This is a genomic window from Vibrio sp. Hep-1b-8 (assembly GCF_006124995.1).
GTDB lineage: Bacteria > Pseudomonadota > Gammaproteobacteria > Enterobacterales > Vibrionaceae > Vibrio.
Genome location: NZ_QEWN01000108.1, coordinates 1 through 57,671 on the forward strand (window position 1 = coordinate 1; position 57,671 = coordinate 57,671).

Annotated in this window: 49 protein-coding genes and 1 pseudogene (1 of these 50 running past the window's edge); 14 read left to right on the forward strand and 36 right to left on the reverse strand. The window is 45.7% G+C overall.

Annotation, left to right across the window (positions count from 1 at the left end):
• Window positions 1-350: 350 nt before the first annotated feature.
• Window positions 351-851, reverse strand: coding sequence for a transposase (locus tag DA100_RS11645; protein WP_138972284.1), 501 nt, complete (start codon window positions 849-851; stop codon window positions 351-353).
• Between the two features lie 181 nt (window positions 852-1,032).
• On the opposite strand from DA100_RS11645, the gene DA100_RS11650 reads away from it, so the two are divergent.
• A complete protein-coding gene (locus DA100_RS11650) occupies window positions 1,033-1,659 on the forward strand; it encodes an MmcB family DNA repair protein (protein WP_138972285.1) in 627 nt (208 codons plus the stop codon).
• Here the strand turns inward: DA100_RS11650 and DA100_RS11655 are convergent.
• From DA100_RS11655 to DA100_RS11670, 4 genes are all read right to left on the reverse strand, one after another.
• On the reverse strand, window positions 1,636-2,709 hold the full coding sequence (locus DA100_RS11655; RefSeq protein ID WP_138972286.1) for a beta family protein: 1,074 nt from the start codon (window positions 2,707-2,709) through the stop codon (window positions 1,636-1,638). The two genes, DA100_RS11650 and DA100_RS11655, sit on opposite strands and share 24 nt — an antisense overlap.
• Window positions 2,706-3,248, reverse strand: a complete 543-nt coding sequence (locus DA100_RS11660) for an ImmA/IrrE family metallo-endopeptidase (protein WP_138972287.1) — start codon at window positions 3,246-3,248, stop codon at window positions 2,706-2,708. Before DA100_RS11660 ends, DA100_RS11655 begins: the two co-directional genes overlap by 4 nt.
• Window positions 3,249-3,803, reverse strand: coding sequence for a phosphohydrolase (locus DA100_RS11665; RefSeq protein ID WP_240800913.1), 555 nt, complete (start codon window positions 3,801-3,803; stop codon window positions 3,249-3,251).
• A 256-nt stretch (window positions 3,804-4,059) separates the two neighbouring features.
• Window positions 4,060-4,290 (reverse strand): glutaredoxin family protein, encoded by a 231-nt coding sequence (locus DA100_RS11670; RefSeq protein ID WP_138972289.1) that lies wholly within the window; start codon window positions 4,288-4,290, stop codon window positions 4,060-4,062.
• Between the two features lie 116 nt (window positions 4,291-4,406).
• On the opposite strand from DA100_RS11670, the gene DA100_RS11675 reads away from it, so the two are divergent.
• Genes DA100_RS11675 through DA100_RS11685 form a run of 3 tightly spaced genes read left to right on the forward strand, consistent with a single transcriptional unit; the run spans window position 4,407 to window position 6,180 of the window.
• Complete coding sequence (locus DA100_RS11675; protein WP_138972290.1) at window positions 4,407-4,910, forward strand: M48 family metallopeptidase; 504 nt, start codon at window positions 4,407-4,409, stop codon at window positions 4,908-4,910.
• A 44-nt stretch (window positions 4,911-4,954) separates the two neighbouring features.
• Window positions 4,955-5,968, forward strand: coding sequence for a 23S rRNA (adenine(1618)-N(6))-methyltransferase RlmF (gene rlmF, locus DA100_RS11680; RefSeq protein ID WP_240800916.1), 1,014 nt, complete (start codon window positions 4,955-4,957; stop codon window positions 5,966-5,968).
• Between the two features lie 20 nt (window positions 5,969-5,988).
• Complete coding sequence (locus DA100_RS11685) at window positions 5,989-6,180, forward strand: hypothetical protein (protein ID WP_138972291.1); 192 nt, start codon at window positions 5,989-5,991, stop codon at window positions 6,178-6,180.
• On the opposite strand, the gene pilW is transcribed toward DA100_RS11685, so the two are convergent.
• Together pilW and metA are read right to left on the reverse strand one after the other, a co-directional pair.
• Entirely contained in the window at window positions 6,177-6,869 is a 693-nt protein-coding gene (gene pilW / locus DA100_RS11690; protein ID WP_138972292.1) for a type IV pilus biogenesis/stability protein PilW, read from the reverse strand. The two genes, DA100_RS11685 and pilW, sit on opposite strands and share 4 nt — an antisense overlap.
• 162 nt (window positions 6,870-7,031) lie before the next feature.
• Window positions 7,032-7,973 (reverse strand): homoserine O-succinyltransferase, encoded by a 942-nt coding sequence (gene metA, locus DA100_RS11695; RefSeq protein WP_138972293.1) that lies wholly within the window; start codon window positions 7,971-7,973, stop codon window positions 7,032-7,034.
• A gap of 130 nt (window positions 7,974-8,103) precedes the next feature.
• On the opposite strand from metA, the gene DA100_RS11700 reads away from it, so the two are divergent.
• The 3 genes from DA100_RS11700 (at window position 8,104) to DA100_RS11710 (ending at window position 11,774) form a co-directional block, all read left to right on the forward strand.
• Entirely contained in the window at window positions 8,104-8,505 is a 402-nt protein-coding gene (locus DA100_RS11700; protein ID WP_138972294.1) for an ATP-binding protein, read from the forward strand.
• Window positions 8,475-8,912, forward strand: a complete 438-nt coding sequence (locus DA100_RS11705; RefSeq protein WP_138972295.1) for a DUF3859 domain-containing protein — start codon at window positions 8,475-8,477, stop codon at window positions 8,910-8,912. Before DA100_RS11700 ends, DA100_RS11705 begins: the two co-directional genes overlap by 31 nt.
• A 135-nt stretch (window positions 8,913-9,047) precedes the next feature.
• Window positions 9,048-11,774: an EAL domain-containing protein gene (locus tag DA100_RS11710; protein ID WP_138972296.1), complete on the forward strand. Its 2,727-nt coding sequence runs from the start codon at window positions 9,048-9,050 to the stop codon at window positions 11,772-11,774.
• A 71-nt stretch (window positions 11,775-11,845) separates the two neighbouring features.
• On the opposite strand, the gene DA100_RS11715 is transcribed toward DA100_RS11710, so the two are convergent.
• The 28 genes from DA100_RS11715 to tssI form a co-directional block, all read right to left on the reverse strand.
• Window positions 11,846-12,997 (reverse strand): ABC transporter permease, encoded by a 1,152-nt coding sequence (locus tag DA100_RS11715; RefSeq protein ID WP_138972297.1) that lies wholly within the window; start codon window positions 12,995-12,997, stop codon window positions 11,846-11,848.
• Window positions 12,994-14,157 (reverse strand): ABC transporter permease, encoded by a 1,164-nt coding sequence (locus DA100_RS11720; protein ID WP_138972298.1) that lies wholly within the window; start codon window positions 14,155-14,157, stop codon window positions 12,994-12,996. Before DA100_RS11720 ends, DA100_RS11715 begins: the two co-directional genes overlap by 4 nt.
• Before the next feature lie 14 nt (window positions 14,158-14,171).
• Entirely contained in the window at window positions 14,172-15,149 is a 978-nt protein-coding gene (locus tag DA100_RS11725) for a biotin/lipoyl-binding protein (RefSeq protein ID WP_138972299.1), read from the reverse strand.
• 11 nt (window positions 15,150-15,160) lie between these two features.
• On the reverse strand, window positions 15,161-16,573 hold the full coding sequence (locus DA100_RS11730; RefSeq protein WP_138972300.1) for a TolC family protein: 1,413 nt from the start codon (window positions 16,571-16,573) through the stop codon (window positions 15,161-15,163).
• Window positions 16,574-16,690: 117 nt separating this feature from the next.
• Window positions 16,691-18,217: a tripartite tricarboxylate transporter permease gene (locus DA100_RS11735; RefSeq protein ID WP_138972301.1), complete on the reverse strand. Its 1,527-nt coding sequence runs from the start codon at window positions 18,215-18,217 to the stop codon at window positions 16,691-16,693.
• An 18-nt stretch (window positions 18,218-18,235) separates the two neighbouring features.
• Complete coding sequence (locus DA100_RS11740) at window positions 18,236-18,754, reverse strand: tripartite tricarboxylate transporter TctB family protein (protein ID WP_138972302.1); 519 nt, start codon at window positions 18,752-18,754, stop codon at window positions 18,236-18,238.
• 203 nt (window positions 18,755-18,957) lie between these two features.
• Window positions 18,958-19,929: a tripartite tricarboxylate transporter substrate binding protein gene (locus DA100_RS11745; protein WP_138972303.1), complete on the reverse strand. Its 972-nt coding sequence runs from the start codon at window positions 19,927-19,929 to the stop codon at window positions 18,958-18,960.
• Window positions 19,930-20,159: 230 nt separating this feature from the next.
• A complete protein-coding gene (locus DA100_RS11750; RefSeq protein ID WP_138972304.1) occupies window positions 20,160-20,900 on the reverse strand; it encodes an AarF/UbiB family protein in 741 nt (246 codons plus the stop codon).
• Window positions 20,901-20,909: 9 nt separating this feature from the next.
• Window positions 20,910-24,281, reverse strand: coding sequence for a type VI secretion system membrane subunit TssM (tssM, locus tag DA100_RS11755; protein ID WP_138972305.1), 3,372 nt, complete (start codon window positions 24,279-24,281; stop codon window positions 20,910-20,912).
• The gene (gene icmH / locus DA100_RS11760) at window positions 24,274-25,479 is read right to left on the reverse strand and encodes a type IVB secretion system protein IcmH/DotU (protein ID WP_138972306.1); all 1,206 of its coding nucleotides are present in this window, start codon (window positions 25,477-25,479) and stop codon (window positions 24,274-24,276) included. The genes tssM and icmH overlap by 8 nt, the downstream gene beginning before the upstream one ends.
• Window positions 25,480-25,483: 4 nt before the next feature.
• Entirely contained in the window at window positions 25,484-26,815 is a 1,332-nt protein-coding gene (tssK, locus tag DA100_RS11765; RefSeq protein ID WP_138972307.1) for a type VI secretion system baseplate subunit TssK, read from the reverse strand.
• Between the two features lie 20 nt (window positions 26,816-26,835).
• Window positions 26,836-27,318, reverse strand: a complete 483-nt coding sequence (gene tssJ / locus DA100_RS11770) for a type VI secretion system lipoprotein TssJ (protein ID WP_138972308.1) — start codon at window positions 27,316-27,318, stop codon at window positions 26,836-26,838.
• The gene (locus tag DA100_RS11775) at window positions 27,315-28,259 is read right to left on the reverse strand and encodes an FHA domain-containing protein (RefSeq protein ID WP_138972309.1); all 945 of its coding nucleotides are present in this window, start codon (window positions 28,257-28,259) and stop codon (window positions 27,315-27,317) included. The genes tssJ and DA100_RS11775 overlap by 4 nt, the downstream gene beginning before the upstream one ends.
• 3 nt (window positions 28,260-28,262) lie before the next feature.
• Entirely contained in the window at window positions 28,263-29,006 is a 744-nt protein-coding gene (locus DA100_RS11780; RefSeq protein ID WP_138972310.1) for a transporter substrate-binding domain-containing protein, read from the reverse strand.
• Entirely contained in the window at window positions 29,003-30,001 is a 999-nt protein-coding gene (locus DA100_RS11785) for an ABC transporter substrate binding protein (protein ID WP_138972311.1), read from the reverse strand. Before DA100_RS11785 ends, DA100_RS11780 begins: the two co-directional genes overlap by 4 nt.
• Window positions 29,998-32,544, reverse strand: a complete 2,547-nt coding sequence (locus DA100_RS11790; RefSeq protein ID WP_138972312.1) for an MFS transporter — start codon at window positions 32,542-32,544, stop codon at window positions 29,998-30,000. Before DA100_RS11790 ends, DA100_RS11785 begins: the two co-directional genes overlap by 4 nt.
• Before the next feature lie 26 nt (window positions 32,545-32,570).
• Window positions 32,571-35,186, reverse strand: coding sequence for a type VI secretion system ATPase TssH (gene tssH / locus DA100_RS11795; protein ID WP_138972313.1), 2,616 nt, complete (start codon window positions 35,184-35,186; stop codon window positions 32,571-32,573).
• 55 nt (window positions 35,187-35,241) lie between these two features.
• Entirely contained in the window at window positions 35,242-36,171 is a 930-nt protein-coding gene (locus DA100_RS11800; protein WP_138972381.1) for a type VI secretion system baseplate subunit TssG, read from the reverse strand.
• 14 nt (window positions 36,172-36,185) lie between these two features.
• Window positions 36,186-37,937, reverse strand: coding sequence for a type VI secretion system baseplate subunit TssF (gene tssF, locus DA100_RS11805; RefSeq protein ID WP_138972314.1), 1,752 nt, complete (start codon window positions 37,935-37,937; stop codon window positions 36,186-36,188).
• The gene (tssE, locus tag DA100_RS11810) at window positions 37,930-38,355 is read right to left on the reverse strand and encodes a type VI secretion system baseplate subunit TssE (protein ID WP_138972315.1); all 426 of its coding nucleotides are present in this window, start codon (window positions 38,353-38,355) and stop codon (window positions 37,930-37,932) included. The genes tssF and tssE overlap by 8 nt, the downstream gene beginning before the upstream one ends.
• On the reverse strand, window positions 38,355-39,749 hold the full coding sequence (locus DA100_RS11815; protein WP_138972316.1) for a type VI secretion system contractile sheath large subunit: 1,395 nt from the start codon (window positions 39,747-39,749) through the stop codon (window positions 38,355-38,357). Before DA100_RS11815 ends, tssE begins: the two co-directional genes overlap by 1 nt.
• Window positions 39,750-39,808: 59 nt before the next feature.
• On the reverse strand, window positions 39,809-41,287 hold the full coding sequence (tssC, locus tag DA100_RS11820; protein ID WP_138972317.1) for a type VI secretion system contractile sheath large subunit: 1,479 nt from the start codon (window positions 41,285-41,287) through the stop codon (window positions 39,809-39,811).
• On the reverse strand, window positions 41,287-41,790 hold the full coding sequence (tssB, locus tag DA100_RS11825; RefSeq protein ID WP_138972318.1) for a type VI secretion system contractile sheath small subunit: 504 nt from the start codon (window positions 41,788-41,790) through the stop codon (window positions 41,287-41,289). The genes tssC and tssB overlap by 1 nt, the downstream gene beginning before the upstream one ends.
• A 19-nt stretch (window positions 41,791-41,809) precedes the next feature.
• Window positions 41,810-42,331 (reverse strand): type VI secretion system tube protein Hcp, encoded by a 522-nt coding sequence (locus DA100_RS11830; RefSeq protein WP_138972319.1) that lies wholly within the window; start codon window positions 42,329-42,331, stop codon window positions 41,810-41,812.
• Between the two features lie 29 nt (window positions 42,332-42,360).
• On the reverse strand, window positions 42,361-43,800 hold the full coding sequence (locus DA100_RS11835) for a type VI secretion system ImpA family N-terminal domain-containing protein (RefSeq protein ID WP_138972320.1): 1,440 nt from the start codon (window positions 43,798-43,800) through the stop codon (window positions 42,361-42,363).
• 210 nt (window positions 43,801-44,010) lie between these two features.
• Window positions 44,011-44,310, reverse strand: a complete 300-nt coding sequence (locus DA100_RS11840) for a PAAR domain-containing protein (RefSeq protein WP_138972321.1) — start codon at window positions 44,308-44,310, stop codon at window positions 44,011-44,013.
• Window positions 44,307-44,879: a hypothetical protein gene (locus DA100_RS11845; protein ID WP_138972322.1), complete on the reverse strand. Its 573-nt coding sequence runs from the start codon at window positions 44,877-44,879 to the stop codon at window positions 44,307-44,309. The genes DA100_RS11840 and DA100_RS11845 overlap by 4 nt, the downstream gene beginning before the upstream one ends.
• Window positions 44,879-46,861, reverse strand: coding sequence for a type VI secretion system tip protein TssI/VgrG (gene tssI, locus DA100_RS11850; RefSeq protein ID WP_138972323.1), 1,983 nt, complete (start codon window positions 46,859-46,861; stop codon window positions 44,879-44,881). Before tssI ends, DA100_RS11845 begins: the two co-directional genes overlap by 1 nt.
• A 162-nt stretch (window positions 46,862-47,023) precedes the next feature.
• Between tssI and DA100_RS11855 the strand changes: the two genes are divergently transcribed.
• On the forward strand, window positions 47,024-47,926 hold the full coding sequence (locus DA100_RS11855; RefSeq protein WP_138972324.1) for a hypothetical protein: 903 nt from the start codon (window positions 47,024-47,026) through the stop codon (window positions 47,924-47,926).
• Window positions 47,927-47,993: 67 nt separating this feature from the next.
• On the opposite strand, the gene DA100_RS11860 is transcribed toward DA100_RS11855, so the two are convergent.
• Window positions 47,994-48,791 carry a hypothetical protein gene (locus DA100_RS11860; RefSeq protein ID WP_138972325.1) on the reverse strand — a complete coding sequence of 266 codons (798 nt, stop codon included), beginning with the start codon at window positions 48,789-48,791 and terminating at the stop codon, window positions 47,994-47,996.
• Window positions 48,792-49,061: 270 nt separating this feature from the next.
• Here DA100_RS11860 and DA100_RS11865 point away from each other — a divergent pair, with 270 nt between their 5' ends.
• From DA100_RS11865 to DA100_RS11890, 6 genes and pseudogenes are all read left to right on the forward strand, one after another.
• Window positions 49,062-49,757: a GntR family transcriptional regulator gene (locus tag DA100_RS11865; RefSeq protein WP_138972326.1), complete on the forward strand. Its 696-nt coding sequence runs from the start codon at window positions 49,062-49,064 to the stop codon at window positions 49,755-49,757.
• 11 nt (window positions 49,758-49,768) lie between these two features.
• Window positions 49,769-50,664 (forward strand): annotated as a pseudogene (gene prpB / locus DA100_RS11870) (methylisocitrate lyase).
• Window positions 50,665-50,775: 111 nt separating this feature from the next.
• A complete protein-coding gene (gene prpC / locus DA100_RS11875) occupies window positions 50,776-51,918 on the forward strand; it encodes a 2-methylcitrate synthase (RefSeq protein WP_138972327.1) in 1,143 nt (380 codons plus the stop codon).
• A gap of 69 nt (window positions 51,919-51,987) precedes the next feature.
• Window positions 51,988-54,585, forward strand: coding sequence for a Fe/S-dependent 2-methylisocitrate dehydratase AcnD (gene acnD, locus DA100_RS11880; protein ID WP_138972328.1), 2,598 nt, complete (start codon window positions 51,988-51,990; stop codon window positions 54,583-54,585).
• 9 nt (window positions 54,586-54,594) lie between these two features.
• The gene (prpF, locus tag DA100_RS11885; RefSeq protein ID WP_138972329.1) at window positions 54,595-55,773 is read left to right on the forward strand and encodes a 2-methylaconitate cis-trans isomerase PrpF; all 1,179 of its coding nucleotides are present in this window, start codon (window positions 54,595-54,597) and stop codon (window positions 55,771-55,773) included.
• 54 nt (window positions 55,774-55,827) lie between these two features.
• Window positions 55,828-57,671, forward strand: partial view of a propionyl-CoA synthetase gene (locus DA100_RS11890; RefSeq protein WP_171052213.1) — the 5' portion only. It continues 34 nt past the right edge of the window; 1,844 of the gene's 1,878 nt are visible here — the first part of the coding sequence; it begins with the start codon at window positions 55,828-55,830; its stop codon lies beyond the right edge, outside the window.

Sequence of the window (57,671 nt, forward strand, 5' to 3'; positions counted from 1 at the left end):
GTTGTGAAGTTGTCCTTGTGCACTCAGTACTCGATAATAGCTCGACTCTGAGGCGATATACTCACCTTTATCAAGCAGTGTCGGTACGATTTGAGTTGGAGGTAAACTCGCGAACTCTGGGCGGTTACACACCTCGATAATTGCATCACGTTCTTGCTGAGAGAGCTTGTTAGCTGGCTCTGGTCTGACACTGGTCGGTCTTTTATCCGCTTGGATCTCTCCTTGCCGATACCATCGACGATACGTCCTCAGGTCAATTTGAACCTCATAACAAGCTCGCTCTAAGCGGCAACCACTTTGCTTGGCATCGTGGATAAGCGTAATCAGGTACTGCCTTTCATCGGTTGAGGTTAGTCGTCCTCTGGCTCTTCCCCGTAAAAGGCTCTGAGCTTTTTTCGTAGAACCAACAGGGCAGCCGTTTCAGCGAGCGCCTTTTCTTTGTGGCGTAACTCCTTCCTAAGTTCTTTGATTTCAAGCTTATCCGCTTTGGCCTGTTTCTTTGCTTCCGCTTCCCGCTCTTTACTCGACATGAAGCCTTGCATGCATTCGCTGCGCCAGCGTTGAACTTGCTCTGGAAACAGACCTTTTTCACGACAATATTGGCTGAGTTCATTCTCGGTCATCGAGTAAGTCTCGGCGACGATGGCGAGTTTAGTTTGAGCAGACCACTGCTCTGATGAAGTGTTGCTGTTTGGCACTGCGGCTCCTGAACGTCTGAGTTGCTGTCGCCAATGATACAGGGTTGCGGTGCTAATACCTTCCTCTTTTGAAAGTTCGCTCACTGACACTGAGTATGGAGGCAGTAGCTTCTTCAATATGGCTTCTTTTCTTTCTGTTGGAATACGAGACACAATTCACTCTTACCGCCCTACACTGGTTAAATTTTAACAGTGACAACTATCCTGCCAGAGGGGGGTAGCTGCCCTTTAAAAGAATATGTTTAATAACTTCACGTCTCTTATTGTTATAATTTCTTGTTCTTTTTCGCGCTTTGAATGATAATACTGTTCAAATGTACAGGCGTATCGATTGATGACAGAATTAGATATTAAAATGCTCTTGGTTAAGCATTTTCTCAAGAAGAGAGATGACATTGTACTTGGAGCGGAAGTTTCATTCTCGTTTGGTGAAAGAAGAGCAGATTTAGCTGTATTGGATTCTGGTTTATTGACTGCTTATGAGATTAAGAGCGCTAGAGATAATGTTTCACGACTAGATTATCAAATCGAAAGCTATAAAAAGTTCTTTGATTATTGCTATGTTGTTTGTGAATTTCAGAATCTATCTGAAGTAAGGGCAGCTTTGCCTAGAGAGATCGGGATACTGGTTGTTGATGGTTCTTCTATAAGGCAAGTTCGTATTTCAAAGCGTTTTAAGCGCCATGATAAGTTTGTACTTGCAAGTGTGCTGAGTGTATTTAAGTTGAAAAAGCTGGCGTACGGAGCTAGTTTGCGATCTAAAAACGCTTTATGTAAGTATGTTTCAAAAAACACGACCATGGATAAGTTGCGCGATTTGTCTAGGGAAGATTTCGTAGAAAAGTATGGTGTAGTCTCAAGGTTATTAAAACAAGAAACTACACAACATTTAAATTCTGATGATATCTATACGATTACAAAACGAGCGCCAACTAATTTAAGAAGACGTCATTTCTCTTAACAGTACACGGGTTTTTATGTAGTAATTCATTCTTACTGAAATCCAGAAAGCAGGACTGATACCTGATGGGTTTTCTCTTGATGCCTCAAGGATTTCTTCGTCTGCCCAGACGCCTAAAGGAACATATGACTTTCTATCTCTAACGGTGTGCTTTGCACATTCTTCATACCCTCCACTATGACGTCTATAGCGCTTATATGTGAAGTGTTTACCATCTAAAGATGCGATATCTATGCGAGGAACAAATGTCCCTCCTTTCATCTCGATTTGCTCAGTATTGATTGAAGCATAATCACCATACCTAATAGGAAACTCTTGACTTATACCTTGGTAGATAATTTCTTCAGATATAGTGATTGTACCTGCTATATCCTCACCACCAGCCTGAGCTACATTTGAAGGGAAGCTTGTACAAAGCATTACGGTAGCAGCGATCTTGTCTTCAAAGAGCTTTGTCCCCTCACAAGATTCTAGGAAAGTATCTACAACATCTTCAACAACTTGGTTTCGTACGAACTCAGCATCAAGTAGGACGATTAATTTACAGTTATCACCTAGATTACTAGTAATAGGCTCTAGATAATGTTCGATTTCTTGCTGTTCTAGGTCATATGGAAGCCTTACTGCAACAAAGTCTGTCTTAGTTGAAGCAACCCTTACAAATTCTTCAACGTCCCCAAATTCACCTAATTCATCTTCGTAGATATGAACCATCGGGATGATATTTAAGTCCGTATGTAGATCGAACAAGAAATATTGCCACTCTCTGAATCCATGTTGCTCCGATAGCAACTGCTCGATTTGAGGGTTGATATAGCGACTATCAGTGCTTAGATCCAATATAAAAGGTCTACTGCCTTGTATCTCGGCTATTTGCTTCATTCGGCGATAGATATCACCATCAGGAGCTTTTTTTGATACTCGTGATTTTGTGAGCTCATAAATGGGAAGAATCTTTGAAAAGGTTTCATCGTCAACATGATTGAAACAGCGTAACTCACCATCTCTTGTTTTGATGATAGGGTAGTACAATATGTTGTTTAAGTTCATAGATTATGCCCATCGAAGCCAAGTACCTGCGCTCGTATGCGAACTGCCATCGAAGATACTTGAAAGTATTTTGCAATATCTTCAACAGTAGATGATTCACTCTCTACAAAATGGATGAACTTTTCTTCAGGCATTAGTAATGCAGCTGCAAACTGATTCGCTTCAGTTTCCATCCAGTTTGTATCTCCATTTCTAAAGAAAGTAGTATCAGAGAAAGAGTCGCTGTTTGCCGCATGCTTAATACGGTGAGCGATTTCGTGAGCAATCGTGAAGCGCTGCCTATGCGGATGATGCAGTGAATTAACGGTCATTACCCACTTACCGCTCTTCCGTTCTTTTTTTAAACTGCCTGAATCATCATTTTGCATTGGTTCGTATCTTACTGCGATACCAAGAGCACTAGCCAGTTCAGATACGTTAACCGGATCAGTATCTATACCTTTTTTCTCTGCAAGCTCTATAAGACTATCCGGAGTAGATAGCTCTTCGAATTCGGGTACAGGGTTGTTTTTTATCACTGATTTTCTCACAAATGCCATTTAGGGTTCCTTTCTTGAAAGTTTATTTTTAGCACCTTCGGTATCGGCAGTGTCTAGTAATGCAACTCTTTCTGATATGACTTTGATTTGTTGTCGAAGAGAACGATTCTCCTCTTCTAAATTTTGTACGGAAGCGATGTAATATGATGCTCTTTCGGCCTTGTCTAGAAAGTCAGTTTGTACAATTTTTAGTTTTCTGTTCGCTTGTTCTTTGATCTTGTCATTAATAACCAAGTTGAAGCTATCGCTATGCATATACTTCTTCGTGGTCTCTTCCGCTTTTTCATCAGAAGAGTTTTTAATGTATACAACGGAGAAAGCTGCGATTAAGCCGTTAATCGCAATCAAGAATGTGATGATTGTTTGGTAAAATCCAGTTTGGAATGACCAGACGTCTTTGAGGCTTATTAATGTTCCATTCTTTACTAACTCACCTACAATATGGGATGTGAAGGGGTCGTTTATGTTCGTTGCATTTGCTAGAGCAACAGCATCGGCATAACCTAGATAGGTTAGAAGAGATGGAGAGGGTAGAAAAACTAGAAGTGTTAGCATTATGATGCTAAAGATTAGGCATGTGATGCAACTTACGCACAAGACAATTCTAGTTGTACTTTTTCTCTTCTCTGACATGTTTCTATATCCCACATAACTAGAGTGGGATTGTACTATATCCATGTTTAATAAGGAAATATTCCTTACACTACAGCCATAAAGGTTCTATTCTTTTCGCGGAGCCTTTCTAAACAAATAGTTATGGTGATAGTTTAATCAATCTAATGCTTTTGGCGTATTTGATGAGGGCTATCCTCTAGTTTTGGTTGTAAATCTTCTCGAAGTTATTTGGGTTCCAACCAATCATATAACGGTCACCAATCTTCAAAACCGGCAGTGAGCGAGCGCCAATTGCATCCAGCTCTTTACGACCACGCTGCATCTTGGCATTGGTTAAACGGTACTGATAGCCTTTCGAATCGAGATAACGCTGAGCGTCTTTGCAGTGAGGGCATTTGTCTTTTACATACAGTACGAGTCGTTTCATCTTGTGTTCCTAGGCAGATACTCAGCGCAGAGTTTAATGAAAAGACCGTGAATGGCAAGTGTGAATAGGGTAGACTTATGCCCCTTTTGTAGACCAGACTTCGCTTTGTGTTAAATATGAATCCTTCATTACGCTACATCCAAGGTTATCCTGAACATATCGTGACTCCCGTTAGCCAATTGGTGGAGTCTGGACGTTTAGTCGCTTGGTTTGAGAAACGCTACCCCGATAATCATACAATCAAAAGTGAAAAAGCGTTGTTTGAGTATGCTTTAGCGATCAAAAACCGCTATATGAAGAAGACAGCTCCGTTGAGTAAAGTGGTCTACGATAACAAGATTCATCTGATAAACAACGCGCTTGGGCTACACACTTATGCCAACAAGATTCATGGCGGCAAGATCAAATCTAAAAACGAGATTAGAATTGCCAGCGTTTTTAAGAATGCGCCGGAGCCGCTTTTGCGTATGCTGATCGTTCATGAGTTAGCGCATTTTAAAGAGAAAGAGCACAACAAGGCGTTCTATCAGCTTTGTTGCCATATGGAACCGGAATACCATCAGCTGGAGCTTGATGCTCGTTTGTTTATGATTTACCTAGAAACAGTGAACCGCAATTAATCGTGATGACTCGTCGAAATAACAATACTAAGTCCAGCAATGATATGGGCCAAACCAAACCAGCATTATCAGAGACTAAAGTGATTAAGCGCCCAGCGAAAGCGGGTCTGCACAAACGAAATCTGCATAATGGACGTTACGATTTCAAAGCGTTGACCGATGCATTGCCTGAATTAAGCGCGCACATAGTGAAAAACCCGAAAGGGGAGGCAAGTATTAACTTCTCTGACCCCGTCGCGGTTAAACTGCTTAATAAGGCGTTGCTGGCGCACCATTATTCTGTGACTCAATGGGATATTCCACACGGTTACCTTTGTCCGCCAATTCCTGGTCGCGCTGATTATGTTCATCGATTAGCCGATTTACTGGCTGACGATTGCGGGCAATCTGTTGCGAGGCGCGTTAATGCTCTAGACATCGGTGTCGGTGCAAACTGTATTTATCCAATTGTGGGTGTCACCCAATACGGTTGGTATTATACGGGGTCGGACATTGACCCAGTATCGGTCAATAACTCGAATCAGATTGCAGCCAATAACACGGTGCTTAAAGATAAGATCGAATGCCGCTTACAACAGAACAGTCGTTATCTGTTTAAAGGAATCATCAAACCGAGCGAGTTTTATCACCTCACAACGTGCAATCCTCCGTTTCATAAATCTCTCGAAGAAGCGCAGCAAGGCAGTGCGAGAAAGATCAGTAATTTGTCTGCGAACAAGGCTAAGCGTGGTCAGGGTAAAACCCAAGCGGCGGAAAAAGGGCAACCGGTTCTCAACTTCGGTGGCCAGCAGGCCGAACTGTGGTGTTCAGGAGGAGAGGCCGCCTTTATCAAAAACATGGCTTTTGAAAGTCGTGAGTTCGCGCACCAAGTGCTGTGGTTTTCTACGCTAATCTCTAAAAAAGACAACGTTCGTTGGATGCGAAAGAATCTTGAAAAAGCCGCCGCGACCGAGATCCATATTGTGGAAATGAGTCAGGGACAGAAAAACAGTCGCTTTATCGCCTGGACATTCCAAACTCAAGAACAGCGTAAGCGTTGGTTGACGTTGAATAAATAAGCCGAGGTCTAGGAGGGCATATGGAATTTGAGATTTATATGCCTTGTGAACCCGTATGGATATGTGACAGTTTCCTGTTACTTTTTGCTGTGCTGTTTATACTTGGGCTTGGCGGTTTTATCTATATCCTTTACAAAGAGTATCTCAAGATTCATCGCGCTTCAGACGTTAGACGGCGTAGACAAACGCACCATTCACGTCGTAAACGTTAGTGCAAAATTCGCAAATCAATCTCCGTTTGCCCTTGAGCATAAAGTGCCCGTTGTTGATTTAGTTTATGGGTAGCCTGTAGCCATAGTTCATTCGCTCCATACCACTTCTGGTATTGATTTAGCCGTCTCTGCGCCTCAACAAATGCAAAATTGGCTATTTCTATCTCTGCCAAATAGAGTAAAGCGCGAGGTTTGTCGGGTTGGTGTAAGAGCGCTTGCTGGAGATACAGCCGAGCTTTGTCTATCTGTTGTGCTTGAAGAGCGCAAAACGCCGCGTTCTCATAACTATCGCCAATGTTGTAATAGTCAGGCGAGCGAATGGCTTGCAGAAATCGCTCCTCTGCTTGTTGGTAGTGGCCTTGCTCACAGAGATATGTCCCATAGTTGTTGAGCACGTCGCCGTTATTTGGGTGCTCGCGAACGGCTTGTTGATAGAGTTGATTAGCGTTTACGTCTTCGCCCACTTTAGCGAGATAACGGGCAAATGCGAGTTGAGCTCGGTAGTACTTGGGTTGGTACTCGATCGCTTTGTTGAGGTTTTGTCTCGCTTTAACGTAGTTGCCTTGTTCGAGATAGCCTAACCCAAGGGTGATTCTCGCGTCGGCGCGCTGCTTAGTGACTAGGGCATGGTTTGTCTGTGATTGAATGCATCCGAATAGCATCAATGTAGATAAGATGAGAATACGCATTGTGGCTGAAGTCGTGTCGAAGTCGATGATTTAGCTAAAACGACAAATGCCTAACGTGCAACGGACGGTGGCTAACGATGGAATGTAGGAAATGGGAAATGAACAAAATAATGTAAATGGGGAATGACAGAATAGGTCATTCCCCTTTTAATTTGCTCGCAATTATTCGTCTTTGGTGAAATTCGCTTCACTGAAGTGTTCGAGATCGTATGGCGTTTGCTGGTAGACACAATAATTGAGCCAGTTCGAGAACAACAGATGCCCATGACTGCGCCAACTCGCACAAGGCTTGTTGTCTGGATTATTGTTGGGGTAGTAGTTAACCGGAATCGCGGGCTCCATACCTTCGCCTAAATCGCGAATATACTCTTGGTGCAAGGTGTGCGAATCATATTCTGGGTGGCCAGTAACAAACACGTTACGTTTATCTTTAGTCGCCGCGAGGTAGACACCAGCCACATCGGAAGTCGCCAAAATGTCTAAATCGGTGTGTTGTTCGAGATACTCTGGCGAAAAATCGGCGTAGCGAGAGTGTGGAGCCAAGAAGGTATCATCAAAGCCACGTAACACTGGATGGTAAGGCTGGTGGATTTTGTGATGGTACACACCAGAAAGCTTCTCTTTACGCGTTCGTTTTGGAAGATCGTAGAGAAGTTTTAGACCTGCCTGCGCAGCCCAACAGACGTAGAGTGTTGAAGTTACATGGTCTCGTGCCCAGTTCATTATCGATTGCAGATGCTCCCAATAAAGCACATCCTCAAATTGAACTAAGCCCAATGGTGCACCAGTAATGATCAGCCCGTCAAAGTTGCGATTTTTGACCATTTCAAATTGGCGGTAGAAGTTGTCTAGATGTTCTGTTGGCGTGTTCTTACTCGGTCTATCATCAATGCGTAAAAGCTCGATGTCTACTTGGAGTGGGCTGTTTGATAGCAAGCGTAAGAATTGCGTTTCAGTCTCAATCTTCTTAGGCATAAGATTGAGGATCAGAACCTTTAGCGGTCGAATTTCCTGAGTCGACGCGCGTGATTCTGGCATGACAAAGATGTTCTCAGTGCGTAACACGTCAGAAGCAGGTAGTTGATCGGGGATCTTAATAGGCACAGCTTTCTCCCTAAGCTTGATTGTGGACGTCTATACTTCCAAACTTAACCCAATCACACAGAGATGTCGATAGCTATATCGAGCCAATTTATAATATGATTCATAGCAACGAACACAAACAATGTGAAATATGACGGTTAAACTGACGCTGATTCGCGGGCTGCCAGGCTCAGGGAAAAGCACTTTGGCTCAGACATTCAACGCACAACATCTAGAAGCCGACATGTTCTTTATTGAACCGTCTGGAGAATATGTTTATCAACCAGACAAAATTGCCGATGCTCATCAATGGTGTCAAGCGATGACAGAGCAGTGCCTGAAAGAAAAGCGAGATGTCGTTGTATCCAACACTTTCGTTCAGCGCTGGGAAATAGTGCCGTATTTCAATATGGCTAAACGCTATGATGCTGAGTTTGAAGTGCTTGAATGCACCAATGATTACGGCAACATTCACGGTGTGACGCAAGAAACGATCAATAGTATGAGGAAACGGTGGCAATCATGGCGAAACGCACGCCAATCGTCGAAATGACTTCTTATGGAATCTATCAAGGCTGGGATTCCAAATCTAAAAACCTACCAAAAATAGCACAGTTCACGACCAAGGTTGTTGCCGAAGAGGGGATCGAATTTGGTTTTATTGTAAATATTAAAAGAGCCAAAGGAGAGGTGATCGAGTTTTGCATCGACCACCCAGGAATAGTGGGTAAAAAAGGCCAAATCCTCGAACCTTTTACCGGCGATATGCATGTTGGGAGCAATGATTGGGACTTCTACTTGGGGGATACCATACAGTTGCTTGGTGATATGAACGGATATGAATCAAATCTCGGCAAGTGGCGTATGACCATCTCGATGAGGGACAATGTTGTTGCTGACAAAACGTTTGAACTTTACGCACGTGATGAGGGAGAGTTCTGGAAGCAAAGAGGTTTTTAAACGACGGAGCAACAGAGTATTGGCATTGCGAAATCGTCTGATTCATTAAAGATTAATAACTTAGATGTATATCAAGCTAAACATAGGCTATTTTTACTAGACTAGATGGTTAATAAAGAATTACAAAAATAGTCAATGAAGCAGATGCGCTTGCTAAACCTTAATCTACAAACGAAAACCGCCCTGTACTTTTTACTAGGTCTTTTGGGTGTCACGCTGAGCTGCCTTTATATCACACGTTACTTCTTCGTTGTTAGCCTGAGTAATTTGGAAACAATGGAGTCGAATCGAGCCAGTCAACAGGCTCAGCATGTCATTGCGATGATGAGTGACAAACTGGCAGAACACTCTTATGACTGGGCCTACTGGGATGAGAGCTATGAAGTTCTCCTTGGCGGCGATCTAAAAGGTTACCGTGAACGCAACTTAGCACCAGAAACTTTGGATGCACTTAGCGTTGATCTTATGTTGCTCACCGATCTGCATGGGCAGGTCGTGGAAGGGATTTCTCTGACTGAAAGTGAGACTCAGCTGTTGGTTGAGTCGGTCGCGACAAATGAGAGAGTCGTCAAACATATCAATTCGATGAATCGAGTGTTGGATAGTGCCAGAGATGGTTTGAGTGGCCTGTTCTCGGTCAATGGTGACGTTTGGACACTTGCAGTTACTCCAGTGAGAAACAGCGATGGTACCTCAGCGTCGGTAGGTTGGTTGATTTGGGGACGCAATCTCTCTGTCAGATTTCCTGGAGACTTTAAGTCAATTCTTGTCGCTGATAACCAAATCGTGAATGTGGATAGCATCACTTCAACGCCAGATGTGGACTCTAGATCCAAAATTGACAAGACCGAGCAAGCCATGACCCAACTGGCGGACTTACACGGAGTTTCGGGGCAGGTTATTGCGCAACTAGAAACGACCATCGAACGTGTTCATTTTCAGAAAGGGAACGTGCTGTTCACCTATTTGTTCGCTGCCGTAGCGATTGCGACAATCGTTATTTCATTGATTACTTATCTTACATTTAAGCGCCGCGTCGCGGTTCGTTTCTCTGACTTAGAGAAAGATATTGATGCGCTTTTTTCTGCCTATCAACTTGAAGGTCTTGATCAGCCTAATAAAGATGAGTTGGATAGACTAACGAAGCTGGTTCAGACCCTCGCAAATAACACTTCCGCTACCCAAGAGCAGCTACTGGATGCCGAGCGGAAGTTCGATGCGTTGTATCAGAGTCGCACGACGGCAATTCTCTTGGTGAGAGCTAGGGTAATTGTCGATATCAACCCAACAGCATTAGATCTACTGAATTATCAGTACGATGATTTAATGAACCAGCCGCTCGATGTGTTGTGCCCAGATTCTGAGCAGCCTGAATGTCAAATTGACCGTATGTATCACAGCTTTAGGCAGGGGCAGACTCAGTTTGAAGCGCAGATGATTACCAGTAGTCATGAAAAGATAGACTGTAAAATTGAAATCAGCATGATCCAGTATCAGGGACAAAGTACGCTGATGCTGTCGATTGTTGATGTACGTGAACACAAACAACAAGCTAAGTTGATTGAGGATCTGGTTGAACGAGACCATCTATCGGGTCTATGGAACCGAAAATCCATTATGGAACAAGCCCGTAATTTACTCGGTATAGCACCCAATAGATTCTCGTTTATGTACGTATCCGTCCCTAATTTGTCTCATATCTCTGAAGTGTATGGTCACCAAATCTTTGATGCAGCGATGGAATTGATGGCCTTTAAATTTGGTGAGATGTTGACGCCATACCCAGTAGGGAGAATCAGTGAGCATGAATTCTTGGTGCTGATTGCGAATCGTCTCGATTGCGAGAAAGCGATTCATAGCGCTGAACAAATGATGATTGGGTTAGCTGACAAACATACCGTAGAAAATGTTGAGTTGGATCTGAAATGTGACGTTGCTTTTGTCAGCCCTGAAATTACTCATGAGCCCCTCGACACATTAATTCAGGCTGCGATTTATAGTATTACAACAGACAAAAGTGTCCGTAGACTCCCTAGTGTGGTCACTGTGAACAGCGAACTATTCGAATCGGCGAAAACAGCAGTCGCAATTAAGCGGGATTTAAGTGGTGCCATTGCGAATGGAGAAATCCTCGCGGTGTATCAGCCAATCGTTGAAGCCAGCAATGGTGAAATCAATGGATTTGAGGCTCTAGCGCGTTGGCAGCATCCTGATTTTGGCTTTGTATCACCAGGTGTTTTTATTCCTCTTGCCGAACAGAATCAACTCATTATTGCGTTAGGTGAAAGTATCTTAGAGCAAGCTTGCGTGTTTATTCAGCAAGTCAATTTGATGCGGAAGCGAACTGGGCAGGCGATGCTGACCGTCCATGTGAACCTTAGTGCTCCACATTTCTATCACGCAGATTTACCTCAACTGTTGGTCAAGTTAATCGATAGCTATCAGCTGCAAGCCGGTCAGTTGGTGATTGAAGTCACTGAAAGTATGCTGATGAGTGGTGAGCAGGAAGTGATTAGTCGAATGGAGCAAATGAAAGCGCTTGGCGTGCTGTTCGCTCTAGATGATTTTGGCACGGGCTACTCTTCATTCAGTACGTTATGTAGCTTCCCATTAGATATTGTAAAACTCGACAAGTCATACATTGACCAAATTGAGCACAATGACAGAGCGAAGAGTCTGGTGCGAAACATTGCCAACATGGCTCAAGAACTTGGCTTGACCACAGTAGCAGAAGGCGTAGAGACGGCATCTCAGGTGCGTCGCCTCAAGAGCTGGAGCATCGAAGAAATACAGGGCTACTATTTCTACAAGCCGATGCCGAGCGACAAGATTTTTGAGTTACTCGATCGTTCACGTAGTTAGCTAAGTGAATGCATTAAGTCTCAATATAAACGCCTCCAAACATGGAGGCGTTGTTGTTTTTACGGGCTGTGTTATCGACTTAAAGCAATACGCTGTTGGGCGGTATGCTTCTGATAGCTGTAATGGGCGAGAGCACACCAAGCGAATGCTTGAATCCACAGCTGACTATACAGCCCTCTGACCGTTTGCCAGTCACCACCCATTTGATTGATAGTCAGAAAGCTTTTAATTGCTGCTGTACTTGGAAATAGTTGAGCCAACCACACGATCGGGCTTGGAATCGCCTCAGTCGGCCAGATAAAACCGGCGCTGAAAACCAACGGCATCGAACTGATTAAAACCACTAGGGTCACTAATTCTCGTCGCGGTGTGACTGCACCAAGCCAGATACCAATCGCAGCTGAACCGAGCAAGAAAGGGAGCAGTAGCAAGATAATCTGACTTGCATGAGCGAGTTGATTCACTCCATGCATGGAAAAGCTGGCGCCAAAGTAGTACATACTCAAAAAGTAATAGATACCAATCAGCACTAGATAGCGTACAGAAAGTAATTTGAAAGGAGAAACTTGACTCCAATAACCTGTGCCATCGCGCTGACTACCGACCATCAAACCAGACGCCATTGCCAGAGTTTGCTGAAGAATTAGCACAAATACAGCCGGAACAACGTAGTCGACATAACCCATGGTTGGGTTAAAAGTCGGTTTTAAGTTCAATGTCGTGGCTGAATATTGATTGACGGCTTGTGAGAGTGGGTGTCCTTCAAGAACGAGTTTGGCCACTTTAGTTTGTGCAGATAATGTTCCGCCTGCTTGGGCTAAACCTTCTACAATTGTGCCGTACACTAAGAAATAAGAAGCATCACCAGCGTAAGCAAGGGTTGGGCTTTTACCTAGCATCAAGTCTTTATAAAAATGCTCAGGAATCACCAAAATTCCACTGATCTCACCATTTAGAAACGCGGCGCGTGCATCTGCGATGGTGTGATCGCGCTGTACGACTTTAACCTGTGGTGTCGCGTCAACCATACGTTCAAGCTGATAACTGGTTTTGCTCTGGTCAAGATTGACGATACTAATCTTCTGTTCCCTTGGAGTCTGATGACTGTAGGGCAAAGGGTAGAGAAACGAGTAAAAAACAACGCCACCAAATACGGTCAGGACGACGACAGGATTCGTCAATATCGCTCTAATCTCTGATTTGACAAGTTCGAACAAGCTCATCGTTGCTCCTTACTTTGTGGCAATCCTGAATCGATGGAGAGATGCTTGTTAATCAGTAACATCACCATAAGCAATGGCACTGCGTAACCAAACATCGGCAGTAAATGTTGCAATGATGACATTGGCGGCAAACCATAACTGACCTGACTAACTTGTACCTCGATGTAGTGGCTGATTGGTAGTAGTGCTCTCCACGCCTGAGCAAGGCTGCTCATATCGGTCACAGGGAAGGTGATGCCCATGAAAGCGAAGCTAGGCGCGGTAAATGCTCCGGCAAAACTCATGGCACGAGCCGCATCTAAGGTGAGAAAGAAAAACAGGCTACCCATGATCATGCACGCGATAATCGTGACCCATTGAGCAAATACTAGGGTGACAAAGCTACCGTTCATCGGCCACTTAAAGCCGAGATAAAACCAGCATAGAAAGGCAAAACCTTGCAGTGCGAATACCCAACTGTACGGCAGTAGCGTGTTCAATAACGATTTGAATGGCTGAAGTTGCAGCCAAACTTTCAGCCCACGATCCCGAAGATTCGCTGACAGGATTAGGATGGTGCTGACGACAATAACGATTTGCCAAAGCGCAGGCACAACCGCAGAAACCAAAAACTGAGCGTAGTTGGAATTTTTGTTAAACAGTGGCGTAATTTGAGTTCTGATTGGCACAGCACTCGCCATTGCAGAAGCAAGAACATGGTTGCCTTGAGCTAAGTTACCAATGGTACTTAGCTGGGCGTTAAATGTACCTTGAGCCTGTAAAAAAGCGGAGTTAACCAGTTTTCCGATAAGGATCATCTGGCTGTTGTAAAACACACTGACTTGCGGCGCCAACTGTTTGTATGTGTCTTGCTCAAAGTTGTATGGGATAACTGCATAGGCATAGATATCGCCTTGAACTAGCGCTTGTTTTGCATCACTGACACTTTGGTATTCGCCTTGAATCGCCATACTTGAGGTTGCATCGTAGTATCGAATCAACTGCTGTGACAACGCACCTTTATCCAGATTAACCACCCCAACAGGGAGATTTTGGGCTATTCCTTGCGAGAATATCGCCCAAATCATCACCGCAAGTAGAATAGGGATCCACGTCAGACTGGAGAGCAACCACTTGTCACGACGGATCACTGCTAGTTGAGAGGTGTTGTGAATTTGCATATATTTTGCAACCGTTAGTCTAACTCGACGACTAAGCTCATTCCCATACGCAGCCCTTGCTGTGGCGTGGTAGGAATGGCTTCGACTTCAAAGGTGCGGAGATCAAACCCTTGTGAGGCATCAGTGGAGCGCCAGGTTGCGAAATCACCCATAACTGAAATGTGTGAGACCTTGAATTCCACTTGCTTATCAAGTGCTGGTAGGTAAGCGTTGAATGTCGCGCCTTTGTTGAAGTACTTCAGCCAGTCTTCCCTGACATTCAATACCGCCCATGAATCTGCTGTGTCAATCACAGTCACGACAGGAAAACCCTGAGGAGCAAGCTCACCACTTTGCAGCAGAACTTGTGAAACTTCACCTTTGAACCAACTTTTGATGGTGGTGTCTTGTGCATAGGCTTCAACTTCGGCTACTGCGCCGGCCGCCATGCGAGCTTTTTCGGCTGCCGCAAGTTTGGTTTCACTACGCGCACCTTCCTGAGCCAGTTTGTACATCTGGTAAGCCGCACTTTCGGTGTATTTTGCCGCATCCCATTGAGTCTTAGCTTCATCGCGCTTTTGTTCGGCGACGACACCATCTTGATAGAGATTGTTAACACGCAAGTAAGTCTTTTCCATTAACGCAGAAGCGGCTTTGGCTTTTTGCCATTGATCTTTAGCGGCTTGAATTTGCTGAATTCTGGCGCCTTTTTCAGCCTCCAACGCCATAGCATCAGCCGCTTTTTCACCCGCTTTCGCTTGTTCGAGCTTCGCTTCGATTTCAGGACTGTGTAGGGTGAAAATCAGGTCACCCTGTTTAACCTGATCGCCCTTACGGACCAAAACGTGATCAATGCGCCCCGGTACTTTGGAAGAGATGCTGTATTGCTGAGATTCAATCTGACCTTGCAAACGCACAGGTTTAGGCTGGTATGCTTGATAGAAACTATAGCTAATCCAAGATGCGACACCGAATGCAACGGCAGTGATCAGAAGTGGTTTTGCATTTTTCATCTTAGACCCTTTTATAAACGAGAAGTGTTGATAGCATTGTGTTGGTATTGGCTAAATGCGTCCATTTTGTTGGACAATGCCAGCAGTTTTGATAGCGAGATGAGGTAGTTAAAGCTCGCGACAGATTGCTGGGTTTGTACACTGGCCAGATAAAGCTGAGCATCAACCACGTCCGTTGATGTAGAAAGACCTTGAGAGAATGCGGTCTGACGAAGCTTAAGATTTTCATTGGCTAAATCGAGACTAGAGGTTAATCCTTCCACCTCTTGCTGCGCTTGCAGAGCTTCAAGATAAGTTTTCTGGACAAGAACAGACAAGTCCTGCTTTGCTTGTGCTTTAAGGTAACGGACTTGAGAAACCGCACTGTGCGCGGCTTTTACTTGATCACTGCGACCTGAGCTTTCGATCAGCGGAATGTTGACTCCGACTCCCACCAACCAGTCCGGTTTCATTTGACTTGCCAATGAGTCGTCTTCGTGAAGACTATAATCGCCGTAAAGATAAACCTCTGGGTAGTACTTGCCTTGCTCTGCTTTGATCAAGCTTGATGCTTGCTTCTCTTTAGCGTCAAGTAGCGCTAAGCCAGGGTAAGTTGCCAGTGTCTGTTCGACAAATAGAGTTTGATCCGGCAAGTTCTGATTGACGAATAGCGTATCAGCGGGCTCAACAGTGGTGGTTTGGTTAAGGATTTTGGTCAATGCGGCGCGAGCAATTTCTAAACTCATTTGCGCCTTTTTGCGCTCAACCACTGCTTTGTCGAGGGCTGACTCTGCCTGAAGTCTTTCAACGCGAGCTATTTGCCCTTGTTGTTCCATCTTTACCGCATTGTCACGGTGTTGAGTGAGGCCTTGCTCGACCAGTTGGCGGGTTTTCACCACCTCTTGCGCCAGTACGACAGAAAAGTAATATTTACTCAAATCCTCAAAGCGCGCTTGTGTTTCCATCGCGAGTTCACTGCGGGCTTGATCCTTTTTGCCTTCCGCTGCCGATTGCGCGGCATTAATTCGACCACCAGTAAAAATGGGCCAAATAGCGCGAATTGAAGAAGTGAAGATGTCGCGTTCGCTGATGGTTGATGTCACACCACCTAGCTGGGAGAGCAGTGGAGTGAGCATAGGACCAAATACAGGGCCCAAATTTGGCAGTGCCTGACCGGTACTTTCAAAAAGTTGCTCACCAGAGACCGTGACGTCTTTGTCTAAACGAGTGAAATTGGCACCGATCGATACCGAGGGTAGATTGAGATTATCCGTTGCATTTTCGAGATGCTCATAACGTTCAACATTCGACCGTTGAGCCGCCAGTGAATAGTTCTCTTGCTGTAAGACCTGCCATGCTTGCTCAAAGCTTATGGCCGCAGAGTGCGAAACAGGGGAGTAGAGTCCAAGGCAACCAAGGAGCAGCGCAGCGGGACGCAACGACATAGTAATGTACCCTAATTGTTAAAAATAGAGTTTATACTCTAGTGTGCGGTGTGGCAATCGCAACGCGCAAAAAAGGGGGCCGAAGCCCCCAAAAACCAACATAGGAATGTTACTCAGTTATTGTTCGACCTTACTTGGGGTCGGTTTTAGCTTTTGCAACAGCTTGACTAACACTGGGCTAAACAGAACAAGAGTTGCTAGTACAGTGAAGACCAGAGTGATAGGACGTTCCCATAGGAAGCTCAGTTCACCATCACTAATCATTAGTGCTCGACGTAAGTTCTCTTCCATTAGACCGCCTAAGATGAAACCAAGTAGCAGCGGTGCTAACGGGAAGTTGGCTAATCGCAAAGCAATAGCCGCCATGGCAATCAACAGCATCAAAAACACATCCATAGTGTTAAATGACACTAGGTAAACACCCGTTATCGAGAAGAACAGAATCATTGGCAGCAATACCGTTCTTGGCACTGCAAGCAGTTTAGAAATGTACGGGATCAATGGTAGGTTGAGAATAACCAGTACGATGTTACCAAAGTACATTGAGATGATAACTGACCAGAATACATCAGGGTGCTCTACAAACAGGCGAGGACCAGGTTGGATACCGTAAGCTATCAACGCACCTAGCATGATCGCAGTCGTACCTGAACCAGGAATACCCAGAGTGAGTAGCGGTACAAATGAACCGCTAGACGCCGCATTGTTTGCAGATTCTGGTGCCACCAAACCACGGATGCTACCTTTACCAAATTGTTCTTTTTTACCTTTTGGTGCAAGGTTTCGTTCCATACCGTAGCTAAGGAAAGCGGCAATTGTCGCGCCGGCACCTGGTAATACGCCTGTAAAGAAACCAAGAATTGATGAACGAATTGAGACGGGAGCGACTTCCTTGAACTCCTCTTTGGTCACTTTCATGCTACCAATGTTGCTCATCTTAGCTTGCTCTTCTGCGCTGGTATCATTCTCTGGTTTTAGAATGCCCATCAGCGTTTCGCCCAGTGCAAATGTTGCCATCGCGAGCAATAGGAAGCTGAAACCATCCATTAGATCGGTAAGACCGAATGTGAATCGCTCAACACCGACACCTTTATCGATGCCGACGGTTGATAGCATCAGGCCAAGCACAGTCATCATCCACGCTTTGATTACCTGACCTTTACCTGCAAAGGCTGCAACAGCTGACAGACCAAGTAGCATTAGTGCGAAGTAGTCCGAAGACTGGAAGCTAAGCGAAACGCTGGCTAGCGCAGGAGCGGCAACAAGCAGCATGATGGCAGATAGCGTACCGCCGGTGAACGACGAGTAAGCAGCGAGTGCAAGCGCTTTACCAGCCTGACCTTTCTGAGCCATAGGGTAGCCGTCAAATGCTGTTACAACAGTTGAAGAACAGCCTGGCGCGTTGATCAGAATGGATGAAGTTGAGCCACCAAATACGGCACCGTAGTAAACACCTGCCATCAGGATCAGACCTGACGAAGGGTCTAAACCGTAAGTGATAGGTATCATGAGCGCGATTGCAGAAATAGGGCCGAGACCCGGCAGCATGCCAATAAAGGTACCGACGAAACAACCAACGATCACCATCATGATGTTCATTGGCATTACGGCAGTAGATAGGCCTTGTAAGATTCCATCTAACATAATGTCATTTCCTATAAATTACGACCACAAGGTGAAAATAACACCAGGCTCTAAGTAGATATCTAGGCCTTGGGTAAGAAGTAGGTAGAACGCAATAACAAATGGGAAAGAGGCACCAAGCAACACTTTCACACGACGCTCACCTAACAAATAGAAGCCAGCCAGCAAGAACAGACTGGTTGCTAACACAAATCCGATGTACGTCAGACCGACGCCATAAAGTGCCATTAACACTAAGAAGCCAATCAGCAGCTTCCATTTGAATTCAAGCACAGCTCCACTTTTAACATCAGGTTGACCCGTAACGAGCAGGATCAAAGAGAGTCCAACGCCAATAAAGGTCAATATGGTGGGCAAAGTACGAGCGGTGAACGGTTCGTACTCATCACCAGGGAACATTGGGATTTGGGACGTTTGGTAGCCGTAGCAAAGGCAGACGATTAAAAAAATCATCGCACCGACACGGTCACGGCATAGGAGATTCTCTTTAGAGAAAAAGCTCCCATTTTTGAAAGAATTCGTTGGCAAGTCCGACATATCCAACTCCATAAACGTAACAGGCAGGGGAAATAAAAAGCCGTACAAGAGAGTTAATGAGCATGTTTCACTAACAAATAAGCCATTTGCTGCTAGTCAAGGAGGCTTAACTGTTTATACATAAACAGAGGAGATTGTTGGTTACTCATGTACGGCGAAAGGGGGAGAGGGTGAGTTGTTCACCCTCAAACTAGGTTAAAAATCTACTTCAGGAAGCCTAGCTCACGCATTAGGTCGCCCATTTGCTTCTCTTGATCTTCAAGGAAAGCGTAGAATTCTTTGTCTGCTTTGTAGTTGTCGATCCAGCCGTTACGGTCACGAACCACTTTCCACTCATCCGTTTTGTACATCTTAGTAAGTGCTGCGTTCCACTCGTCGATCTTCGCTTGGCTAGCACCTGGTGCTGCAAAGAATCCACGCCAGTTAGCAAACACAGTTTCGTTGCCGTATTCCGTTAGTGTTGGGATATCTGGAGCCGCTTCTAGACGCTTAGGAGCGGTGACAGCAAGAATTTTAACCTGACCAGATTTCGACATTTCTAGTACTTCGCCCAGACCAGTAGAAAGAAGCTGAGTTTCACCAGAAAGTAGAGCAGCCATGGCTTTACCGCCTGCATCGTACGCAATGTAACGTACTTTCTTCGCGTCGAAGCCTTCACCTTTGAATGCAGCAGCAACCACTAGGTGGTCCATACTGCCTCGTGCGGAACCGCCAGCAATTTTCACTTTACGTGGGTTCGACTCGAAATCTTTAACTACGTCTTCCCAAGTGTTGTAGCCAGAGTCAACGGCCGTCACGATTGCACCGTAGTCGGCGATTGTTGCTGCAACTGGAGTTAGGTCGCGGAATGATTGAGGGAAAATACCTGTCAACGAACGAACGACGATCGGTGTAGAGTTCACCATCAGAGTATCTTCTTGACGCTGTGCTGTTTCGATTAGGTGTGCAATCGCTTTACCGCCGCCGCCACCAGATAGATTCTGGAATGAGACATTTTCAACGATGTCAGATTTAACAAGAACATCGCCTGTACCACGAGCTGTCATGTCCCAGCCACCACCAGCGCCACCAGGGATTAGAAAGTGGATTTTCTCAACATCTGCTGCAAAAGCGTTGAAAGAAAAAGACGCAGCGATGATGGATGCTGCCAGTGTTGGTTTGAGTACCTTAAACATGATTCACGTTCCTTATGTGTACGCCTGTTCTTCATTGAGAACTGGCTTATCGTTATCAATTATCTGCTACCAAGGAAGGGATACTTGCTAGTAGATGAGCATAAGGTTAATAGTGTGTTAAAACTTTGTCTGTAATGCGTTGATAAAAACAATATTGGGCATTTTGGTGGTTTTGTTCATAAAGTTCACAGCATGACGTCGTCAACCAAAAGTCGGCAATTTAGGTGGTTTTATCGCTGTTTGGCCAGCTTGAGCTGCTGTTGCAACAGTATCTGATACCGGCTCGGTAGATTCAGTGTCAGAGCGGAGCGCTGAGTGTGGCAAAACTGAGAAATAGGCAAGCTATCAAAAGGGTGGTGGTGGAAGACAGTTTGGAGCGTAATCGCCAGAGCAACGTAATCGTCTCTGGGGCTAACTTGACCATAGCGGAAGGTGGCATTAGCTCCACTAAAGCGAGGCGATAGAGAACTGGTCAGGGTTTGATAGTGTTCACCGATCGGCAAGACAGAGCCAAAATCGATTAAAGTGAGTTGCTGATCCGATTCATTGACGATGATATTACTAGGTTTGATATCACCGTGAATAAATCCACTGCCATGAAGCTGCTGGAGGATAGCTTCTGACTGGCTAAGTAGCGTCAAACGCTGACTTTGGCCAATCACGGCAGCGGATAGTGGGATACCGTTGCAGAGTGAGGTGATTAACCAATCCACTTGCTGATGGCTGCCAAAATCTATGTAACTTGGCCAATGTTCCGAAGTGAATTTGGCTAAAAACCGGGCTTCAATTTGTAGTTGTAACCTAGCACTTGGCGAGCTTGCTATTTTGACCGCAACCCATCCGAAGCTTGGACTGTAAGCTTGGTAGACCTGCTTACCTATGAGTTTGAAACGACTCAGACCAAGCGCTCTAAGACAGGCTGTCACTCTGCTAGGGACAGCCTGTGAGGTTTCGGAGAGATCCTGCGACATCTTCAGTACCTAGATGCTCGCCGGTAAGGTAAAGGCAGAGAAAAAGTTAGGCACGAACGGGTTGTTTTGTCCTTGAATTTTAATGCTCAGTTCTACCTGACTTTCATTATGACTAAATTTTACTCTGGTGCTTTGTGAGGTCGCTGAAACGACTCGTGGCTCGATAAGCTTGAACCAAGCCCAACTACCAGTGAAGGTTTCATCCGCAATTTGAACATCTTGTGCACGCAATTGGAATCCAATGGAATCTTTGTCGACGTCCTTGGCAGACCAGTTTTGTTTACTCCATAGTCTAGGTCCGTGTTGATAAGAGAACAGCGACTTTTCAGCATTGATGGTGAACTGAGTCAGATCCGAGGACATCTCTAGTGCTTTAAGTTGGAACTCTAAAGAGATGTTTTGTGGATCTTGTAAGAACAGTGCATTTCTAATATCCGCTGCTTTGTCAATCATCTGCCATACGTTCGGATCGAGTGCTAAACCTGTGTTGGGTAGCAGTCCTGCGAGGAAAGGTGAACGTTCATCGGTTGAAAACCCTTTTAGTTTGCTGTGATAGAACTTATCCAATACACCATTACTCTTAAAGAAGCTTGCGACATCATTGGTCGCAGCATCAAGTGATGCACTCTTGTTGAATGGGTAGTAGGCGGCAATCGTGTTTTGATAGGTCTGAAACACCTCATTTTGCCAACTGGTATTGAGATAACTATGCGCAAGTGACATCACCATTTCGTTGGCTTGTTGCGTCACATTAGCAATAATTTCCATCGACAAAGCAGGTTGCTTAGCGGTATTGCCCGCGACGACAGATACTGGATTGCTCAGTTTTAGCTCTGCGGTCAGTGTGTTAAATGCCATTTCTTGAGGTGACTCAGAGCTAAGAAACTTAGCTAGCCACGTTTCCATCTCGGTAAACTGACCAAGTAGAGTATCGATTGGCTTTGTTCCCTGATCCGTGGCGGTAACCTGCTGATGATAAGGGGTAAAGGCAATGTATATCTGACGAGCGCTCTCTTTTTTATCGCTATCTTGCTGAGGTGGTAGGGTTTCGTCACTTTCCGCTTTTGGTACTTCGATCTCGACGGAAGTGTACTTGCTGACGGTCGTATACAGTAGAGCAAGTGGATTGTCCGCTGCGCTGGTAAGCACGGACAGAGAACGGTTTAAGCTATCGGCATCTTTTATCTCTTTGACTTGAATACGAGACGTCAGATCTCGCCAGTAATTGATGTAATCGTTTTGATACATCTGCTTGAGATCTCGACTGATGCGATACATCTCCAAAGCGCTTGGAGAATTTCCTGCAACGCCTTCGTAAGCCTGTAACGCTTCTGACAGAACCTTAGAATCAACGGACAGATCCAGTTCATTGAAGCCAGATGGGGTATACAAGTACGGCACCATATACCCGGCATAGCTAGGCGAAAAGCTGAATAGCTGAGAAAAGTGGCTGCCAAACTCCGGTCGGATGTCAATACGCTTAGAATAAGTCGCTGAATTGAGAATATGCTCATAGAGCAGCGTCTCGATGCCAGTCTGATTGATCACTTTCTTGGCCAGTGTTTCTAAATCATAGTTAGGTTTGACTGGCACTAGGTCTTGAGCAAACACGTCATCAAGCAAGATACGAAGCTGTGCCAGATTGACGCTATCGGCTTCTCCCTGATCTCGTAGAGTCGACATGAAATAGTTCTTCAGCTCTTCAATATTCGTTCTTTTGGGATCAAACAAAAGACGGTAATTGTTGAGCAATGAAAGTGTCTTAGCTTGGTCTTCCAAGTTGACATAGACAAACAGATCTTTCTCAAGGGTATTCTCCATCGAGGGGATAAGTACCTGCGAAAGCTCTTCAAAATAGGCGGCTTCTACCTCATCCATGATGCTAGAACTTGGCATAAAAGGGAGCGTATACCAAGGTTTTGGCTCTAAATAGAGTGCATAGATACGATTGAGCGAATACAGATTGGGAATATTATCCGCCATGTTTTCGATATCGTAAGGAGACGCCGCAATCGCCTCTTTATATCTCTCCAACATATTATCCGCTCTCGCTTCACGGGCACTTTGATAATCAAAATCGAGCTTGATCACCGCTAAAACCGTGATCAACAAGGCTGCACAAAACACCGTGTAAGCCGTTTGCCAAAACAGTAGCGAGTTTTCTCTGCGACGGTTTACGCCAACCAAAGCATTTTCATTCAACACAACGTGATTCATGATGTGCTGAGCGAATAAGGTCTGTGTGACAGGCAACTGCTGCTGTTGTTGAAACTTTTCGTTACCGAGCGATTCATTAATCACGTTCGCTAACAGGTCGTACTGTTTGGTGTCTGTACCACTATGGGTGAAATAGAATCCACGGAAACAGAGACCATTGTTGAGTTGATCGCCTCGGTAAAGACGTTGTAGAAAATGCCATAAACTCTGTTTAAGCAGGCCAAACTGATAGGGTGCTGCACAGATAGAGTTGCGGTAATCCTGATTTAGCTGAGAAGAGAGAGCGGTACTTGTGCTGGCAATCAATTGACTGATTAAGTGGTCATACTCTTGGTTAAACCAGTCTGCATCAATTCCGCCATTTTTGATAAAAGGCGAGGTTGCTCCAAAGACGTCGTTGCGTTTTGCTTCATCGAAAGCGGAGAAAAACTGGCAAAAGTCGTTAATCTGTCCCATGTTGGTGATCAGATTATAGATAGGGAGATTGAGGCCAAAGCTATCGTTAAAGGTTTTGATGGTTGATTTCAGTTCGTCGGCACGTTGAATCAAGGCTTCTCGATTGCCAAGTAAATGTTCAACTTCTGTTGTGAGCAACATGCCATTAACTGCCTGACGCGGACGCCATTTATTCAATGACTCGGTCAGCGTTTTTAAATACTGTGCTTGCTGATCTTCACCGCAACTTACCGATATCAGGATCGAATGCTCACTGAGCCAAAATAGCACCGGAAACTCGATGTCATTGCCAAAATCATCAACTTTATATGCCTCGTAGCCCATCTGAGTGATGATGGATTTATCTTTGCTTGGATCATCGCTCAGCAATAGGTAGATGGGTTGGTCGTAACGGCTATTGAGACGCTTCTTTCGTTTTTGAACTTCAATCATGCGTTTGAAGTGAAGCGTAAGTAGCTTGCTACGCTTTTGGATTAGAAGTCGCTGTTGGTCTGGTGTTTTGCTGACCTCACTACCTCGTTGCAACAGCCAGTATGTCATTAAAGCTGACAAGAACGACGCAATGATGGTCGCAATGATGCCGATTGCCAGCGAATCTGGGTAGGCAAACCACCATGTTAAACCTGCGCCGATCAACACGATCAGCACGGCAGTTAATAGCGCCCAGATCACACTGCGCTTATTACTCTTCTGGGTTGGCTTAGTCATCGCGCTGAACCTCATTATTGTTTTTATTCTCTTGCTGCGTATTTCTTACGATGATTGGTGTGAGCGATTCTTTTTCTACATACCAAGTCTTTATTTCGCGCGCTTGTTCTGAAGAATCACTTCTGACAATCACGCGGAAGTAATTGTCAAACGCATCGACCTGAGGTTGGTATTTCGACGCAGACAATTTTGCGACAAATTTTTCTGCGTTGGTTCGAGTGGAGAAAGTCGCCAATTGAACCAACCATGACGAATAACTGGTCGCAAGATTGGCAGGAGGAGTCGCTTCGACAAGTTCCACTTTGCTCGCTCGCTGGGGGGTATTCGCTAAATCGTCGTCTTGACTGATAAAGACAATGTCATTCACCTGACCCGACATGACATAGCGATTACTGAAATCGGCTAGATTGGAAAAATCACGCGCCCTTTGTGGGTAAGTTTTGTTGTACCAAAAGTGGGTGAGGCCAACGCTGGTCAAAATCAGACATAGGAAAAATATCGTTGTGACTAAGTAGCGTTTGCGACGGGTTGGTTTACGTACCTGAGGCAGCTTTGTTTTGGTATGGCAGTATATTTTGCCAGATTGTCGATACTGACTGATCACTTGTTCAAGCTGATGGGTAAACGTTTTAAGCTGATCACTGCCGCTTTCACGATACTGACCTTTAAAGCCAATATTGACGAAGATATAGATGACCTCAAGCAGATCGATCATCTTGTGAGGTTGTCTTAAAGCCTTGTCGGCTACGGTAAAGAACAATTCTCCGCCGTTGCGCATACCAAACAGTTCACTGAGTAAGGTTTTGTTCTCCCAACCGCGAGATTCGCCCCACTTACAGTAGATGATCAATTCGTCCAGTACTACAGCATAGAGAAAGCAGAGCTTATCGATGACGGCAACAGGGTAGTTGAGCTCTGCTCCCTTGGTTTTGATGTCGTTGACGGCATCGACCAGTTGTTGTCTCAACGTCGTCACGTCGTCAGGTTCAGGTAGCGTTGCAACCTTAAGGGTGATGGCAAGCAGCTCACTGCTTATATTCAACAACTGGTTTTCAGCTTTGTCAAAGTAGTGAAGGAACTCACTGCGTCCGCGACTCGCATCAACGGGCGACCAAACCGTGTCACTGATTTCGTCTTTGCTTACGAAATCAGACTGTTTTGCATCCCATACCAGTGTTTCTTCGTCTAAATAATTCATAGCCTTATCTCAGCGCATACAGCATGACTTCAAGTTCACTGATTCGGGTATCGACATGCAAAGCGATAGCATCTCGGTTCTCTAGCATTTCTAACCACATTCGGTCGGCTGCATCGATTTCGAAATACGATACCCCCTGCATGGGTTTTAGTTCGCTTGGCGCAACGGGAAGAGGCGAAAGTGCGATACCTGATAGACCATTTCTCACAATTTCAACAATACGGGTGTTATTACTCAATTTGGCTGCGACAGGGAAGAGTTCGTTGAGCTCCGCACTACTGATATTCGACTTAACTGACAGCACAAAGCGTCGGTTGCTGACGCTGGCCGTATCTTTAATTAAAGTTCTGAGTAAACGACGCTTCTCAAATAGCGAGTTATCCCAAGCGAATTCAAGCACAGAGTCTTGCTGAACTAAGGTCAGCATATTGCGTAGCGAAGAGAACAACGGATTGAAGCTTTCATAGAGTTTATGGTGTTGTAGTGGCTGGCAAGGCTCGGGAATTGCTGGCGTCAGTGCCATGACCTGAGCTTCGAATTTGCGCAGTTGTCCATAAAGTGTGTGCGTCTGAATTTTTGGATTGGTGATGGTCAAATCAAACCAAGGTAGCCAACTATTTAGTGTTTGCAGCCATAAATAGTCTTGCATCATTGACTGAGGGCTTTTCTGGCCTTGTCCTGCCTGAATACGCTGCAACAGCGTTTTTGCACGATTGACTGTCAGCGCATGAGTCTCTTTAAGACGTTCAAGCAGCAACTGAGACGCGCCATAATGCAAACAGGCGGGGATAAAGGCACGATCAAGAATCACTTCGCCAGATTCTGTACATTCCAAAATTTTCGCCACAGGTACTAGCGTAAAACCAGAGGTGTCTTCGTCTTCTAGCTTGATCGATATGTTCAAATGCGCCACATCAATTTCAACACTGGCATTCTCTGAGGTTGAGGTATCAAAAACATTGATAGAGCGACTTAGGTAGCGTCCTTGGTCAGAGGCTTCCTGTCCATAGTCGTTATTCCCTTGCAGTGAGATAGGCAAGGCTAGATAGACAACAGTCTCAATGCTACCTTGAGAAATATCTCGAGCGACTTCGTGTTTCATCTCAAAGTGAGTACCGTCTGGAAACACACCAGCGCTACTGGCGATAGACAGCTTGCCTATTTTGAGTAACTCATGATTGATAGTAAGTTCAGTCACTCCATAAAAGGGAGCAAATCCAGCGAGCGTTTCTACGTTCTGGCGTACATAGTTTTGAACGTAACGGTCTTGCTGCTGAAAGTGTTGTGGGGCAATAAACATGCCTTCTTGCCATACTACTTTTTTATACGCGTCCACGAATAATCCCTATTAACTGACTAAAATATCTGCCACCAACTCGATTCTGGCGTGACAATACTTATTGAGGCTTTTGCCCCTTGAATATGAAGCTGCAGAAACTGATCTTCCTCGAGAGGTAATGTTGAAAACGCTTTAGCTTCACTATTTTGGTAATCGACGAACTCAACCAACACCGCCACATATTGGGTGGTTTTATTGATGTCGATGGTTTGCTTTGTTTCATTGTTCGGCAGTACTACGGGCAATATCTGTTTTGATACTAGATTCGCATTGAGTAACTGTACGTCGTTGTTGTAGAGATCAATAAACGGCAGTTGCTTAAACATTTGCACATCAGTCAATTGATACAGGCGAACAACCACAGGATTCGCTGAGTTAGAATCCGACGGGTTTATTGCTTCGTCTGCCTTTATCGCCAAGGTGTATTGGGAAACAACAGGTACAGGATCTGACGAGCATCCGACTAAAAGAAGCGCGGCTGCCAAATACCACTTTGTCATCCGTTATCCTCTCTCTGCTTTTGCATGTTTTCCATAAACAGAGCCTTGAACTGACGACGGAAATCACCGTTTTGTTGGCGGTGTTTAAAGTGCTTGCGATAGATGTTCCAGTACTTTTTCTCTTTATTGCCAAACAACCCACCAGAAATATATTCACTAAACTGGGTTTCTAGTTCAGTCGGCGCGAACTCGTTGAGAAACTGATCCACGGTCTTTTCCAACGCATCGAATAAGGCGTCGTGCTGAAGCATAGGGTTTTGCAAATACTGCTGGTTTTTCTCTGAGATAGTCAGCAGCTTTTCGATCGAGGCTTCTAGCTGTGTATTGCGTGGTGCATCGACAGGCAAATAGTCCAAATTGGTATTTGGGGTGAAGACCTTTGGCTGTTCGACTTCATCTATTTCGACGTGCTGCGCGATTTCTTCGCTATCAAGATCCTCAAAAGGATCAGAGGCAAACGGGTCATCGCTTAGTACATTCTTATGTGAAAAATTACGAGCGGTGGGCTGAGCGATAGGCGCGTCACCTTGCTCAAGAAATTCGGTTTCATCGTCGTTGAGATTTAACTCAAATGGCTGGGAGAAAAAATCATCCACTGGCGTAGCAATGCTTTCGTCGCTTGATGCTACCAACGTAGAAACCAACATGGTGTAGTTATCTACTTTCACGATATCGCCGTCATTGAGTGGATACTCTTTATCTTTATTCATTGGCTTATCGTTAAGCTGCGCTTGGTTTTGTCCACGGTTGATGATGACATAGCCACGATCAGTAAGACGTACCTCGCCATGAGCACGGGAAATACGCTTGCTTTGGTCTGGTAGACAGATATCACAGGCAGGGGCACGACCAAAGGTGCCTCCTGACTCGGGAAGATACACAACTCTTGAGGTGACTACCTCTTCAGTGGGTACAGAAATCAAATGAACACTGACGGCCACTCGTTACCTCTCACATTTAGAAACAGCTGCATTAAACGCAGCTAAGAAACCGGAGTACTTGCTAAGGAATCGATTGGAAAAATACACACCCATAGGTTTGTTTTCGTGGATTTGGTTCTGGAAGAAATCATTGGGTAGGCCTGCCTCTTGTAGCTCACCGTCAAACACCAACTCGTCCTCTAGAGCAACATCAATTTCCCTTTGTTTTAAAAGCTTTAGTAATACTTTAGCATCTCGTGGCTGTTTGACTACATTGAAGCCATTACGTTTTAACCAAAACCACTTATTCGACCCAAATTTGGCCGAGAACTTGAGGTTAACTTTTGACAATTCATCAATTTTCGGTTCAACACCTGGACCGAAGTACCACATTAATTTTTGCTGAGCGATAGCATTCGATAACGTCGCATAGTCATCACGTTCTGCGGTTTGAGTTGCAACGAAGAAACCGTGCTGAGCTCCGCTATGCACACGCAGCTGAGCATCTGACCAAGAGGTCATCGTCAGTTGGTAAGGCTGTCCCATTCTGCCTAACGCACACTTCACTTTTTCGAGAGCGAGCCCCTGCATTTGGCCGTGCTTATATTCTTGGTATGGCGGCCAATCTTGAGTGGTCAATAGCAGCCGAGCTGGCCCAACGCTCGTTTCAGCCCAAGCGACAGAACTTGCCAATAGGTTGATGGCAGCGAGCACGCACAACGCCGCATTGGGTATCAGTCTGCTCGCATTGGGTATCAGTCTGCTCATTCGTTCCCTCCAATTAACTCGGAAATCTTTAAAATTGAAACGGGGGGATAGTAATCCAGAGTCCGTGCAGCATTGACGTTAACGATATAAGAATACTGACTTAATGGCTCGATAGGCAGAGCCTGAGCTGTGCTATTTTTGCTCAAAATTTGTTCCGCTTTATGTCCGGCGAATTCACCAACGTTATAGTAGCGGCTAACTATACCAAAGAGCGCGTTATGTTTGCGAATCGGAGTTTCAGTGGCCGAGAATGTTGCAATGCCTTGATTGTGCAAACTTTCTACAATGTACTGACCTTGACTGATGATGTATGAATCAGGCGGCAGGTAGGCAAGTTGTACGTGATCTTGTTTCATCGCTTCGATGACAATAGGCAGAGAGGCAGAATCCGGCTTACCTTGCTTCGTTCTAAGCGGGTAGAGATAAACATCCATACAGAACTGAGCCGATAGCATCTGAATCTTTCTAGCGGTGATAACCGCATTATTTTCAAGTGGATTAAAGATAATCCCCATCGTGTTGATGTTAGGGAGTTTTTGAATCGCGTTAAATTGCACTTGATGGGGAACAATATGGCTCACTCCAGTAAAATTACGCGGTGATTCTGTTGTGTCTGAGACGATTTTCGAACCGACTGGGTCTGATACAATACTGAATACCACCGGAGTTTGGTTCGCTTGTCTAAACGCGCTCGGTTTATCCTCTGTCCCTAACAATGCAAGCGTAGTGGTGGTTCCAAAGGTATAAATGAGGTCCGCATGGTAACTATCGATGTTGGCCACGTAACTGGCGAGGGTTTGTTCATCTCGCTTGGCATCTAATAGGGTGTAAGTCACATCCCGCTGACTAGACAGATACTCCATAAAACCTTTTTCTGCATCAGTCACTCCTCGCCATAGCAGCATCACGACCTGTTTGGTTTCCTGAGCATATACTTGACTGCTTGTCATCACTGAAACGAGCAGTAATGTGATAATCAACAGGGCTCGTCTCATTTTGCCACCTCCAATTGTCGGCGATCACGTTTCGTGAACAGCGCGTAAAAGAGTGTCAGAACGGTTGAACTTACTAGAAGTGTTATCCCAAAGAGGATAATGGTTTCTTCAAAGCTAAATAAGCTCAAGCACAAGCCTGCAAGCATCGGTCCGGCGATATTACCGATCCTCTCGGTCAATCTGAAAATACCGATGGTTTTGCCCTTGTCGATTCCATCGCTGGTCAGTAAATCCATCACTAATGGTATTTGTGGGGACACACTAATACCGTGAGCAATCCCAATCAGAATAACGATAAACAATAAGCCAAGTGTGCCAGGTAGTAGCACAATATTGATCAGTGCCAAGGCAGAGAGAACACCCCCAAAGACAATAAAGCGAATTTTGTTATCCCATCGGTCGACAAGGAAAGCGCTGAGTGGAGAAATCAGGATGATGGCGATACCGTAGCTCATCATGACTCGACCGGAAACGGCGCTACTTTCGCCTAAGTATTGTAAGTAAACGGGGCAAATGTAATAAAGGAATCCAGTCAAAACAATTTTGGCAGGGATAGCGCTAAAGAAGGTTATTAGGGTGAAATACTTGTTGCCCAACAAAATCTTGAAATCGTTGAGGCTGACAGGCTTACTTTGTGAATTGGAGCCACCACGAACAAAGAAGGCCATTACGAACAACACACTGACGATCGCCAATAGTGAAGAGAGTAAAAACGTTGCACTATAGCCAAGTTTATCAGCCAATATTCCCCCGATCGAAGCACCACAAAGTGATCCAGAAAAGAACGCAGACAAAAAGGTCGACATACCCTTAGTGCGATTGTTGGCGTTAGTGGTATCGGTAATGTAGCCCTGAGCCGAGATAAATACGATACCGTAACCTACGGCGGTATATGCTCTAACGACTAACAAGAGTTCGAGTGTGGTACACATGGCAGTTGCCGCCAAGCCTGTACTGGTGATGATACCACCAACAACTAATGATGTTCTGCGGCCGACCTTATCTGACCAATAGCCTGCAAAAGGCAATGAAATTGCCCAACAAAACATAAACAACGATATCGGTAGGCTGGTGATTAAGCTTTCCGGTATCCATTGCGAAGAGCGAGTTAGACTCGCCACGAAGTTGGGAAAGAACGCCAGTGAGGATGCTTCTGCGAAGACCAACATAAATAGCGGTAAACGGACAAAGCGGTAATCTTGCAGGTTCTGGACATTGAGCGTTTTTTGCGGATGTTGGCGTTTAATAATGCTGTTGATCGATTGGGTTAACCGACCCAACTCATCTTTGGCTGAAATATGGGCTAACCATAATGTCGCACCGATTTTTGAGTCTGTAAGTAGCTGTTTAATTTGATGCCATGGTTTGATAATCATGAAGTTACAGATAAACAAAATGATCTCAATAACCACTAAACTTGAAGCGATAAGCACCGTCATCATATCCATCAAACTGTCTTCTATAAGTTGAGGAATAATACTGGTGTCTGTTGTCATCTTTAATGAGACGTCACTACGCGAACCAATTGGTAACGTCAGTGAAGAAGAGTGCGCTCCATTTACGCCCAGATTTGAGAACTGATAAAGCGCATGATCACTTTGCAGTAGTTGTATAGACAATAACTCTTTGTGTTGGTGGGTGTAGCTAGCAAACTCTTGCTCTAAACCGTTTAAGCGATCTAGCGGGACACCTTGATCAAGTAGTCGTTGAATCATGCTACTCAAGGTATCGCCAATCACGATCGATTTCTGTTCGAGCTGCACTTCATAGGTTGTTGAAAATTTGTCTAGCGCCTGATAGGAGCTGGCAAGATTGGATGCAATGGTGAGGATAATGACCAGACCAATGATCAGTACAGGGAAGTACTTATCTCGAAATCTCTGCCATCCGTTCTTGGCATTATTGGTAAAGAAATGCTGGTTCGCCGTTTCGATTAATTGCTTGTCATCTAAATCGGCTCGTTCGAGTGCCTTAGACGTTTGTTTGAGCTTGGTGAGCAAAAAATCTAATCCAGCGTACAGTGCGAAGTAGCCAATTCCACAAGCGATAAGTACCCATGTAATGGTGTCAAATAGCTGCTGTCGTAATAGCGTTAGCTTGATGCCATCCAGATAGCGGGTCGAATAATAGAGTTGTAGCGCACCTTCGTTGACATTAAATGTGTTGATAATATCAGCACTGATTAAACGTTCAGAATCCCCAGTTTTTCCCGCTGAAAAAAGAACATCCCCCTGACGATCGACCACTTGGATGCGACTGATTCCGTCAACTAATGCAAGTCTCCGTTCTAATAGTGATTGAATGTTAGAAATGGAGGCTAGTGGCAGCCCCAAGCTCATGGCTTGTTTGATGTCGTGGTCTGTTTCACTCAGGACAACTTGATAGGTCGAATCACTGGTTTGCGTTAAGCGTTTCTCAAAGTTGAGGTAGTTGAGAGTACTATTTAGGCCATTGGAAAACAGCAATACAGCAAAGATCGCCAACACAAGTTTGATTCTCAACGAGAAAAACGTCCGACGGTTAGTGAGTGAGGTACTGCTCATATTACTGCTTTCCTTGGCCTTGCTCTTTATTGGATAGTAAGTTCAAAACCACTTGGGTTGTTTGCTGCGACAACAGAGACCTGTGTGATCGGCTGTTGCTGGCTGAGACGACTGATACACTCTTCGGCCAGTTTGGGCATCAGTGAGCGGTTAATGATCTGCTCAACAGCACGGCCACCCGTTGTTGGATCGGTGTTTTTGTTTACTACGAAATCAACAAAACCTTTATCCCAAGTGAAGCTGGCTTGGTACTGTTCAGCCAGTTTTTTCTTAATACGATTGAGTGAGATTTCGGTGATTTTCGCCAGTTCTTCATCATTTAGTGGGTAGTAAGGCACAATGGTTGTACGCCCAAGGAAAGCGGGCTTGAAGTAGTGCTGTAGATCAGGACGAATACTTTCAAGTAACTCCTCATTGCTCATGCGTTGATCTCTATCTTCACACGCATCACAAATCGCCTGATCTGCTGCATTGGACGTCATAATGATGATGGTATTTTTAAAATCGACGGTGCGACCTTCACTGTCTTTGATATGGCCTTTATCAAAAATCTGGTAGAAGAGGTCATGAACACCAGGGTGCGCTTTCTCCATTTCATCCAATAGCAGTACTGAATAGGGGTTTCGACGAATCGCCTCGGTCAACACACCACCTTCACCAAACCCGACGTAGCCTGCGGGTGAACCGAGTAGCATCGAGATTTTGTGTTCCTCTTTAAACTCAGTCATGTTGATGATGGTCATATCATTGGCACCACCGTAAAGCTGCTCGGCCAATGCCATCGCAGTTTCAGTTTTACCCACACCACTTGGGCCACACATTAAGAAAACACCGATAGGTTTGCGGCTATCTGTCAGACCAGCACGTGAAATTCGAATCGCTTTCGCCAACTCTTGTTTCGCCACGTCCTGACCGATTACGCGTTTATCGAGTTCTTCTTCGAGCGATAACAGGCGAGCAATTTCATCACTCATCATGCTACCGACAGGGATACCGGTCCAGTTTGCGATGACCTGCGCAATCGTATTGTCATCAACCATAGCATTAACCAAAGGTTGTTCACCTTGCAGTTGCGAGAGGGTGTCGATGGTGTCATTGAGGGTCTTTTGTTTTGACAAGTCAGGCGCTTGTTCACCTTGAGCATTACTGATTTCTTCTTGCAATGCTTTGATCTTATCAACCAGCTTAATTTCTTCCTGCCAACGAGTGTTTAGCGCGGCCAGTTGCGCTTCATTTTCGTCTATCTCTTGGCTGATCTGTGCAATTTCTTCCTCAGCGATGCCAAACAGAGCATTCTCTTTCTCTAAAGCCGCTTTCTCATTCTTTTGGTAACGAATGGTTTGCTCAAGTGACTCGATCACTTCAGGTTTTGCCCCTTGGGTTAGGGCGATACGAGCACTGGCGGTATCGAGTAGGCTGATCGCCTTGTCAGGTAGCTGACGGCTTGGCAGGTAACGTATCGAAAGGTTCACCGCCGCATCAATGGCAGACTCAGCGATAAACGCACCGTGATGCTTCTGCAAGGACGCGGCAACACCACGTAGCATTTGCTTTGCATCTTCCGCATTAGGCTCTTCAATCGAGACCACTTGAAAACGGCGTGTTAATGCGGGATCTTTCTCAAAGTATTTTTTGTATTCTGCCCAAGTGGTTGCTGCAATGGTTTTGAACTCACCGCGTGCCAATGCCGGTTTGAGTAGGTTCGCAGCGTCGTTCTGACCTGCGGCACCCCCAGCACCGATGAGAGTGTGAGCTTCATCGATGAAGACGATGATGGGCACTTCACTGTTTTTCACTTCATTGATCACGTCTTTTAGACGGTTCTCGAATTCGCCTTTAACGCTTGCGCCGGCTTGCAGAAGACCTAAATCAAGAGAGTGAATCTGTACGCCTTGAAGCGCACCCGGAACTTCGTCGGCAGCGATACGTAGTGCCAACCCTTCGACCACGGCTGTTTTACCAACCCCAGGTTCACCAACCATGATTGGGTTGTTTTGACGCTTACGACATAGAATATCGATCGCTTTGCGCACTTCTGCATTACGCCCTGAAATTGGGTCGATATTACCCTCAATCGCTTGTTGAGTTAGGTTGATAGTGTATTTGCTTAACGCATCGTTACCGGTCGGTTGACCTTGTGGGCTGCTGGCACCTTGGGCTGATGAAGTCGTATTGCGTGCAACGGCCGTTTTGTTGATCAGGCCCTGCAAAGATTCAAGAGATACAGATTGGAGACTTTCAAGTTGAAGCGTATTCACACCAAGTACGTTTTGTTGCAACAGAGCCTGAATTAAGTGCAGGCTGATGACTTCACCGTGACCGTAGTTGACCGAGGCGATCATCCATGCGTCTTTAATCAACTCCGTCAAACCGTGACTTAGAGTCGGTTGACCCTCGCTACCCTTTGGCAAGCGCGCGATCTTGCTCGAGAGCTCATTGACGATACTATCTTGCGACAACTTCTGGGACTGAATCAGGTTACTTAGGTTAGCATCCTGCTGTGAGATCAACTGCAATAGCCAATGCTCGGTCTCAATTGAAGGAACGCCCTGATTCATCGCGGCACCAGCGGAGACTTCCAAAGCCTGTTTTAAGTCGGGAGAAAGTTTTGCGACTAAGTTTGTCAATGTTACTTGTGTCATACAGTGTTCCTTTGTATTTCGAAGCATCAAACAGCGAAGCTACGGTCTGTGTCCATTATTTGAGCAAAATACTTATTAGCTGTTGCGGCTGTCTTTCTGGTGCAAGGCAGTCTACTTCACCCAGTTTGGCCGCAAGGTTCTTGTTACTTGAAAGTTTAGGGCGCGATAGGTATTCGCGCTTTACTTTGAGATAGATTGATATGGGCGTGTTGTCCCGCATATAGTGTTGAATCAGGTCGCGCATACATCGGGCGAGCATAGTGTCATTCTGAATATCCCATAGCTGTTGCTCATTCGAAGGTTTAATTGAGACCACAAGATGATTGAAGTGGGTCAAACATGTTTTGCCAATTAAAAATCCCTGCCCAGCTCTGCTGTTATAATCTGGGTGAGTTCCCAACCTTGTCAGTGAGTCAACGGGAAGCTGACGACGCTCATGATGTTTAGCGGTGACCTCAATATCAAACGGGAAATAGTCGTTGAGCATCTGTTCAAGAGCATTGAGATTACGACTACTCTGGCTGAGCAAAAACGCGTACTGGAAAAACTGCCCATGCTGCTGTTCAAGTGCGGCGAGTTGATTGAGAAGCTTTGTTTTATCAGGATAGAGCTCGTTTTGGACTAGCAGCCAAGGTTGAGTTTCTAATTGGGCAATCAATTCAAAGTAGCGCTGATTGAACACATCAAGAAAATCTTTGAGTGCATGATCATCATCGTGCAATGCTGCCAAGAGTTCTTCGTAGATGTAGTAGGGAATGACACCTTTAACACCCGATAGTGCTTGTTTCGCTAAGCGTAACTTTGCCCGGTTGTTTTTGAGTGAAAAATACTGAATTTCACTGGCATCACCTGTTGGCATCGCTTCAGCTTTGAGTACCAAATCAATCCGTTGTGGTGAATCGGCGATAAAACGTGCCAGTAGACGCATTGCCTGCGCAAAGTGATACTTTTCGGTGTTTTGAGTGAGATCTGTAACTACATTCATCATCATGTCCCAAACTACATCGAGCGCTGACTGCCGTGGATCTTAGGATAACGTTTAACAACGCCATCTCGGCCGTAGACTCGAATCGAGAGTTGAATGTAGCGATCAAAACTACAGAACTGTTGGAAGAAGCGGTTAAGGACATCGCTAAACGCAAGGAAACCACCTTGAGTATCGAGTGTGATTTCTATCTCAGTACCTGGTGAAAAGACATTTTTGCCTAAAATCCTCAAAGCCGACACTTGAGAACGAATCGTTACATCACGGATAGTTTGGATTTCGTCGGCTGCAATTTGGCTTCTGCTACAGAGTCTAAGCATGGTTTTAAGCGCTTCTGCTGGATGCTGTGCATGCAACAGCGAGACAAAATTAGCGTTAAGCAAAGCAATAAACTGCCAATGAAGGTGCGGATCCTGTTCACGGCCAATTGGCGCAGATGGTGGATAAATAGGACTGAAATCACCCGGTAGATCAATGCTTTCTAAGCACTCAAAATTACCTTGAACAGCACAAGCTCGTTTACCATTGGTGCAGAGCAGGCGAGTACCGAACAGTTTATTAAATTCCATCTCCCGTTGATTATTTAAGCTTACAGTGAGACGAAACTCGCTATTACTATCGCGGCTACATTGCCAGTGGTCGGCATTTTTATCTGAGCGATAGCTATCTTTAAATAGCGGAATTAAAGGTTTTTCGCCCATTGAAGTGATTTCAAACACTTCACGTACTTCGACGATTTCAATGTCAGTACCGCTGTGGGCATCGGCATTAATTGGCACGCTGAGGCTACGTTGATCATAGGCTGTTGGTTCACCGGTTTGTTCAAACAAATTAAGGGCAGGGACGATGTTGAGTTTAAACACCTGATTGTCGAATAGGCGCATGAACTCAGTCGGTAAACTGTGCATAAAAAGATTGAGCACAATGTGCGACGAATCGAACTGTTTAATCGCATCACCAAAACCTTTCAGCCTGAAAAATTGGCGCTTCTCTTTAAAGAAGAAAAACTCGCTGATCAACTGATAACCCGAAAACTGGTTGCCTTTTTGTGGCAAAAACTGAAATTGGCTATCACTGATGCGAGTTTTAAGTTTTTCAGGTGCTAGTACAACATGATGGGCACACTCTTGATCCGAAACGGAAATCGCTCGAGTTTCAGCCAGTAGCAGTTCAACTAAAGAATCGGCATTGTTTTCAAAGCCCTGAACAAAAAAATCTAGGTCGTCACAGCTTAATGAAGAAAAAGGGCGATCAGGGTCTAACGTCGAAAGTGTTAGCTGGATTACCGCAGTGGTGAGTTCAGTGCCTTTTGGACGGTTAAACTTGAAAGGTGCACTAGATGCCGAGGTATCCACCAGCTTAAATGGCGCAGTCGTGATCTCGTCGACCGTCGTGAACGTGCAGTTTTGCCCTTGAGCCAGTGCGGAAAATTGTGAGCCTTTAGGTAGCGTGACCGATTCGGAACAGTCAGCCTGTTCATCGAGTTGGAGATACGCAACGCTAGGTACGGTCTGGATATAGCTCGGATAAAGAACGCCAAGCAGACCTTCAACCACTTCTGGTAATTGGTCAGAGAGTTTTTTTTCAACGGTTGCATTAAGCAGTGCCACGCCGTCTAGCAACCGGGCAAGACTCGGATCTTCGATCTGACCTTGGTGGATATTGAGTCGTTCAGCATGACTAGGGTGTTGCTGACCAAACTGACCAAGCGCACGTCGAACCAATGTGAGTTCTTGTTCGAAGTATCTTAGCATTGGATCACTCATAGCTATCCTCCGACATTGACGCTTTTAGATCGCTGAGTGAAATCTTCGAGTCAAATACCAACTCAGTTTCTCCTTGATTAGTTTTTGCTTTTGCAATGATGTTAAACGCGATCGCATTTTCACTCTCTTTGCGTTCACCTAACTCAACCATCACTTGGCTCAAACGAGGCTCGAAATGCTTGATATAACTTTCTAAGTGAAGAGCTAACTGACTCTGGTCAAGGCTGGCACTCAGTAGTTGCACATCTTCGATACCAAAACGGAAATTGGAACGTTGCAGCTCTAAGAACCGGTCATCGATTTCGAATAGTGACGCTTCCGACTCTAGCAATTTGGTCAGGTGGTATTTGATATCCTCAATGTCATCATTTGGCCCTGATGTATCGTGAGGTTGAACAAAGCTCTTCCAGAAACTCATTACGCCACCTCATTGAGCTCGGTGGTTAACACCACTTCACCACTAAAATGGTCATATTGGTATTGCGGCACCATACGTAAGGTACAATTGAAACTACCGGTATGATGTGCAGACTCCGTGACATTGATCTTGGCGAAGCTAAGTGGGTATTTGGAGAGTGTTTCTTCATTGGCAAGCGCGACATTGCTGGAGAACTTTTCGATCCAGTGGGTCAAAAAGAGTTCACACTCTGCCGCGGTATTAAAGCTACCAATCATCTCGCGCACTTGTACTTTCAGGTAGTGGGCGATACGGCAAGACATTAGGCTGGTTTGGATCTGTGTCAGTACTTTTTCATTGTCTGTCTGACCACTTTGCCAAATTGAGTTATTGCCGTTGAAGTAATATTTATCGCTTAAAGCACTTTTAGTTAATGGAATAAAGCCATTTTGGGCGTAAAAAGTCGCAATTTGACCAAACAATACCACGTCAGTTTCTGGTTTTGCTAAGAAGCGGCTATTGGACTGTTCAAGATTGACGAGAGCGCCTTGAGATTTGTCATTCCAGCGCGATTTCAAAAATCCAAACCAGTTGACCCTGTGGTGCTCGCGCATAATCGTCGCTGCAAACGCAAAAGTCGCGTTACCCCAGAGACCTTGCCCTGATTCATTGTATATAAAACCCACTTTCGAATTTTTATAGCGGCTTCTCATGCGAATAGAGGGCATGACAAAGCCAACAAACTTGGTGGAAACTTTACTTCTCAGGTTTTGCCATGATTGGTAGTCGACACCGGAGAGTATTTTGTCAATTCGATTGGTGTCAGAAAGCCAATCTGCACTAGATTCGACAAAAAACTGTCTATCTGGAGAAAACAACATCGGGCAGAGGGATAGCTCACCGAGTTTGCTGAGCAGCTCCAGTGTAAATAGGTCGTCATAGTCGGCGTCAAAGTCCATATCTAACGAGATGTTATGGCTAAAGACGAGACAACCAAATGGATGACCACCAAGAGTGTTTAGCTCTTTGTTACCAATCTTGTTATACAGTTCGCTGCCCTTAATGGTGTAAGCCTGATTGACATCACTGGAGACTTCACTCCAATCCATATCGAGCAACTTCAGTCTGGTGCGTTGCTTGTTGACTGGCAGTGTCGCTAAACCTTCAAGTCCTAACCAACTTGCGTGCAGTGTTTCAAAGTCGTTGTGGTGAAGGATCTCGTCAAGTTGTTTCGATATACCATCATCCAGTTGGTGAATCATCTTGGAAACAAACGCAATCAGACTTGCTTTGCTGTGAAGTGCATCCTGTGAGATTTCAGACAGCAGAGAAAGCGACTCTTGCAAAAAGTCGTTGTCTGTGTTGTCTAATTCGGCAAAATTCCGTTGCCATTGTGAGTCGAGATTAAAATCCATAACGTCCTGAGGATATGCAGTGAGGAAAATAAGGCCGGAAAATCCGGCCTTATTTGGATTTAGCCTGGAATCTTAGCAACCATACGAACTGAGGTAGTCAGCTCTTCTAGTTGTAGCCAAGGACGCAGGTGTGCGACCGCTGAGTAAGAGCCAGGACGGCCCGGTTGTTCAACGACTTCAATACGTGACTCTGCCAGAGGCGTTCTCGCTCGTTGTTCGTTACCAATTGCACCAGCGTTGGTGTATTGGTCAATCCACAACTGAAGTTCACGTTGAATGTCTGGAGCCTCTAGGTTTGACCCCAGTTTGTCACGGCCCATCACTTTGAGATAGTGAGCAATACGGCCACTCGCCATGATGTAAGGCAGACGAGCGGAAATCGCCGCGTTTGCTGTTGCATCTGGGTCAGTAAATGTTTTTGGTTTTTGAGTCGTTTGACCACCAATAAACACACCGTAGTTAGAGTTTTTGTAGTGAACTAAAGGCAAGAAGCCAAGATCACTTAACTCTTTTTCACGTTCATCAGTGAGGTTTACTTCAGTAGGGCATTGCTGAACAAGATCACCGGCTTCTGTTTTGTACGTTAGGTTTGGTAGGTTTTCTACCTTACCGCCGTTATCCAGACCACGGATCGCAGTACACCAGCCAGAAGCTGTGTATGCTTGAGTCATTTTTAGACCAAGATCGTAAGCAGCGTTAGACCAAACAAGCTGATCATTGCTTGCTGGTTTTGGATTGCCATCCATATCTGTGCCTAGCTCTTCGTAGTTAAATGACTTCGTGCTTAGACCTTTCTCACCGTATGGCAGACGAGCCATGGTACGTGGCAGAGTTAAGGTCACATAACGAGCGTCATCACTTTCACGGAATGCATTCCACGCGGCGTATGCTGGTGAATCAAAGCCAGCCGCTACTGGTTTACCTTCATCAAAAGTCGTGAAGTTGTTAAATTCAAACATCTGTGCATTGGCTGCAGCGATGAATGGCGCATGACACGCGGCTGCGACTTCGCCCATGTATCGAAGTAACGCTACATCTTCATCTTTAGCGCTGAATTCATAGTCGCCGATGAATGTGCCATAAGGTTCACCACCAGCGGTGCCAAATTCACCTTGGTATACGGCGTTGAACAATGGGCTACGATCGATCGCTGGTGCATCTTCAAATTGCTCAAGTAACTCTTCTTGAGTGAAATCAACCATTTTGATCTTAAGATCACGGCCAAGCTCGCTTTCTTTAACCAACTTTTGTACACCACGCCATGAACCTTCCAGCTTTTGGAAGTCATTTTGTTGCATCACTTCCGAAAGCTGCTTAGAAAGCTTCTTATCGATTTCAGAGATCGCATTCTCGATAGTCTTGGTAAGGTTTTTGTCCCACGTTACCGTACCTGATAACGCTTGCTCTGCGAGTACAGAGAACAGTTCTTTAGTGGTATCAGCAGGCGTCTGTGTCGTCGCTTCAATCGCGCGATCCAGAAAACTTAATGCGCCTTCTACCGCTTCGGGCTGGCCTTGCTTTTCAGCTTCAGTGCTCATTATTCGCCTCCTTCTTTGTTGATACCAAGCTCTTCAGAAAGTGCGTTGATTGTGTCCGCGCTTTGCAGTACTTCTTTAAGTAGTTTTTCTAGATCGCGAGAGCGGTCTGCCTTTGAAAGTAGCACCTTCAGTTGGTTACGAGTTTCTACCAGCTTCTTCAGAGGCTCAACTTGTTCAATGATGGCTTCTGGCTCAAAGTCTTTCATCGAGTTGAACTTTAGGCTAGCTTCAAACTGACTGTCATCATCGGCTAAAACATTATCAACTTTGAGGGTTAGCTCAGGGCCAATACGTTTCATTACGTTGTCAAAGTTGTCTTTGTCGACGTTGTAGAACGTGCGTTCTTCAACGTCTTCTTTATCTTGTTTATGACCCGAATAGTCACCAATTACCCCAACAACAAATGGGAGTTCTTTGGTTTCTACAGCGCCATTAGTTTCCACATCGTAAGTGATACTTACGCGGTTCTTACTTACGCGTTTGTGTTGGGAATTAAGTGCCACAATGGATCTCCTTATTCAATTATGAAGCAGTTGATGTCACTTTAGCCGCTGTAGCATCAAAGCCAACTTCAGGACCTTTCTCGATCTTACCGCCTTCGCCTTCGATGTAGTAAGCTTTTGAAATTTCAGTGTAAGTTAGGCTGAATGATTCGTTTGGCAGTGAACCGTCAGACGCGGCCATGTTGTAGCTAGACATACGTGCTGCTTTTAAAGTAAGAATTAAGTATGGATCAGCACCTGAACCTTCACGGTTTGGCTTAGTCATGACGATCTCAACGGTTTTGCCTTCGCCGCCTGGTGCGTATAGGAAGGTTGTTAGGTAAGGTGTCGCACCGTCACAACCGCGAGTTACGTTAACTTCACCAAGTGCAACCATACCTTGGTCTGCGTTGTTTGCGTTGCCGACATCAATACCTACACCACGAACGGCGTTCCATGTGATTGTATCGATAGCGAAGAAGCCATCTTTACCACCAATTTTTTCTACAGTTGCAGCACCTTTAGGTTTTGTACCGTCTATTCTCATGAAAATAGAAGCCATTTTATTCTCCTTTGCTGATCAGCATCTCGTTACCACTCAAAGTCATTCAGGCTACCTGATGACGGAGTGGAGGTCGCTTCAGTTTGTGTTGGTTTGTTTGTAGTAGCTGCTTCTTGTTGAGGAATTTCAACGGAAGGAGCCGGTTCTATAGCTAATTGAGTATCGTTATTGACGATGACGTTCGTATTAACGACGGAAGGTTGGGAAGGGGTTTTATCACTAAGATCAAGCTGATTTAAGTTATCCATCCCAGTCAATTGGTTAATGTGCTGTATCACGCTACTGTTGCCACCGGTCATCTCTTGCAACAATTCTGGCAGACTCATGTAGCCCCAACGAATCGCACGTTCAAGTAAAAATGAAATCGGGCTGTGAGGCTCAGTCTGCTTAAAAAATTCTGACAGTTCTCTTAGTTGCTGGAACGCCTGATCACGACTGGTTACCGGTTTAACGGCTACAGGTTGAGTCACAAATACAGCCGCTTGTGTTGGTGTCGACATTGAATCGGACGTGACTTGAGGTGCAGTCTCAACTGGTGTTGCTGATGTAGCGGGTATTGAAGGTGCTACATCGTTCAGCGGTTCACTCGACGCTTGATGGTCAACAGCAGTAGGCTCGCTTGGTGTCGGCTCTATCACTTCTTCTTTGCGTAGCTTTAGGTTCTCGTCCAGTGGCCAAACAGTGAACTTTTCCCCAGTAAGGTAGCGAATTGCATTGATTACATCAGCGATGTTCGTTTTTACAAAGCGGAAACTGATGGGTGTGATGCCGACTAGCTGACACTGTTTTGCGATGGATGCTTCCGCTTCCGTAAAGTGTTGATAGGCTTGCGCGAGCAGTAAAACCGTCTCTTCTACATCGCTAGAAAACTGTTGTTGTGCCTTTTCCACTAGTGTTGCAAGCGTGCCACTGCGCTCGGCTCGAAGATAGTCACCAAAAGTGATGTCATCAATCATGCCAATCAATTGCAGTGGCATAAATAGGGCGGTTGAGTCGTTACTTTCACCGACAAGTTGTAGCAGAGGCTTGATTCTGAACTCAGTCAGCTCTTGCTGTTTCCCTTGCTCGTCACTGCTTTTAATTTTGTTTTCAGGCAAGGTCGGATGCAACTCAGTTCCGAACTGTTCGATAAACTGAGTCAGTACGCTGGTGGAATCAGCAAGATTTTGATACGGCTGTGCGGTGAACAGTTGGCTTGAGATATACCAGCCTAAAAGTTCAATATCTTTTGTTGATTGAGTGAGCGCTTCATACGTGCTCTCGTGTAACTGTTGCCAATTATGTTGGTTGGCTCTAAGTAGCGCTTCATCATTAGATGCGTCTGGTGTCTCAATCAACTGACGAAACGAAGATTGTGCGGCGTTGTAATTATTACGCAAGCCACGGTAAGCAGTACGATCAAGTTTAAGGTAAGCACCTGTTGGAGATTCTTCGGAGATGGGTGTTAGCAAACGATCGATTTCTACCATGCAGCTTCCGTTATTATTTTGTATCAGTCTGGTTAATGTAATCGCCTGTTAAATTGATGGGATGTGGGGCGATTCCTACAATTGATAGTCTAGGCATATTTTTGTAAAAGGCTCGTCCATTTTCATTATTTCGCCAAAAAAGTGACTTGCATCTAAAAAATTGGACGGAGCACGATTACATTTTAGTAAATCCTTGTTTATGGGAAGGTTTTATCCGCCGATAAGAACGGTGGGCATACCTAATACGATAGTGCCACCATGTGCAGTAGTATCCCCCATTCTGGCTGCTGGTTTGTTCATTATTAGTACAGTCGCACTGCCTTTGACTATCGAGTCTGGAGGGCCGACACACACGCACATGTCACCCATAGTTGCGGCAGGCATATTGCCAATCAGCACTGTTGGTACTCCCGGTCCGGTAATTGGTCCACCAACGTGAGGTATAGGGGGGACTGCAGGTGTTTGCATGGGACAAACATGCATGTCTGTTAGGCGAGCCGCTAACGTCATACTTTTCCTCCATTGCCACCGTTGGCGATATCTAATGCATAAGCCACTGATTGAGTATAATAGGCGGGTGCCTCATTCCAAGTAGGCAGTGCCGCTGAGTGATTAATTGCGCCTGCAACGGCTTTTGCATAGAGAAATGGATCTGGCATGACAGCGGGCAGATCGGGGGCGACAATACTGCCTGAACCATTCCAAAAAACGGCTTGAGCTAGCCAAGATGGCCCACAGTTAAGCTCCAGTCGATTGGATAATAGCTCGGCTTTGCGCCTAAGTTCTTCAGCAGGTGATTGAACCCATTGCTGGGCTGTTTGAATGCATTGGAGCTGGGTAGGGTTCCAAACATCTTGGCGTAGTTGAAGACAAAGACTCGCCCACCATACCGCTTCACGGACAGGCAGCGCATGAGCAAGAAACTGGATCAAGTCGTTAAATAGCTGCGCTTGCTGTAAGGCTTCTAGTGCCTGTGAAACGGACATCTCTGGATCGAGCTGTTGTTGTGCTTCTTCGGAAGCTTTAAACCTTGGTAGTATTTGGCCACAGGTTTGGTAAGGGATTTTTTTATAGTTCATTAGTTTACCTTAACAATGGCGCCTTTAACTTCGCCCATAACGCCGCCATCGAATGTTGCCTTGAGCCCAGATTTAAACTCTGCACTCAACGACCCTTCTGCCGATAACGTGGTGTCGGCTTTGATCGATACGCTCATACCTTTGATCGAATTTGAACTCGTTGCTTGTAAAGCGGTTGTCGCTCCTGTGATTTTGTTAGCTGAGGTCGCTTTACTTGTCACATTAGTGCCTTGAAGATTAAGAGCGCTGCTGGCTTTTATGTCGATGTTGCTCGCTTCGATGCTAATGGATGATGACGTAATCGATATCTTGCTAGAACCGACTTTGAGGTCGATGCTGTCATCCGCTTCGATGGTGATGGTTTTCGCTTTATTACTCAGCGCCTTAGCTACGGTGAGGCTGTAGTTATCTTCGGTCGATATCGCCATCTGTTTGGTGACTTTCTGTGCCAACTTACCTTTCACCGTTTCAGTATGATTGTTTTCCACTTCTTGAGTGATGTCCTTGGCCGCATGCAGATAAATCAGCTCATTATCTTTGTTGTCATCGAAATAGAGTTCGTTCGATTGACCGGACAGCTTGGTTTTAATCCCACTTTTCGTTGAATTTGATTCTTTGTACGGCGGAGCATTCTTGCTGTTATAGACGCTACCAGTAATGATCGGCTGGTCTGGATCGCCATCGATAAACGAGACGAGAACTTCTTGACCAGTGCGAGGGATAAACTGGGCTCCGTAGCCGCTTCCTGCCATCATCTGTGCAACGCGAACGTAGCAACTGGTTTTATCACCGCTTGCTTCCGTATCCCATTGAAACTGGATTCTGACTCGGCCTTGCTCATCTTGGTTTATCTCTCCGACTGTAGATCCTGCGACGATCGCGCTCTGCATCCCATGAACCCGTTGTTTTTCGACTGGATTTGGATAGTAGGTTGTTGCTTTTGGAACGGCGGTAATCGTGCTACTGCACGTTACATCCGAAGAGTAACGGGTCGTAACCGAAATAACCGAATAATCGTCAAGCTGAGATTTATCGAGATGACTGGACAGAGAAAACCACGTCGCTATGTCGAATAAGTCGTGTTTCGCTGTCGATTCAATGGTTTGATAGTTTTGTTGCAGATGCTCAATCCTGCGTTTTGCTAGGTTGCTGGCTAAATCGGTTTTATCTCCTGAGATCCCTAAAGGCGGATAGTGTCGATTCGCCAACTTAGTGTTGTTAGCAATGGAATGAGTGCTTTTTTGAGCTTTACTCGTCACGAATTTAGTTTGAGTGTAATCGTAGGCGGTTAATTCAATACTCGCGCCGTGAAATGCCAGTGCAGGTGCCCAAGTATCAAGTAGTGGCAATGAACCTGAAGGGGTTTCTGCCATATCAAACTTCGCATTGTCAGCTTTATCGAAAGGGGACTGCGCATCTTGCAGTACTAGGGTGTGTTCAGTCGCTGAGTGAGTAAAGTAGTAATGGATACCTTCCTCTGCCAGCAAACGTGTGACGAAATCGAAATCAGATTCATTGTACTGAAGACAATATTCGCGTTTGGTAGAAGGCATCTTGGCGATTTTATAGCAACCTTTGAACCCCGCATTGTCGAAGATGTCACTGACTATCTCTTTGGTTGACTGATTTTGGTATACACGAAAAGCATGAGTGTGTTTTAGAAGATCTAACCATGGACTGAGCGTTATCTGATAAACCGCGTATTGCAGGTTGCTATCCATACCCTGATTTTCAATACGCGTCACAATGCCATTGTACGATCGTGACAAGGTTGAACTGCCCGTAAGGTTTGAATAGCGATTGATTGTCAATAACTGACCCAACTGGCTTTGAGCATCAAAATTACTGGAAATAAGTGTCGCTGTGATTGAAAACGATTGTGACAAAGATTGAGTCACGGAAAATTGGCTGATGGTATGTTGTTGGCCTTTGTAATCTTTGGCGGATATCGGGCTAGCAGATGCCGAATATTTTTCAGCCATAACACGTCCTTTAAACTGACTTCTTCGCGTCGAAATAAACGTATTTCGAAACAATGGGTTGTGATATGTGTTAATAATGTATTAAAAAGTAGCAGGATTTTATTATTAAATAAATTAAATTCGCTATGATTTATAAATCACATAACTATTGGGGAGAGTGTAATGGCTAGTGCTGATGCAAAGAACATGGCAAAAGAGTTTTTAAACCATGTCGAGAAAGAAAGTGCTACTTACCATAAAAGTTGGGCTAGAAAGTTTGGTAACAAATATCAGTCAGCTAAAAATTGGGTTAAGCGTGACAAAAAAATGGTCGCCATGGACGTGGTGCAGCAAGGCATTAAAACGGGCATTGGTCTGATTCCTTTTCCTGGCAGTAAAGAAGGGGCTGCTATGTTGGAATCAGCGGGGGGCGCTGCGTTAAAAGCGGCTTCGCGTAAAGCTTGGGAAGAGGGTTCAAAGAAGGGGGTTAAGACACTGCTTTCAAAGAAAATCGAAGAAGCACGTAAGCAGTTGAAAGTGAATCCCGTCGGTAAAGTAGATCACCAAGTGTTTGTAAACTCGGCGCAAAAACGTGATCAAAAAATGCACGCTATTCGTAAACTAGTGAAGTACGAGATTAAGTTATTACCTAAGAAAGCGGATGAAATGAGTTTAAGGCTATTTAAGCTCAAAGAGGCGATCAACTCATCGAGAAAAAAACTTTCGCAGACTATTATCAGCATGGATTCCAGTGAAGATGCGACGTTGGAAAGAATGCAGGCATGGGCTGAATACTTTACTGCTGTTCAAGAAGTACAGCACTATCAAGACAAGTTGCGTGAAACCTTGGTGCATGTCCAAGAAATAACCAAAGACGTTGAGTGGTTCTTGGCATCCAGTGAAGCGGCAACGGAGCAGATGACCGCGGAAAACCTACCGAAACTTGAAGAGGCGTTTGATCAAATAAGAAGAGGTTACGGCAACATAAACTCACTCAAGCAATTGCAGAATATGATGCTAGAGAAAAACTTAATTGACTCTGGCTTGATCGACCCAAGCATGGCGAAGTACAAGTATTCTGTGTAGTGATGACTTCAGTTACAGAAAAACCGCATCACGGGATGCGGTTTTTTTTCATATTAACCACGATAGTTTATCGGCTATCAACCACTAGTAGTTTGGCTGTGCGATAAGCGAAAGCCATGCTTTCCACTTCGTTTGGTCGCTGGATGAGATGATCGACAGAAGGAAGCACGATAAAGAACACCAGTGGTTCTGGATAGATGTACTTCCACGTATGGTCACTAGAGGACTTTTTGTATGCCTTGAGATTGATGGTCAGTACCAATTGTTCAGGGGCGAGTCTACTGCCTTTAAATTTACCCAGCTCGTGAACGGCTCCCCACAGAGAGTCTAATGAACGCTCATGGGTACTCTTGAGAAACATCTCTAACTGTAATGTATCCTGTTCATTCTGTTTTATTGTACTATTGCGTTGGGTGAAACGTAGTCCTTGTTGAAAAGGGAGGTAATCTAGGGAATTGTCGACAATCTGATTTTGCTGTGGGCATAGCTGAACAGAATCGCTGGCTTGTTGGCTTGCATAAAGTTCACAACTGAACTGTTTGATTATCTCTTCTAAAGCTAGATGAAATTGCTCACTTTTTAGATCTTCTACCGTCACCGCTTGGTTTTCTATCGCTTCAGCGAAGACCTGCTCGAAAGACTGATTCACACTGTGTTTGTCTTCAACCAGCACGAACTCGTTATGCACAATCGCCGCTTTGAGCACATTGTTCGATTCGATAACAGTGATGTCATCATCTGAGTACGTTACGTCTCGTATCTGGGGATAGTAGGGCTGACGTTCTGCTGGAGAAAACATCGAGCAACCAGCCAAAGTAACTACTGTTAACCCTAATAGTATGGTTTGAACCTTACCAACGCGCATAAGCCTTTGTCGTTATTTATTGGTGAATGTATCTAGGATACTAATTGTATACTGACTGAGAGTCATTGATATCATTGCAATAATGTTGCCCTAGGTCACATCACCGTTTTTCTTTGCCTTTGTGTGCTTATCTCATTACTGGCATTTAGCCTACTACCTTAGTCTAAATTGTCGACAATCTGTTTGATTGTCGACAATATAATGGTCTATTTTAATTCTGTACCAACAAATTGTAGACAGTCTGCTGTCGTTAGCGTGAGTAATTCAGATATGAACCTAGAACTTAAATCTCGTCGTAAAGAAGGCGCGGCCGAAAAAGAGAATACTAAGTCTGAGACGCTGACAGAGTCTTTGGTCGAGGCGATAGTCAATGGCGATATTGCACCAGGCAGTAAAATCTCTGAGCCGGAACTGGCAAAGAGTTATCAAGTTAGCCGTGGCCCGTTGCGTGAAGCGATCATGCGCCTTGAGGGATTAGGTTTGATTGAGCGCATTCCTCATGTCGGTGCTCGTGTGATTACCTTCTCTCCCGAAAAACTTATCGAGCTCTATTCAGTGCGAGAAGCTCTAGAAGGGATGGCAGCTCGTTTAGCCGCTAGACATATTACTACTGAAGAGTTGGCGGGCCTTGAAGCCGTTTTGTCGACACATTCAAATCATATTGATGAAGTCGAAGGCGCGTCCTATTTTCACCAGCACGGTGATTTCGACTTTCACTACCGAATCATTTTAGCCAGTCGCAACAGCCAGTTGATCTCGTTGCTATGCGATGAGCTATACCACTTACTGCGCATGTACCGCTATCAGTCACCGCGAGCACAGTCTCGTCCGGTAGAAGCGTTGGATGAGCACAAATACATTTTACAGGCGATCCGTAACCGTGATGAAGAGTTGGCTGAAATGCTAATGCGTCGTCATATTTCTGGAAGCCGCACACTGATTGAACAACAAATCCTAAGGGACTAGAGGAAACAGTCATGAGTTTATCTCAAGGGGCGAAGTTCAGACTTGCCGTCGAGCAAAATAACCCACTTCAAATCGTCGGAACGATTAATCCGTACTGCGCCATGATGGCGAAAAACTTAGGTCATCAGGCGATTTACTTGTCAGGTGGCGGTATCGCCAATGCTTCGTATGGTTTGCCTGATCTGGGTATCACCACTCTAAACGATGTTTTGGTTGATGTAGAGCGTATTACAAACGCATGCGACTTACCGTTACTGGTTGATATCGATACCGGTTTTGGTGGAGCGTTTAACATCGCGCGTACCATCAAAGCGATGGAGAAGGTCGGTGCTGGTGCGGTACATATGGAAGACCAAGTTGCTCAAAAGCGTTGTGGTCACAGACCGAATAAAGCGATCGTTAGCCAGCAGGAGATGGTCGACCGAGTCAAAGCGGCCGTTGACGCTCGCAACGATGAAAGCTTTGTCATCATGGCACGCACCGACGCCTTGGCTGTTGAAGGTATCGACAGTGCGATAGAGCGTGCTATCGCTTGTGTGGAAGCTGGGGCGGATATGATTTTCCCCGAGGCGATGAACAAACTAGAGCAGTACGTTCAGTTTTCTCAAGCTTTAGAGCAGGCGACGGGCAGACATGTTCCAATCCTGGCAACATTACTGAATTTGGCCAAACGCCTTTGTATGGTTGTGAAGAGCTGGCTAAGTCGCGAGTGGATATGGTGCTTTACCCGTTAAGTGCGTTCCGAGCGATGAACAAGGCGGCGGAAACCGTCTACAAACACTTGTTGGAAGTAGGGAACCAAGAAGCGCTCACGGAATCCATGCAGACGCGCAAAGAGCTCTATGCTCACCTCAAATATCACGATTATGAAGATAAGCTGGATCAGCTATTTTCAGAAGGAAAATAATCACTCGGAAGCCCAGGAAAACGAATTCGGAATTAATCCAATAACGTGAAATCGTCGGCTATCAAATCGCTCCGCTAAAGAGAGCAGTAGCCGATGGAAAAGGAGTTCAAAATGTCTCAAGCATCAAACAAAACAGCAGAGTTAGGCGGCGCAGGCCTACGTGGTCAGAGCGCAGGTAGCACGGCTTTGTGTACTGTCGGAAAAACCGGAACAGGATTGACGTATCGTGGTTACGACATTACCGACCTAGCTAACAATGCGCAGTTCGAAGAAGTTGCACACTTATTGTTACGCGGTCACCTTCCAACTCAAACAGAACTGGATAAATACAAAACACGCCTCATCAGTTTACGTGGCCTGCCAGCAGAACTAAAGCAGGCACTGGAGTTGATCCCAGCCTCTGCGCATCCGATGGATGTTATGCGCACAGGTTGTTCTGTGCTGGGCAACTTGGAGCAAGAAACCAGCTTTGATGAGCAGGTTGCTGCGACAGAACGTATGCTAGCGCTGTTTCCTGCCATTATTTGTTACTGGTATCGCTTTAGTCACGACGGTGTGCGCATAGACACGGCAGATCAGTCTGAGACTTGTATCGGTGGCTACTTCCTTAAAATGTTGACAGATAAAACACCCACAGACATGCACAAGCAGGTGATGCACTGCTCATTGATTTTATATGCAGAGCATGAGTTCAATGCGTCGACGTTTGCGGCGCGGGTGTGTGCATCAACATTGTCCGATTTGCATTCATGTATTACGGCGGCTATCGGCACATTGCGTGGGCCACTTCACGGTGGTGCGAATGAAGCGGCTATGGAGATGATTGAGGATTGGCAAACGCCTGATGAAGCTGAAGCTAATATCATGCAGATGCTAGCCAATAAGGACAAGATCATGGGCTTTGGTCATGCGATCTACCGTGAGAGTGACCCTCGTAACGCACTGATCAAACGTTGGTCAAAAGAGCTCTCACAGGCTGTGGGCGATACTCATTTGTACGCGGTTTCCGAGCGCGTAGAAGCGGTAATGAAGCGCGAGAAAGGATTATTCTGTAATGCAGATTTCTTCCATGCTTCGGCGTACCACTTTATGGACATCCCAACCAAACTGTTTACGCCAATCTTTGTGATGAGCCGTTTAACTGGCTGGGCAGCGCATGTTTACGAACAGCGTGCAAACAACCGCATCATCCGTCCGAGCGCGGATTATACAGGCCCTGATCATCAAGATTGGGTACCAATCGAAAACAGGTAACCCCACAAAAACTGCTCCCTCGCAGTTTGAGGGAGTGAAGAAAAACGATTTACCTGAATGGAAGCCGCTATGACTGTTAACACCCAATATCGCAAACCGCTTCTGGGAACTCATCTTGATTTTTATGATGCCCGAGAAGCTGTCAATGCCCTTTGTGAAGGGGCATATGAAACATTACCCTATACTTCACGTGTCCTTGCCGAACAGCTAGTTCGTCGCTGTGATCCAGACACGTTAACTCAAAGCCTACAACAGATTATCCAACGCAAGCGTGATCATGATTTTCCTTGGTATCCCGCTCGTGTTGTATGCCATGACATTCTTGGTCAAACGGCATTGGTCGATCTGGCTGGTCTTCGCGATGCCATTGCAAAGCAAGGCGGCGATCCTGCTAAAGTCAATCCAGTGGTTGAAACTCAGTTGATTGTTGACCACTCGTTAGCCGTTGAGCACGCGGGTTTTGAACCTGATGCATTTGAGAAGAACCGAGCAATCGAAGAGCGCCGTAACGAAGATCGCTTCCATTTCATTGAATGGTGTAAAACCGCATTTGAGAACGTCAGCGTGATCCCTGCTGGTAACGGCATCATGCACCAAATCAACCTTGAGAAAATGTCTCCGGTTGTTCAAACAAAAGACGGCATTGCCTATCCCGATACCTGCGTTGGCACCGATAGCCATACTCCACATGTCGATGCTCTTGGTGTTATCGCGATTGGTGTGGGTGGTTTGGAAGCCGAAACGGTCATGCTGGGCCGCCCTTCAATGATGAGATTGCCAGATATCGTTGGTGTGAAGTTGATTGGTAAACGTCAGGCGGGTATCACGGCGACGGATATTGTCTTAGCGATTACAGAGTTCTTGCGCACAGAACGGGTTGTTTCATCCTACTTGGAGTTTTTCGGAGAGGGTGCTCGAGACCTTACTATTGGTGATAGAGCAACGATCTCGAACATGACGCCTGAATATGGGGCAACAGCAGGTATGTTCTACATCGACGAGCAGACCATTAACTACCTTAAGTTAACTGGTCGTGATGACGAACAAGTGGCTCTGGTTGAACAATACGCAAGACAGACGGGTTTATGGGCTGATGATTTAGAAAGCGCGCAATATGAACGTTTATTGGAATTCGATTTATCAAAGGTCAGCCGCAATATGGCCGGTCCATCGAACCCACACCGCAGATTGCCAACATCGGAATTAACCCAGCGTGGAATTGCGATGTCACCAGCAGAGCAGCCAGAGGTTGAAGATGGTCAGTTACCAGACGGTGCCGTGATCATTGCTGCGATTACGTCGTGTACTAACACCAGTAACCCGCGCAACGTGGTCGCGGCTGGTTTGATGGCGAAAAAAGCCAACCAGTTGGGGCTTGTTCGTAAACCTTGGGTTAAATCATCGTTCGCGCCGGGTTCTAAAGTTGCCAAACTCTATCTTGAGGACGCTGGTCTGCTTCCTGAGCTGGAGAAGCTCGGATTTGGGATTGTTGCGTATGCCTGTACTACTTGTAATGGGATGAGTGGCGCGCTCAACCCAGATATTCAACAAGAGATCATCGATCGCGATGTCTATACGACGGCAGTGTTGTCAGGTAACCGAAACTTCGATGGCCGTATCCATCCTTATGCTAAGCAGGCCTTCTTAGCGTCGCCTCCTTTGGTTGTTGCTTATGCCTTAGCCGGAACGATGCGTTTCGATATTGAACGTGATTCGCTAGGTAATGATCAAAATGGCAATCCTATCTACCTCAATGACCTTTGGCCAAGTGATGAAGAAATTGACGCAGTTGTTGGCAAGCATGTAAAACCCGAGCAGTTCAAGCAGGTTTACATCCAGATGTTCAAACTTAATGATGAACAACGTAACAGCAATCCTCTTTATGACTGGCGTGAGAAGAGCACATATATCCGTCGTCCTCCATACTGGGAAGGGGCGTTAGCGGGAGAACGCACGTTATCAGGCATGCGTCCGCTGGCGGTATTGGGCGACAACATCACAACGGATCACTTGTCACCTTCGAACGCAATTTTGGCAAGCAGTGCAGCTGGAGAATATCTCGCCTCCATGGATGTTCCTGAGGAGGACTTTAACTCCTACGCGACGCACCGTGGCGACCACCTTACCGCGCAACGTGCAACTTTTGCCAATCCGAAACTGTTTAATGAAATGGTCAAGGAGAATGGTGAAGTTGTACAAGGCTCGTTAGCGCGAATCGAACCGGATGGCAAAGTGACACGCATGTGGGAAGCGATTGAAACTTACATGAATCGTAAGCAACCACTGATTATTGTTGCGGGTGCGGACTACGGCCAAGGTTCTTCTCGCGACTGGGCTGCTAAAGGAGTTCGCCTTGCGGGTGTTGAAGCAATTGTTGCTGAAGGTTTCGAACGTATTCACCGAACCAACTTAGTGGGTATGGGGGTCTTGCCGCTGCAATTCAAACAGGGGACAGACCGCAAAACTCTTGAGCTTGATGGCAATGAATTGTACGACGTAATCGGTGAGCTCAAGCCGGGAGCGGATCTGGCACTTGTCGTTACTCGCGCAAACGGTGAGAAATTTGATGTGCCTGTGACATGCCGATTAGATACGGCTGACGAGGTTAATGTCTACAATGCTGGCGGCGTATTGCAACGCTTTGCTCAAGACTTCTTAGCTCAGTAGGTGACGGTCATGAAACTACGTCAGATTAAAGTACCCGCGACCTATATGCGTGGCGGAACCAGCAAAGGGGTGTTTTTCAGTCTGCAAGACCTGCCGTTGGAAGCTCAACAGCCCGGTGAAGCGCGTGACCGTCTGTTAATGCGTGTCATTGGCAGCCCTGATGCTTACGCTAAGCAAATTGATGGCATGGGCGGCGCAACGTCTAGCACCAGTAAAACAGTGATCGTTTCTAAGAGTGAAAAACCGCAACACGATGTTGACTATCTATTTGGTCAGGTCGCGATAGATAAGCCGTTTGTCGATTGGTGCGGTAACTGTGGCAACTTGTCTGCGGCAGTTGGCCCGTTTGCGATCCATGCAGGGCTAGTCGACCCTGAACGCATCCCTGACAATGGTGTTGCTGTTGTCAGAGTGTGGCAGGCAAACATCGGCAAGACGATAGTGATTCACGTGCCGATTGTTGATGGGCAAGTGCAGGAGCTTGGGGAGTTTGAGCTAGACGGCGTGACCTTCCCAGCAGCGGAGATTCAGGTTGATTTTATGCAGCCAGGGGACAGCTCGGGCAGTATGTTTCCGACCGGCAATGTTATTGATGAACTCAATGTACCGTCGGTTGGTAGTTTCGAAGCGACGATGATCAATGCGGGTATTCCAACCATCTTTATTGATGCTCATGCTCTTGGCTATACAGGCAGTGAGCTACAGCAAGACATTAACAATGATCAAGATGCTTTGGAGCGTTTTGAAACAATTAGAGCATATGGTGCGCTAAAGATGGGTTTGATTGACTCAGTCGAACAAGCACAAGCGAGACAACACACGCCGAAAGTGGCCTTTGTCAGTGAGGCGAAAACATATGTTTCTTCGAGCGGTAAAGTGGTTGAAGAGCAGCAGATTGATCTGCTGGTCCGTGCTCTGTCAATGGGCAAGTTGCACCACGCGATGATGGGCACAGCGGCGGTAGCCATTGCTTCCGCTGCATGTGTACCAGGCACGATAGTAAACAGGGCCGCAGGAGGGGGAGGGCGTGAGTCGGTCACATTTGGTCACCCTTCTGGAACTTTGAAAGTAGGTGCTAAGGCGAGCGAGAGCGACAACGGATGGCTCGTTGAAAAAGCGGTTATGAGCCGAAGTGCTCGAATCATTATGGAGGGATTTGTGTACGTACCCTCCGATGTCTTTGCGTAGTTGACTGAATCTGACTACCTACAAGCAATGTCGAGACATACTGGAGGAAGCAATATGTCTGCATATGAAAAAGAATATCAATGGGCCCTCAATCAACCACAAGCGTTTTGGGGGGCACAGGCAAAACATATCGATTGGTTCAAAGCACCGGAAACCATATTGGCGAACGACGAGAATGGTGTAGAGCGTTGGTTCCCCGATGGGCTACTGAATACCTCGTGGCTTGCACTGGATTATCACTGTGAGCAGGGGCGTGGTGAACAAACTGCACTCATTTATGATTCTCCGGTCACTGACACCAAGCGAAGCTACAGCTACCGTGAGTTACGTGATCAGGTGGCAAAAATCGCTGGCATGCTTGCTCAGCAGGGCGTTGAAAAGGGCGATCGCGTTGTTATTTACATGCCGATGATACCTGAAGCGGCAATGGCGATGTTGGCTTGTGCTCGTCTTGGTGCTATTCATTCGGTGGTATTTGGCGGATTCGCTGCCAATGAACTTGCGGTGCGTTTGGAAGATGCTGAGCCCAAAGTCGTTATGACAGCCTCGTGTGGAATTGAAGTGAACAAAGTCATTCCATACAAACCATTGGTCGATAAAGCGATTATGGACAGCCGTTGGAAGCCTGAGCACGTCATTGTACTGCAAAGGTCTCAGTGTGAAGCTTCTCTAGAGAGTGAACGTGATATTGATTGGCACAAAGCGTATCAATCTGCGTTGCCACATGCTTGCGTTCCTGTTCTGGCAACGGATCCGCTCTATATCCTTTACACATCGGGCACAACGGGCAAACCAAAAGGGGTGGTTCGAGACAATGGCGGTCATGCGGTCGCAATGAAGTACTCAATGACCTCCATCTACAACATCCCACAAGATGGCGTGTTTTGGGCAGCATCTGATGTGGGTTGGGTGGTTGGTCACTCTTATATTGTGTACGCGCCATTGATTCATGGCTGTACCACGGTGCTGTTTGAAGGCAAACCAGTGCGTACTCCAGATCCTGGTGCCTTCTGGCGAGTGTGCGAAGAGCACAAGGTTGATGTGTTGTTCTCAGCGCCAACCGCGTTTCGTGCGATTAAGAAGGAAGATCCGGATGGTCACTTCATTAAGCAGTTCGACCTATCAAAATTAACCACAATCTTTATGGCCGGTGAGCGCCTTGATCCACCAACATTGGAGTGGGTGGAAAGCAAGGCCGACAAGCCAGTGATTGACCATTGGTGGCAGACTGAAACAGGTTGGGCAATTGCCGGAAACCCGACGGGCATTGAGATGATGCCAGTGAAAGCGGGCTCAGCGACCAAGCCTATTCCAGGATATCAAGTTGAGATCCTTAATGAGCTTGGCGAGGCTGTTGAGGCGAATCAACAGGGCTTTGTTGCTTTGAAGCGCCCACTGCCACCAAGCTGTTTGCCAACGGTGTGGCGTAACCATGACCGTTTTGAATCCGGTTATCTAAGCCAGTTCCCAGGCTACTATGTTTCTGGTGATGGTGGCTATCTTGATGAAGAGGGCTACCTATTCATTATGGGGCGTATCGATGATGTGATTAACGTTGCGGGACACCGTCTATCAACCGGTGAGATGGAAGAGATAGTTGGCGGCCACCCTGCAATTGCTGAATGCGCTGTCGTTGGCGTGCATGATGACTTAAAAGGTCAGTTACCTCTTGGTCTCGTCGTACTTAAAGATGGTGTGAAAGTTGATGATGCACAACTCGAAGGTGAATTGATCAATAAGGTACGCGAACAGATTGGTGCGGTAGCCTGCTTTAAACACGCGCTGGTGGTTGAGCGTTTACCTAAAACACGTTCTGGTAAGATTCTACGCCGTACCATTCGCCAGATTGCTGATGGTGAGCAATACACGGTACCATCAACCATTGATGATCCAACAAG

Bases quoted from the DNA above. Each gene is read 5' to 3' on its own strand.
- DA100_RS11650 (WP_138972285.1), top strand. From the start codon at position 1,033: ATGACAGAATTAGATATTAAAATGCTCTTGGTTAAGCATTTTCTCAAG.
- DA100_RS11655 (WP_138972286.1), bottom strand. From the start codon at position 2,709: ATGAACTTAAACAACATATTGTACTACCCTATCATCAAAACAAGAGAT.
- DA100_RS11660 (WP_138972287.1), bottom strand. From the start codon at position 3,248: ATGGCATTTGTGAGAAAATCAGTGATAAAAAACAACCCTGTACCCGAA.
- DA100_RS11665 (WP_240800913.1), bottom strand. From the start codon at position 3,803: ATGCTAACACTTCTAGTTTTTCTACCCTCTCCATCTCTTCTAACCTAT.
- DA100_RS11670 (WP_138972289.1), bottom strand. From the start codon at position 4,290: ATGAAACGACTCGTACTGTATGTAAAAGACAAATGCCCTCACTGCAAA.
- DA100_RS11675 (WP_138972290.1), top strand. From the start codon at position 4,407: ATGAATCCTTCATTACGCTACATCCAAGGTTATCCTGAACATATCGTG.
- rlmF (WP_240800916.1), top strand. From the start codon at position 4,955: ATGGGCCAAACCAAACCAGCATTATCAGAGACTAAAGTGATTAAGCGC.
- DA100_RS11685 (WP_138972291.1), top strand. From the start codon at position 5,989: ATGGAATTTGAGATTTATATGCCTTGTGAACCCGTATGGATATGTGAC.
- pilW (WP_138972292.1), bottom strand. From the start codon at position 6,869: ATGCGTATTCTCATCTTATCTACATTGATGCTATTCGGATGCATTCAA.
- DA100_RS11700 (WP_138972294.1), top strand. From the start codon at position 8,104: ATGACGGTTAAACTGACGCTGATTCGCGGGCTGCCAGGCTCAGGGAAA.
- DA100_RS11705 (WP_138972295.1), top strand. From the start codon at position 8,475: ATGGCGAAACGCACGCCAATCGTCGAAATGACTTCTTATGGAATCTAT.
- DA100_RS11710 (WP_138972296.1), top strand. From the start codon at position 9,048: ATGAAGCAGATGCGCTTGCTAAACCTTAATCTACAAACGAAAACCGCC.
- DA100_RS11715 (WP_138972297.1), bottom strand. From the start codon at position 12,997: ATGAGCTTGTTCGAACTTGTCAAATCAGAGATTAGAGCGATATTGACG.
- DA100_RS11720 (WP_138972298.1), bottom strand. From the start codon at position 14,157: ATGCAAATTCACAACACCTCTCAACTAGCAGTGATCCGTCGTGACAAG.
- DA100_RS11725 (WP_138972299.1), bottom strand. From the start codon at position 15,149: ATGAAAAATGCAAAACCACTTCTGATCACTGCCGTTGCATTCGGTGTC.
- DA100_RS11730 (WP_138972300.1), bottom strand. From the start codon at position 16,573: ATGTCGTTGCGTCCCGCTGCGCTGCTCCTTGGTTGCCTTGGACTCTAC.
- DA100_RS11735 (WP_138972301.1), bottom strand. From the start codon at position 18,217: ATGTTAGATGGAATCTTACAAGGCCTATCTACTGCCGTAATGCCAATG.
- DA100_RS11740 (WP_138972302.1), bottom strand. From the start codon at position 18,754: ATGTCGGACTTGCCAACGAATTCTTTCAAAAATGGGAGCTTTTTCTCT.
- DA100_RS11745 (WP_138972303.1), bottom strand. From the start codon at position 19,929: ATGTTTAAGGTACTCAAACCAACACTGGCAGCATCCATCATCGCTGCG.
- DA100_RS11750 (WP_138972304.1), bottom strand. From the start codon at position 20,900: ATGTCGCAGGATCTCTCCGAAACCTCACAGGCTGTCCCTAGCAGAGTG.
- tssM (WP_138972305.1), bottom strand. From the start codon at position 24,281: ATGACTAAGCCAACCCAGAAGAGTAATAAGCGCAGTGTGATCTGGGCG.
- icmH (WP_138972306.1), bottom strand. From the start codon at position 25,479: ATGAATTATTTAGACGAAGAAACACTGGTATGGGATGCAAAACAGTCT.
- tssJ (WP_138972308.1), bottom strand. From the start codon at position 27,318: ATGACAAAGTGGTATTTGGCAGCCGCGCTTCTTTTAGTCGGATGCTCG.
- DA100_RS11780 (WP_138972310.1), bottom strand. From the start codon at position 29,006: ATGAGCAGACTGATACCCAATGCGAGCAGACTGATACCCAATGCGGCG.
- DA100_RS11785 (WP_138972311.1), bottom strand. From the start codon at position 30,001: ATGAGACGAGCCCTGTTGATTATCACATTACTGCTCGTTTCAGTGATG.
- DA100_RS11790 (WP_138972312.1), bottom strand. From the start codon at position 32,544: ATGAGCAGTACCTCACTCACTAACCGTCGGACGTTTTTCTCGTTGAGA.
- tssH (WP_138972313.1), bottom strand. From the start codon at position 35,186: ATGACACAAGTAACATTGACAAACTTAGTCGCAAAACTTTCTCCCGAC.
- DA100_RS11800 (WP_138972381.1), bottom strand. From the start codon at position 36,171: ATGAATGTAGTTACAGATCTCACTCAAAACACCGAAAAGTATCACTTT.
- tssF (WP_138972314.1), bottom strand. From the start codon at position 37,937: ATGAGTGATCCAATGCTAAGATACTTCGAACAAGAACTCACATTGGTT.
- tssE (WP_138972315.1), bottom strand. From the start codon at position 38,355: ATGAGTTTCTGGAAGAGCTTTGTTCAACCTCACGATACATCAGGGCCA.
- DA100_RS11815 (WP_138972316.1), bottom strand. From the start codon at position 39,749: ATGGATTTTAATCTCGACTCACAATGGCAACGGAATTTTGCCGAATTA.
- tssC (WP_138972317.1), bottom strand. From the start codon at position 41,287: ATGAGCACTGAAGCTGAAAAGCAAGGCCAGCCCGAAGCGGTAGAAGGC.
- DA100_RS11830 (WP_138972319.1), bottom strand. From the start codon at position 42,331: ATGGCTTCTATTTTCATGAGAATAGACGGTACAAAACCTAAAGGTGCT.
- DA100_RS11835 (WP_138972320.1), bottom strand. From the start codon at position 43,800: ATGGTAGAAATCGATCGTTTGCTAACACCCATCTCCGAAGAATCTCCA.
- DA100_RS11840 (WP_138972321.1), bottom strand. From the start codon at position 44,310: ATGACGTTAGCGGCTCGCCTAACAGACATGCATGTTTGTCCCATGCAA.
- DA100_RS11845 (WP_138972322.1), bottom strand. From the start codon at position 44,879: ATGAACTATAAAAAAATCCCTTACCAAACCTGTGGCCAAATACTACCA.
- tssI (WP_138972323.1), bottom strand. From the start codon at position 46,861: ATGGCTGAAAAATATTCGGCATCTGCTAGCCCGATATCCGCCAAAGAT.
- DA100_RS11855 (WP_138972324.1), top strand. From the start codon at position 47,024: ATGGCTAGTGCTGATGCAAAGAACATGGCAAAAGAGTTTTTAAACCAT.
- DA100_RS11860 (WP_138972325.1), bottom strand. From the start codon at position 48,791: ATGCGCGTTGGTAAGGTTCAAACCATACTATTAGGGTTAACAGTAGTT.
- DA100_RS11865 (WP_138972326.1), top strand. From the start codon at position 49,062: ATGAACCTAGAACTTAAATCTCGTCGTAAAGAAGGCGCGGCCGAAAAA.
- prpC (WP_138972327.1), top strand. From the start codon at position 50,776: ATGTCTCAAGCATCAAACAAAACAGCAGAGTTAGGCGGCGCAGGCCTA.
- acnD (WP_138972328.1), top strand. From the start codon at position 51,988: ATGACTGTTAACACCCAATATCGCAAACCGCTTCTGGGAACTCATCTT.
- prpF (WP_138972329.1), top strand. From the start codon at position 54,595: ATGAAACTACGTCAGATTAAAGTACCCGCGACCTATATGCGTGGCGGA.